Annotated in this window: 48 protein-coding genes and 2 pseudogenes; 32 read left to right on the top strand and 18 right to left on the bottom strand. The window is 65.7% G+C overall.

All coding sequences use genetic code 11. The annotated features are described in order from the left end of the window. Window positions 1-306 precede the first annotated feature (306 nt). Window positions 307-1,083 carry an enoyl-CoA hydratase gene (locus BLU17_RS29805; protein ID WP_092005564.1) on the bottom strand — a complete coding sequence of 259 codons (777 nt, stop codon included), beginning with the start codon at window positions 1,081-1,083 and terminating at the stop codon, window positions 307-309. Window positions 1,084-1,222: 139 nt separating this feature from the next. Here BLU17_RS29805 and paaN point away from each other — a divergent pair, with 139 nt between their 5' ends. The 5 genes from paaN to paaK all read left to right on the top strand — a co-directional run bounded on the left by paaN (window position 1,223) and on the right by paaK (window position 7,026). After that, window positions 1,223-2,923, top strand: a complete 1,701-nt coding sequence (gene paaN, locus BLU17_RS29800; RefSeq protein ID WP_092005560.1) for a phenylacetic acid degradation protein PaaN — start codon at window positions 1,223-1,225, stop codon at window positions 2,921-2,923. Window positions 2,924-3,020: 97 nt separating this feature from the next. Continuing rightward, entirely contained in the window at window positions 3,021-4,229 is a 1,209-nt protein-coding gene (pcaF, locus tag BLU17_RS29795; protein ID WP_092005556.1) for a 3-oxoadipyl-CoA thiolase, read from the top strand. 168 nt (window positions 4,230-4,397) lie between these two features. Next, the gene (gene paaG / locus BLU17_RS29790) at window positions 4,398-5,189 is read left to right on the top strand and encodes a 2-(1,2-epoxy-1,2-dihydrophenyl)acetyl-CoA isomerase PaaG (protein ID WP_092005553.1); all 792 of its coding nucleotides are present in this window, start codon (window positions 4,398-4,400) and stop codon (window positions 5,187-5,189) included. A 1-nt stretch (window position 5,190) separates the two neighbouring features. Continuing rightward, window positions 5,191-5,661: a hydroxyphenylacetyl-CoA thioesterase PaaI gene (paaI, locus tag BLU17_RS29785; RefSeq protein ID WP_245747076.1), complete on the top strand. Its 471-nt coding sequence runs from the start codon at window positions 5,191-5,193 to the stop codon at window positions 5,659-5,661. Between the two features lie 66 nt (window positions 5,662-5,727). Continuing rightward, complete coding sequence (gene paaK, locus BLU17_RS29780; RefSeq protein WP_092005550.1) at window positions 5,728-7,026, top strand: phenylacetate--CoA ligase PaaK; 1,299 nt, start codon at window positions 5,728-5,730, stop codon at window positions 7,024-7,026. A gap of 87 nt (window positions 7,027-7,113) precedes the next feature. Here the strand turns inward: paaK and mltA are convergent, their stop codons facing one another. Then, window positions 7,114-8,415 carry a murein transglycosylase A gene (mltA, locus tag BLU17_RS29775; protein ID WP_092005547.1) on the bottom strand — a complete coding sequence of 434 codons (1,302 nt, stop codon included), beginning with the start codon at window positions 8,413-8,415 and terminating at the stop codon, window positions 7,114-7,116. 88 nt (window positions 8,416-8,503) lie between these two features. After that, window positions 8,504-8,878, bottom strand: coding sequence for a Co2+/Mg2+ efflux protein ApaG (gene apaG / locus BLU17_RS29770; protein WP_092005544.1), 375 nt, complete (start codon window positions 8,876-8,878; stop codon window positions 8,504-8,506). 230 nt (window positions 8,879-9,108) lie between these two features. Between apaG and rpe the strand changes: the two genes are divergently transcribed. The 8 genes from rpe to BLU17_RS29730 all read left to right on the top strand — a co-directional run bounded on the left by rpe (window position 9,109) and on the right by BLU17_RS29730 (window position 16,751). Beyond that, window positions 9,109-9,807: a ribulose-phosphate 3-epimerase gene (gene rpe / locus BLU17_RS29765; protein ID WP_092005541.1), complete on the top strand. Its 699-nt coding sequence runs from the start codon at window positions 9,109-9,111 to the stop codon at window positions 9,805-9,807. Continuing rightward, the gene (locus BLU17_RS29760) at window positions 9,804-10,511 is read left to right on the top strand and encodes a phosphoglycolate phosphatase (protein WP_092005538.1); all 708 of its coding nucleotides are present in this window, start codon (window positions 9,804-9,806) and stop codon (window positions 10,509-10,511) included. Before rpe ends, BLU17_RS29760 begins: the two co-directional genes overlap by 4 nt. A 488-nt stretch (window positions 10,512-10,999) precedes the next feature. Then, entirely contained in the window at window positions 11,000-12,493 is a 1,494-nt protein-coding gene (gene trpE / locus BLU17_RS29755; protein ID WP_092005534.1) for an anthranilate synthase component I, read from the top strand. A gap of 14 nt (window positions 12,494-12,507) precedes the next feature. After that, window positions 12,508-13,083, top strand: a complete 576-nt coding sequence (locus BLU17_RS29750) for an aminodeoxychorismate/anthranilate synthase component II (protein ID WP_092005531.1) — start codon at window positions 12,508-12,510, stop codon at window positions 13,081-13,083. Between the two features lie 16 nt (window positions 13,084-13,099). Beyond that, the gene (gene trpD / locus BLU17_RS29745; RefSeq protein WP_092005528.1) at window positions 13,100-14,128 is read left to right on the top strand and encodes an anthranilate phosphoribosyltransferase; all 1,029 of its coding nucleotides are present in this window, start codon (window positions 13,100-13,102) and stop codon (window positions 14,126-14,128) included. Between the two features lie 25 nt (window positions 14,129-14,153). Then, window positions 14,154-14,939 (top strand): indole-3-glycerol phosphate synthase TrpC, encoded by a 786-nt coding sequence (gene trpC, locus BLU17_RS29740; RefSeq protein WP_092005525.1) that lies wholly within the window; start codon window positions 14,154-14,156, stop codon window positions 14,937-14,939. Window positions 14,940-14,951: 12 nt separating this feature from the next. Next, window positions 14,952-15,578: a CYTH domain-containing protein gene (locus BLU17_RS29735; protein WP_092005522.1), complete on the top strand. Its 627-nt coding sequence runs from the start codon at window positions 14,952-14,954 to the stop codon at window positions 15,576-15,578. A 408-nt stretch (window positions 15,579-15,986) separates the two neighbouring features. After that, the gene (locus BLU17_RS29730) at window positions 15,987-16,751 is read left to right on the top strand and encodes a uracil-DNA glycosylase (protein ID WP_425434158.1); all 765 of its coding nucleotides are present in this window, start codon (window positions 15,987-15,989) and stop codon (window positions 16,749-16,751) included. 88 nt (window positions 16,752-16,839) lie between these two features. Here BLU17_RS29730 and BLU17_RS29725 read toward each other — a convergent pair whose 3' ends face one another. From BLU17_RS29725 to BLU17_RS29710, 4 genes are all read right to left on the bottom strand, one after another. Then, the gene (locus BLU17_RS29725; RefSeq protein ID WP_092005519.1) at window positions 16,840-17,436 is read right to left on the bottom strand and encodes an FMN-dependent NADH-azoreductase; all 597 of its coding nucleotides are present in this window, start codon (window positions 17,434-17,436) and stop codon (window positions 16,840-16,842) included. Between the two features lie 212 nt (window positions 17,437-17,648). Next, a complete protein-coding gene (locus tag BLU17_RS29720) occupies window positions 17,649-19,439 on the bottom strand; it encodes a M61 family metallopeptidase (RefSeq protein ID WP_092005517.1) in 1,791 nt (596 codons plus the stop codon). 124 nt (window positions 19,440-19,563) lie between these two features. After that, window positions 19,564-20,307, bottom strand: a complete 744-nt coding sequence (locus BLU17_RS29715; protein ID WP_092005515.1) for a DsbC family protein — start codon at window positions 20,305-20,307, stop codon at window positions 19,564-19,566. Window positions 20,308-20,489: 182 nt separating this feature from the next. After that, entirely contained in the window at window positions 20,490-21,662 is a 1,173-nt protein-coding gene (locus BLU17_RS29710; protein ID WP_092005512.1) for a UbiH/UbiF family hydroxylase, read from the bottom strand. A 323-nt stretch (window positions 21,663-21,985) separates the two neighbouring features. Here BLU17_RS29710 and ychF point away from each other — a divergent pair, with 323 nt between their 5' ends. The 4 genes from ychF (at window position 21,986) to BLU17_RS29690 (ending at window position 26,695) form a co-directional block, all read left to right on the top strand. Beyond that, window positions 21,986-23,080 (top strand): redox-regulated ATPase YchF, encoded by a 1,095-nt coding sequence (gene ychF, locus BLU17_RS29705; RefSeq protein WP_092005509.1) that lies wholly within the window; start codon window positions 21,986-21,988, stop codon window positions 23,078-23,080. Window positions 23,081-23,178: 98 nt separating this feature from the next. Continuing rightward, window positions 23,179-23,487 (top strand): DUF3761 domain-containing protein, encoded by a 309-nt coding sequence (locus tag BLU17_RS29700; protein WP_092005506.1) that lies wholly within the window; start codon window positions 23,179-23,181, stop codon window positions 23,485-23,487. Window positions 23,488-23,699: 212 nt separating this feature from the next. Continuing rightward, window positions 23,700-25,367: an energy-dependent translational throttle protein EttA gene (ettA, locus tag BLU17_RS29695; RefSeq protein ID WP_092005503.1), complete on the top strand. Its 1,668-nt coding sequence runs from the start codon at window positions 23,700-23,702 to the stop codon at window positions 25,365-25,367. A gap of 170 nt (window positions 25,368-25,537) precedes the next feature. Next, window positions 25,538-26,695 (top strand): DUF748 domain-containing protein, encoded by a 1,158-nt coding sequence (locus BLU17_RS29690; protein WP_092005499.1) that lies wholly within the window; start codon window positions 25,538-25,540, stop codon window positions 26,693-26,695. A gap of 7 nt (window positions 26,696-26,702) precedes the next feature. On the opposite strand, the gene BLU17_RS29685 is transcribed toward BLU17_RS29690, so the two are convergent. The 3 genes from BLU17_RS29685 to BLU17_RS29675 all read right to left on the bottom strand — a co-directional run bounded on the left by BLU17_RS29685 (window position 26,703) and on the right by BLU17_RS29675 (window position 29,548). Beyond that, on the bottom strand, window positions 26,703-27,326 hold the full coding sequence (locus tag BLU17_RS29685) for an HAD family hydrolase (protein ID WP_092005573.1): 624 nt from the start codon (window positions 27,324-27,326) through the stop codon (window positions 26,703-26,705). Between the two features lie 41 nt (window positions 27,327-27,367). Then, on the bottom strand, window positions 27,368-29,182 hold the full coding sequence (locus tag BLU17_RS29680) for an aminopeptidase P family protein (RefSeq protein ID WP_092005570.1): 1,815 nt from the start codon (window positions 29,180-29,182) through the stop codon (window positions 27,368-27,370). Between the two features lie 108 nt (window positions 29,183-29,290). Beyond that, window positions 29,291-29,548, bottom strand: a complete 258-nt coding sequence (locus tag BLU17_RS29675) for a hypothetical protein (RefSeq protein ID WP_092005496.1) — start codon at window positions 29,546-29,548, stop codon at window positions 29,291-29,293. Window positions 29,549-29,744: 196 nt separating this feature from the next. Here BLU17_RS29675 and BLU17_RS29670 point away from each other — a divergent pair, with 196 nt between their 5' ends. From BLU17_RS29670 to BLU17_RS29640, 7 genes are all read left to right on the top strand, one after another. After that, complete coding sequence (locus tag BLU17_RS29670; protein WP_092005492.1) at window positions 29,745-30,491, top strand: response regulator transcription factor; 747 nt, start codon at window positions 29,745-29,747, stop codon at window positions 30,489-30,491. A gap of 27 nt (window positions 30,492-30,518) precedes the next feature. Next, complete coding sequence (gene hemA / locus BLU17_RS29665) at window positions 30,519-31,883, top strand: glutamyl-tRNA reductase (RefSeq protein WP_092005489.1); 1,365 nt, start codon at window positions 30,519-30,521, stop codon at window positions 31,881-31,883. A gap of 105 nt (window positions 31,884-31,988) precedes the next feature. After that, a complete protein-coding gene (gene prfA / locus BLU17_RS29660) occupies window positions 31,989-33,071 on the top strand; it encodes a peptide chain release factor 1 (protein WP_092005486.1) in 1,083 nt (360 codons plus the stop codon). A 13-nt stretch (window positions 33,072-33,084) separates the two neighbouring features. Next, window positions 33,085-33,927, top strand: a complete 843-nt coding sequence (gene prmC / locus BLU17_RS29655; protein ID WP_092005483.1) for a peptide chain release factor N(5)-glutamine methyltransferase — start codon at window positions 33,085-33,087, stop codon at window positions 33,925-33,927. Between the two features lie 111 nt (window positions 33,928-34,038). Next, the gene (gene grxD / locus BLU17_RS29650) at window positions 34,039-34,350 is read left to right on the top strand and encodes a Grx4 family monothiol glutaredoxin (RefSeq protein WP_028208749.1); all 312 of its coding nucleotides are present in this window, start codon (window positions 34,039-34,041) and stop codon (window positions 34,348-34,350) included. 145 nt (window positions 34,351-34,495) lie between these two features. After that, window positions 34,496-35,119, top strand: coding sequence for a UbiX family flavin prenyltransferase (locus BLU17_RS29645; protein ID WP_245747072.1), 624 nt, complete (start codon window positions 34,496-34,498; stop codon window positions 35,117-35,119). A 149-nt stretch (window positions 35,120-35,268) separates the two neighbouring features. Then, window positions 35,269-36,063: a DODA-type extradiol aromatic ring-opening family dioxygenase gene (locus BLU17_RS29640; protein WP_092005481.1), complete on the top strand. Its 795-nt coding sequence runs from the start codon at window positions 35,269-35,271 to the stop codon at window positions 36,061-36,063. 118 nt (window positions 36,064-36,181) lie between these two features. Here BLU17_RS29640 and BLU17_RS29635 read toward each other — a convergent pair whose 3' ends face one another. Continuing rightward, window positions 36,182-37,777 (bottom strand): APC family permease, encoded by a 1,596-nt coding sequence (locus BLU17_RS29635; protein WP_092005478.1) that lies wholly within the window; start codon window positions 37,775-37,777, stop codon window positions 36,182-36,184. Window positions 37,778-38,208: 431 nt separating this feature from the next. Here BLU17_RS29635 and BLU17_RS29630 point away from each other — a divergent pair, with 431 nt between their 5' ends. Further along, window positions 38,209-38,412 carry a cold-shock protein gene (locus BLU17_RS29630; protein ID WP_027797379.1) on the top strand — a complete coding sequence of 68 codons (204 nt, stop codon included), beginning with the start codon at window positions 38,209-38,211 and terminating at the stop codon, window positions 38,410-38,412. 146 nt (window positions 38,413-38,558) lie between these two features. Here BLU17_RS29630 and BLU17_RS29625 read toward each other — a convergent pair whose 3' ends face one another. The 3 genes from BLU17_RS29625 to BLU17_RS29615 all read right to left on the bottom strand — a co-directional run bounded on the left by BLU17_RS29625 (window position 38,559) and on the right by BLU17_RS29615 (window position 42,071). Then, window positions 38,559-39,818 (bottom strand): Hsp70 family protein, encoded by a 1,260-nt coding sequence (locus BLU17_RS29625; RefSeq protein WP_092005476.1) that lies wholly within the window; start codon window positions 39,816-39,818, stop codon window positions 38,559-38,561. Window positions 39,819-40,015: 197 nt separating this feature from the next. Further along, on the bottom strand, window positions 40,016-40,618 hold the full coding sequence (locus BLU17_RS29620) for a nitroreductase family protein (protein WP_092005473.1): 603 nt from the start codon (window positions 40,616-40,618) through the stop codon (window positions 40,016-40,018). A gap of 169 nt (window positions 40,619-40,787) precedes the next feature. Beyond that, on the bottom strand, window positions 40,788-42,071 hold the full coding sequence (locus tag BLU17_RS29615) for an MFS transporter (protein WP_092005470.1): 1,284 nt from the start codon (window positions 42,069-42,071) through the stop codon (window positions 40,788-40,790). A gap of 200 nt (window positions 42,072-42,271) precedes the next feature. Between BLU17_RS29615 and BLU17_RS29610 the strand changes: the two genes are divergently transcribed. Together BLU17_RS29610 and BLU17_RS29605 are read left to right on the top strand one after the other, a co-directional pair. Continuing rightward, the gene (locus BLU17_RS29610) at window positions 42,272-42,913 is read left to right on the top strand and encodes a TetR/AcrR family transcriptional regulator (protein WP_092005467.1); all 642 of its coding nucleotides are present in this window, start codon (window positions 42,272-42,274) and stop codon (window positions 42,911-42,913) included. Between the two features lie 19 nt (window positions 42,914-42,932). Beyond that, complete coding sequence (locus tag BLU17_RS29605) at window positions 42,933-43,487, top strand: DUF1415 domain-containing protein (protein WP_092005464.1); 555 nt, start codon at window positions 42,933-42,935, stop codon at window positions 43,485-43,487. Between the two features lie 36 nt (window positions 43,488-43,523). Here BLU17_RS29605 and BLU17_RS29600 read toward each other — a convergent pair whose 3' ends face one another. Continuing rightward, window positions 43,524-44,387, bottom strand: a complete 864-nt coding sequence (locus BLU17_RS29600; protein ID WP_092005461.1) for a class I SAM-dependent methyltransferase — start codon at window positions 44,385-44,387, stop codon at window positions 43,524-43,526. A gap of 366 nt (window positions 44,388-44,753) precedes the next feature. Between BLU17_RS29600 and BLU17_RS29595 the strand changes: the two genes are divergently transcribed. Continuing rightward, window positions 44,754-45,074, top strand: a complete 321-nt coding sequence (locus BLU17_RS29595) for a DNA-binding protein (RefSeq protein WP_092005458.1) — start codon at window positions 44,754-44,756, stop codon at window positions 45,072-45,074. Between the two features lie 161 nt (window positions 45,075-45,235). Here the strand turns inward: BLU17_RS29595 and BLU17_RS29590 are convergent, their stop codons facing one another. Continuing rightward, window positions 45,236-46,384, bottom strand: a complete 1,149-nt coding sequence (locus BLU17_RS29590) for a methyltransferase (RefSeq protein ID WP_092005455.1) — start codon at window positions 46,382-46,384, stop codon at window positions 45,236-45,238. 232 nt (window positions 46,385-46,616) lie between these two features. Between BLU17_RS29590 and BLU17_RS29585 the strand changes: the two genes are divergently transcribed. The 3 genes and pseudogenes from BLU17_RS29585 to BLU17_RS29575 form a co-directional block, all read left to right on the top strand. Then, complete coding sequence (locus BLU17_RS29585) at window positions 46,617-49,370, top strand: type IIG restriction enzyme/methyltransferase (RefSeq protein WP_143189380.1); 2,754 nt, start codon at window positions 46,617-46,619, stop codon at window positions 49,368-49,370. A 69-nt stretch (window positions 49,371-49,439) separates the two neighbouring features. Further along, window positions 49,440-50,390, top strand: a complete 951-nt coding sequence (locus BLU17_RS29580; protein WP_092005448.1) for a cation diffusion facilitator family transporter — start codon at window positions 49,440-49,442, stop codon at window positions 50,388-50,390. 169 nt (window positions 50,391-50,559) lie between these two features. Then, a pseudogene (locus BLU17_RS29575) lies at window positions 50,560-50,741 on the top strand (Tox-REase-5 domain-containing protein); the annotation flags it as partial. A 332-nt stretch (window positions 50,742-51,073) separates the two neighbouring features. Here BLU17_RS29575 and BLU17_RS29570 read toward each other — a convergent pair. Together BLU17_RS29570 and BLU17_RS29565 are read right to left on the bottom strand one after the other, a co-directional pair. Beyond that, a complete protein-coding gene (locus tag BLU17_RS29570; RefSeq protein ID WP_092005444.1) occupies window positions 51,074-51,328 on the bottom strand; it encodes a PAAR domain-containing protein in 255 nt (84 codons plus the stop codon). Between the two features lie 95 nt (window positions 51,329-51,423). Further along, on the bottom strand, window positions 51,424-51,789 hold the full coding sequence (locus BLU17_RS29565; protein ID WP_143189379.1) for a DUF6869 domain-containing protein: 366 nt from the start codon (window positions 51,787-51,789) through the stop codon (window positions 51,424-51,426). 291 nt (window positions 51,790-52,080) lie between these two features. On the opposite strand from BLU17_RS29565, the pseudogene BLU17_RS29555 reads away from it, so the two are divergent. Further along, window positions 52,081-52,481, top strand: a pseudogene (locus BLU17_RS29555) (IS5 family transposase); the annotation flags it as partial.

Below are 52,481 nucleotides of genomic sequence, written 5' to 3'. Positions count from 1 at the left end.
TTTAAAGAGCATTCGCGAAACCCGCCGTACAACCACTCACTGCCCGGCGTTTTCTGCGTTGCTGCGTCAGCAGCAGAGAAACGAAATTATGAAGAATCTTTTTCGCTTCGTCAACCCCTTTTTTTTAGCGTCACCGCCTGAAGGCTGCTGATCCCGCGACCGCCGGTTTCCGCGGCGGCCTTCACTCGCCCGACGTCCATCACATCGAACAGCGAAGGGGGCGAATCTTAACGCCCCGGCCGCCACGCCGCAAGGGGGAGACGGAAATAATCTCGACCAACATTCCTGTCGATCGCCCCCATGCTTTTACTTATTCTTGAATGCCGCCTTGCGCTTCTCGACGAACGCCGCCATCCCCTCCTTCTGGTCTTCCGTCGCGAAAAGTGAGTGGAACATGCGGCGCTCAAAGTGCACGCCTTCCGCGAGTGTGGTCTCGTAGGCGCGATTGACCGACTCCTTCGCCATCATCACTGCGGGCAGGGAAAACTCACAGATGGTCGCCGCCGCCGCAAGCGTCTCGTTCAGCAGATCGGCGGCTGGAATCACGCGCGACACAAGCCCGGCCCGCTCGGCCTCTTCCGCGCCCATCATCCGCGCTGTCAGGCACAGATCCATGGCCTTCGCTTTCGACACTGCGCGCGGCAGACGCTGCGTACCGCCCGCACCCGGAATGACACCCAGCTTGATCTCGGGCTGGCCGAACTTCGCCGTATCCGCAGCGAAGATCATGTCGCACATCATGGCCAGTTCACAGCCGCCACCCAACGCGAAACCCGCGACAGCCGCAATGATCGGCTTGCGGATCGAGCGGATCGTTTCCCAGTTGCGCGTGATGTAGTCGCCCTTGTACACATCCATGAAGGTATAGCTCGCCATCATGCCGATGTCCGCGCCCGCGGCGAACGCCTTTTCGCTACCCGTAATGACAATCGCGCCCACGCCTTCATCGGCGTCGAATGCCTTGAGCGCAGCGCCCAGCTCGTCCATAAGCGCATCGTTCAGCGCATTCAACGCCTTCGGCCGGTTCAGCGTGATCAAACCGACTTTGCCGCGCGTCTCGACCAACAGATTTTCGTACCCCATAACCCCTCCTTCGATCAAAAAAATCGTCTCAAAAAAAATCTTTCACGCGGAACTTTGACTAATGCTAACATTTGCCAACCAACCGGTCGGTCAATTAATTGGCACGGGCCCTGTCCAACCTCTCTATCAACGTTGCGCCATGACAAATCCGTTGTTCGCCAAACACGAGGGCGCGCTTCAAAAAGCGCTTGCCGCCATCGAGACCCGCGGCTACTGGAGCCCGTTCGCCGAAATGCCTAGTCCCAAAGTGTACGGGGAAACCGCTGGCGCAGACGGCGAAACCGCATTCAAAGCGCATTTGAATCGCCCTTTCGAACTCGACCAGCCGTCTACCGGCGAAACCGTTGGCAGCGAGACCTCGCCGTTCGGCTTCGCGCTCGGCGCGCGCTACCCGAAGTCAACGCCGGACCAGTTGATCGAAGCCGCGCAGAAAGCCCAGCGCGACTGGCGCGCCGCCGGCCCACAGGCATGGGCAGGCGTGAGCCTCGAGATCCTTGAGCGCCTGAACCGCGCAAGCTTCGAGATCGCTTTTAGCGTGATGCACACGACCGGCCAGGCATTCATGATGGCGTTCCAGGCCGGCGGCCCGCACGCTCAGGACCGCGCGCTCGAAGCCGTCGCTTACGCCTACGACCAGTTGCGCCGCATTCCCGCCGACGCGCACTGGGAAAAGCCGCAGGGCAAGAACCCACCGCTCGCGATGCGCAAGCACTTCACCATCGTGCCGCGCGGCACCGGTCTCGTGCTCGGCTGCTGCACGTTCCCGACCTGGAACGGCTACCCGGGCCTGTTCGCCGATCTCGCGACCGGCAACACCGTGATCGTCAAGCCGCACCCCGGCGCGATCCTGCCGCTCGCGATCACCGTGCGCATCGCCCGCGACGTGCTGCGCGAAGCCGGCTTCGATCCGAACGTCGTGACCCTGCTGGCCACCGCCCCCAACGACGGCGCGCTTGTCCAGCAGCTGGCGCTGCGCCCCGAAATCAAACTGATCGACTTCACGGGTAGCACGCAAAACGGCGACTGGCTCGAGCGCAATGCGCACCAGGCGCAGGTCTACACCGAGAAAGCCGGCGTGAACCAGATCGTGATCGATTCCGTGGACGACCTGAAGGCCGCCGCGCGCAACATCGCCTTCTCGCTGTCGCTCTACTCGGGCCAAATGTGCACGGCCCCACAAAACATCTATGTGCCGCGCGACGGCATCCATACCGCCGAAGGCCACGTGAGCTTCGAGGCCGTCGCGCAGGCAATTGCCGGCGCCGTGCAGAAATTCGTGGCCGATCCGGCGCGCGCCGTCGAGGTGCTCGGCGCGATCCAGAACGAAGGCGTGACGGCTCGCATCGACGAAGCCCGCAAGCTCGGCACCGTGCTCGCCGACAGCCAGGCACTGGAACATCCACAGTTCGCCAGTGCGCGCGTGCGCACGCCGCTCGTGCTCTCGCTCGATGCGACCCGAGACGCCGCACAGTTCACGCGCGAATGGTTCGGCCCGATCTCGTTCGTGATCGCGACGGATTCGACCGCGCAATCGCTCAAGCTGGCAGGCGAAACCGCACGCGACCACGGCGCGCTTACGCTTTCCGTCTACAGCACCGACGACAGCGTGATCGACGCCGCACACGAAGCCGCCATCACCGGCGGCGTAGCGCTCTCGATCAACCTGACTGGCGGCGTGTTCGTGAACCAGTCGGCCGCATTCTCCGACTTCCACGGCACGGGCGCGAACCCTGCGGCGAACGCCGCGCTCGCCGACGCCGCCTTCGTGGCGAACCGCTTCCGCGTGGTTCAAAGCCGCGTTCATGTTGAACCGAAAGCGGCTCCCGCGGTAGCCGGCTAAACGGCCTATGCCGTTCGGCCGAAGTGCGGCCGCATGTCCATCCCTCTAGCATGCAAGGCGTGAGTGCATTCTCGTGCTCGCGCCCCAGGAACCCGAGATGACCGAAGCCTATATCTGCGACGCGATTCGCACCCCGTTCGGCCGCTATGGCGGCGCCCTCAAGGACGTCCGCGCCGACGACCTCGCCGCAGTGCCGATCCGCGCACTCATCGAGCGCAATCCCGGCGTGGACTGGCGCGCGCTCGACGACGTGCTCTACGGCTGCGCCAACCAGGCCGGCGAAGACAACCGCAACGTCGCGCGCATGGCGGCGCTGCTCGCGGGCCTGCCCACTGACGCGCCGGGCGGCACGCTCAACCGTCTGTGCGGCTCCGGCCTCGACGCTGTCGGCAGCGCGGCGCGCGCGATCAAGGCGGGCGAAGCGCGCCTCATGATCGCGGGCGGCGTGGAGAGCATGACGCGCGCGCCGTTCGTAATGGGCAAGGCCGCATCTGCCTTTTCGCGCGAAGCGAACATTTACGATACGACGATCGGCTGGCGTTTCGTCAACAAGCTGATGAAGCAGCAGTACGGTGTCGATTCGATGCCCGAGACGGCGGAAAACGTCGCGGTCGAATTCGATATCAATCGCGCAGATCAGGACGCGTTCGCGCTGCGCAGCCAGCAGAAGGCGGCGCGCGCCCAGAAGGACGGCACGCTCGGGCAGGAAATCGTCGCCGTCGAGATTGCGCAAAAGAAGGGGGACCCGTTACGCGTGGCGCTCGACGAACACCTGCGCGAAACCACGCTCGAAGCACTCGGCAAGCTCAAGGGCGTCGTGAAGCCGGACGGCACCGTCACGGCCGGCAATGCCTCGGGCGTCAACGACGGCGCCTGCGCCCTGCTGCTCGCCAACGAGGAAGCGGCGAACCAGTATGGACTGCGCCGCCGCGCGCGCGTGCTCGGCATGGCTACGGCCGGCGTCGCGCCGCGCATCATGGGCATCGGCCCCGCGCCCGCCACGCAAAAGCTGCTCAAGCAGCTCGGCATGACGCTGGACCAGTTCGACGTGATCGAACTGAACGAAGCGTTCGCGTCGCAAGGTCTCGCCGTGCTGCGCACGCTCGGCATCGCCGACGACGATCCACGCGTGAATCCGAACGGCGGCGCGATTGCGCTGGGTCACCCGCTTGGCGCATCGGGCGCACGTCTCGTCACAACGGCACTTTATCAACTGGAACGCACGAAAGGACGCTACGCGCTTTGCACGATGTGCATCGGTGTTGGCCAGGGCATTGCGCTGGCGATCGAACGCATCGAGGCGTAACACACAGCGCACGCAGTATCGAGCTGCCGTGCCAAGAAGCGTAAGCGCGCGGCGGTCCCAGGCGGAAGCCAGCTTTGCATGGGCCGCACGGGCGCTACGGGCCCCGGGCAGGGCTAAAGCGCTAACTCGGGCCGACACCCCAGGGGCGGCCAATCAAGGAGACAACCGATGCCTTACGATGCGATCCGCGTCGAAATCGACGCATCTACCCACGTGGCCACGATCACGCTCAACCGGCCCGACAAGCTCAACAGCTTCACGCGCGCCATGCATCGCGAACTCGCTGCGGCACTCGAGGAAGTCGCCGCTGCCGGCGCGCGCGCGCTGGTGCTGACCGGCGCGGGACGCGGCTTCTGCGCAGGCCAGGATCTCGCCGATCTCGACTTCACGCCGGGTGCGATGACCGATCTCGGCGCGCTCATCGAAGCGCATTTCAATCCGCTGATCAAGCGCCTGCAGGCGCTGCCGATGCCCGTGATCGCGGCCGTCAACGGCACCGCGGCCGGCGCTGGCGCGAATCTCGCCTTCGCCTGCGACCTCGTGATCGCTGCACGCTCCGCGAGCTTCATCCAGGCGTTCGTGAAAATCGGTCTCGTGCCCGATTCCGGCGGCACCTGGTTTCTGCCCAAGCGCGTGGGCATGGCGCGCGCGCTCGGTCTCGCCATGACCGGCGACAAGCTCAGCGCGGAAAAAGCGGAAAGCTGGGGCCTCGTCTGGCAGGTGACCGACGACGCGGACCTCGCGCAAACGGCCGGCGCGCTCGCCGCGCGTCTCGCACAGCAGCCCACGCGCGCGATCGTTGCGACGCGTGAAGCGCTGCGCGCCTCGGCCACGAACACGCTCGACCAGCAACTCGACCTCGAGCGCGATCTGCAGCGCGAGCTGGGCGCTTCGCACGACTACGCCGAGGGCGTCCAGGCGTTCATCGAAAAACGCGCACCGCACTTCGAGGGCCGCTGAGATGTCCGCACCAGTCTCGCAACGCAAGCAGGAGGCCGACATGTCGCCCGACGAACTCGCCCGCGCGGCAGCGCAAGCCATGTACGAAGCCGACGGCTGCACCCGGGCGCTCGGCATGGAACTGCTCGAAGTCCGCGCCGGTTACGCGCGCCTCAGAATGGCCGTGCGCCCCGAGTTCCTCAACGGCCACCAGACCTGCCACGGCGGCATGATTTTCTCGCTAGCGGATTCGGCCTTCGCTTTCGCGTGCAATTCGTACAACGTCAGCACCGTAGCGGCCGGCTGCTCGATCGAGTTCCTGCGCCCGGTCCTGCGCGACGAGGTGTTGACCGCCGAAGCCGTCGAACAGGTGCTGTCGGGGCGCAGCGGTGTCTACGACATCCGCGTCACGAACCGGGCGGGCGAAACCGTCGCGCTTTTCCGAGGCAAGTCCGCACAGATCCGCGGCAATGTCGTTCCAGTCGCAACGTGAACCGGGTTTCCCCTGCTCGATTCCCCACGCGTCACGAGTAAAGTTCTTAAGGTCCAGGAGACACCCATGACTACCACGCTGCCGCTCGAACCCATTGAAACGGCGAGCCGCGACGAGCTTGCCGCGCTGCAACTCGAGCGCCTGAAATGGTCGCTGAACCACGCCTACGAAAGCTCGCCGGTCTATCGCCGCAAGTTCGACGAAGCGGGCGTGCATCCGTCCGAAGTGCAGTCGCTTGCCGATCTCGCGCGCTTTCCGTTCACCACGAAGAAGGATCTGCGCGACAACTATCCGTTCGGCATGTTCGCCGTGCCGCAGGAGCGGATTTCGCGCATCCATGCCTCGTCGGGCACGACCGGCAAGCCGACCGTGGTCGCCTACACGGCGCGCGACATCGACACCTGGGCCAACCTCGTCGCGCGTTCGGTGCGCGCGGCGGGCGCACGCCGCGGCGACAAGGTGCACGTGAGCTACGGCTATGGCCTATTCACGGGCGGCCTCGGCGCCCACTATGGCGCGGAGCGCGCGGGCCTCACAGTCATTCCGTTCGGCGGCGGCCAGACCGAAAAGCAGGTGCAGCTGATCCAGGACTTCCGCCCCGACATCATCATGGTCACGCCGAGCTACATGCTCGCGATCGCCGACGAAATGGAGCGCCAGGGCATCGACCCGGCTACCTGCTCGCTGCGCATCGGCATCTTCGGCGCGGAGCCCTGGACCAACGACATGCGCACAGCCATCGAGAACCGCATGGGCATCACGGCGGTCGACATCTACGGCCTTTCGGAAGTGATGGGCCCGGGCGTGGCCTCGGAATGCGCGGAAACGAAAGACGGCCCGACGATCTGGGAAGACCACTTCTATCCCGAGATCATCGACCCGGAAACCGGCGAAGTCCTGCCCGACGGCGAATTTGGCGAACTCGTCTTCACCTCGCTCACGAAGGAAGCACTGCCCATCATCCGTTACCGCACGCGCGACCTCACGCGTCTCTTGCCGGGTACGGCGCGCACCATGCGCCGCATGGAGAAAATCACGGGCCGCTCGGACGACATGCTGATTATTCGCGGCGTGAACGTGTTCCCCACGCAGATCGAGGAACTGCTGCTCAAGCAGCCCGCGCTCGCTCCGCACTACCAGATCATCCTGACCAAGGAAGGTCCAATGGACGTAATGACGCTCAACTGCGAGCCGTGTCCCGAAGCCGCACCCGACTACGGCGCGCTCGACGCAGCGCGCGACGCGCTCGCTTATGACATCAAGGCGCTTATCGGCGTGACGGCGCAGGTCAACGTGCTTGACGTGAACGGCATCGAGCGCTCGGTCGGCAAGGCCAAGCGTGTAATCGACAAGCGGCCGAAGTAACGGCACGCGGCGGACAACGCCGCGCGAAGCAAAGAAAAAGCCGGCGCCGCCGGCTTTTTCACTTCACGTGCATGGCCAAGCGCCCCTTCACGAGTTCGGAAACAGCAGCCACATGCGGCCACCCTGCTTCATCTTGCCGGCCAGATCGCCGGCGTCGTCGCCCAAGCCCCAGAAATAGTCGGCGCGCACGCCGCCCTTGATCGCCGTGCCCGTGTCCTGCGCGAACACGAGCCGGTTGAGCGGCATGTTCGTGAGCGGCCGCGTGGTCTGGAGAAACACCGGCGTGCCGAGCGGGATCGACGCTGGATCGACGGCAATCGAGCGCTCCGGCGTGAGCGGCACGCCAAGCGCCCCGATCGGGCCATCTGATCCGCCTTGCGAGTCGCCCTCGTTCGACGCCATCTCGCGGAAGAACACGAAACGCGGATTGGTGTCGAGGAGCGCATCGACGCGTGTCGGGTTCGCGCGCGCCCAGGCCTTGATGCCCTGCATGGTCGCCTGCGCGGGCGTGAGCTCACCGCGGTCGAGAAGCCAGCGCCCGATCGATTTGTACGGCTGGTTGTTGGTGCCGCCAAAGCCCACGCGCATCACGCTGCCGTCTTCCATCACGATGCGCCCCGAGCCTTGCACCTGCAGGAAGAACGCTTCGATCGGATCGTCGACCCAGACGAGCTCGTTGCCGTTGAGCACGCCCGAGCGCTCGAGCTGCGCGCGCGGAGGCAGCGCGGCGCCCGCGCGATAGCCGGACGGCCAACGATAGAGCGCCGTCTGATAGATACCGTGACGCGTACGCGAACCGTGCAGCAACGGCTCGTAATAGCCGGTCACGAGGCCGTCGACCGTACCGTCGTTGTTGGCGAACTGATAGGGCGTGAAATACGTTTCGAAGAATGCGCGGGCGCTGGAAGCGTCGAGGTCGTCGAGCTGTGTGGCGGCCGAGCAGGCGCGCTGCCAGCGCGGATCGCGCGCAAGGCGCGTGCAGTTCGCGCGCAGCGCCGACGTCACGCCGATCAGCGAGTCGTCCTGCCAGCCCGGCACCTGCTGCCAGGCAACCGGCGTGAGGCGCTGCGCGGCAAGCTGAGAGGGCAGCGTGGGCGCGCCCTTGGGCGGCGCGTTGCGCACATAGCTCGGGCCGCCGCATGCGGCAAGCAAAGTCGCCAGCGAAACGGCGACCAGCCAGCCGCCCGCGCGCCGAAGTGTCGAGCCCGCGCGATATCGCGCCTTTGTGAATCCCGGCATCACCGGAGAATCGGCAGCGGAATCGACGCCACAATCGCGCCTACAATATTGGCTCTCGATGGATGCCGCCATGTCAGAACTGCTCGACGAATACCCGATGCTCATGTTTGGTCTGGAAGCGCTCCTTGCGCTGTTCCTGCTGGTTTTCATCGTTGTGTGGACCGCGTCGGGCAGGAAGAAACAAGCCTCGCGCGACAAGCGGCGTCAGGACTAGCAGACCCCGGATTCGCGCGGCGGTTCAATGGAGTGTGCGCGGCATGCGCAGTACGAATTCGGACACGGGCGCCTCGAAGCGCTCGGCGTCCTCGGCCACGCAGAAGTACTCGCCGCGCATGGTGCCCACAGGCGTCGCGATCACGGCCCAGCTCGTGTACTCGAACTGCTCGCCGGGCTTCAAAAGCGGCTGATGGCCGACCACGCCGAGCCCCTTGACTTCCTGCACGTGATTTTCGCTGTCGGTGATGACCCAATGGCGCGCGATGAGCTGGGCGCTCACCTGACCGGTATTGCGGATGGTCAATGTGTACGCGAAGGCGTATTGCCGGCGCTCCGGGTCCGATTCTTCGGGCAGGTAGCGCACCTGCGACGTCACGCTGAATTCGTACTGGCTCATCCTTGTTCCAATCGCCCGGGTGCGGCCGCCGGGTCCGTTGTCTAAAACGCCCGCGCAGCAAGGCGCTCGCGCACGCGCCGCGACGCGCGGCACATGGTTTGGCATTCTGCTTGATGCGACGAGCCCCCGCAACCCGGCACGGCCCTCGGCGCCGATACGCACTACCTGCCCGGCGCCGCGCCCCGCTGACGCTAAAATACGGCTTTTCCGACAGTTTTCCGATTGCAGCCATGACGCAATTCCGCATCGCCCCCAGCATTCTCTCCGCCGACTTTTCGCGTCTTGGCGAGGAAGTCCGCAACGTCGTCGCGGCTGGCGCCGACTGGATCCACTTCGACGTGATGGACAACCATTACGTGCCGAACCTTACGATCGGACCGCTCGTGTGCGAGGCGATCCGCCCGCACGTGAACGTGCCTATCGACGTGCATCTGATGGTGCGCCCGGTCGACCGCATCGTGCCCGATTTCGCCAAGGCCGGCGCGAACCTCATCAGCTTCCATCCGGAAAGCTCGGACCACATCGACCGCACGCTCTCGCTGATCCGCGACCACGGCTGCAAGGCCGGCCTCGTGTTCAACCCGGCCACGCCGCTCAACTACCTCGACCACGTGATGGACAAGCTCGACCTCGTCCTCATCATGTCGGTGAATCCTGGTTTCGGCGGCCAGTCGTTCATTCCCGAGGCGCTCAACAAGCTGCGTGAGGCGCGCGCGAAGATCGACGCCTATACGGCGCACACGGGCCGTGAGATTCATCTCGAAGTGGACGGCGGCGTGAAGGTCGACAACATCGCCGAAATCGCGGCGGCCGGCGCGGACACCTTCGTGGCGGGCTCGGCGATCTTCGGCAAGCCCGACTACAAGGCCGTGATCGACCAGATGCGCGCGCAGCTCGCGGGCGTGGCGCCCGAAGCCAACGCAAAATGAGCGCCCCCCTCCATTTCGACGCGCCGCGCATCGAAGCGGCGCTGATCGACCTCGACGGCACGATGGTCGACACTGCCGACGACTTCGCCGCGGGCCTGAACGGCATGCTCGCGCAGCTCGACGCCGAAGAAACGACGCGCGAGGAAGTGATGGGCTACGTCGGCAAGGGTTCGGAGCATCTGATCAAGAGCGTGCTCGCACCGCGCTTTCCCGCCGACGACGCCCAGGCACGCTTCGACGAGGCGCTCGCGCTGTACCAGGACGAGTACGCGAAGATCAATGGCCGCCACACGCATCTGTATCCCGATGTCGAAGCGGGCCTTGCCGCGCTGCGCGACCAGGGCATCAAGCTCGCGTGCGTGACCAACAAGCCGCACCGCTTTGCGGTCGAGCTCTTGCGGCAATACGGTCTCGCGCGGTATTTCGAAGTCGTGCTCGGCGGCGACAGCCTGCCGAAGAAAAAACCCGATCCGCTGCCGATGCTTACCGCGTGCGAGCGCCTCGGCGTGAAACCCGAGGCCGCGGTCGCGATCGGCGATTCGGAGAACGACGCGATCGCGGGCCGAGCGGCCGGCATGGCCACGCTCACGGTGCCCTACGGCTACAACCACGGGCAACCTGTACAAAAAATTGAATCGGATGGTATAGTTGCCTCGCTGCTCGACGCCGCCAAGGCGGTCGCAGCGCACAATAATCTGACTTAAGTTCTCAACTGAACGTCAACTATCTCATGTTTCTGAATAAAAAACGGAGTCTGAGCAGCATCGACCGGGGAGCCTGGCCCTGGCGTCGCTGGTCGCGCTAACCTCAACCGAGGTTCGCTGAAGTCGGGTCAACATTCGTCTTCGGCACCGTTTTTTACTTCGCTGCGCACTCGCGCGTGTCTCGACTCTAAACTGTTGCGGTAAACCGTCGGCGGGTCTGGCCGCTGGCTTTCGTTGTCCTTGCGTGTCGTTTCGCCGTTCGCGGCGAGGTGCGCGAGGCGCGAGCGCCTACGCCCCTTGCCGTCGCCCCACCGTACACCGGCCCGGCAAACGCTTTCGGCACTACGCGTTTTTCGGGCCGCACGAGCGAGCGCCAGCGGCCATCAAGCACTCAAAAACACACGCCTCGCGCTCGCCTCGCGCCCCTTTTTGAGCCGCACTGGGCCCGCACCCGACGCCGCGACCGGCAGCACGAACAGGATCGGAACATGACCGAACTCGAATTTCAGTCTCTCGCCAACGAGGGCTACAACCGCATCCCGCTGATCGCCGAAGCACTCGCCGATCTCGAAACGCCTCTCTCGCTGTACCTCAAGCTCGCGCAGCCCGAGCGCGGCGGCGCCAACTCGTTCCTGCTGGAGTCCGTGGTGGGCGGCGAGCGCTTCGGGCGCTACTCGTTCATCGGCCTGCCCGCTCGCTCGCTGATCCGCACGCGCAACGGCGTCTCCGAAGTCGTGCGAGACGGCAAGGTGATCGAGACGCACCACGGCGACCCGCTGGCATTCATCGCGCAGTTCCAGGCGCGCTTCAAGGTCGCGCAGCGTCCCGGCCTACCGCGCTTCTGCGGCGGCCTCGCCGGCTACTTCGGTTACGACGCAGTGCGCTACATCGAGAAGAAGCTCGCCGACACGGCCCCGCCCGACGACCTCGGCCTGCCCGACATCCAGTTGCTGCTGACCGAGGAAGTCGCCGTCATCGACAATCTCGCGGGCAAGCTCTACCTCATCGTCTACGCCGATCCGCAGACGCCCGAGGCCTACACGAAGGCCAAACACCGCCTGCGCGAGCTCAAGCAACGCCTGCGCACGACGGTGCAGCCGCCCGTGACCTCGGCGAGCGTGCGCACCGAGACGTTCCGCGAATTCAGGAAGGACGATTACCTCGCCGCCGTGCGCAAGGCGAAGGAATACATCGCAGCGGGCGAGCTGATGCAGGTACAGGTCGGCCAGCGCCTCATCAAGCCGTATCGCGACAATCCGCTCTCGCTCTACCGCGCGCTGCGCTCGCTGAACCCGTCGCCGTACATGTACTACTACAACTTCGGCGAATTCCACGTGGTGGGCGCATCGCCGGAGATTCTCGTGCGCCAGGAACAGCGCGGCGAGGACCGCATCGTGACGATCCGTCCGCTCGCGGGCACGCGCCCGCGCGGCAACACGCCCGAGCGCGACGCCGAACTCGCGACCGAGCTGCTCAACGACCCGAAGGAAATCGCCGAGCACGTCATGCTGATCGACCTCGCGCGCAACGACGTGGGCCGCATCGCCGAGATCGGCTCGGTGACCGTGACGGACAAGATGATCATCGAGAAGTACTCGCACGTGCAGCACATCGTGAGCTCCGTGGAAGGCAAGCTCAAGCCCGGCATGAACAACTTCGACGTGCTGCGCGCCACCTTCCCCGCCGGCACGCTCTCGGGCGCGCCGAAGGTGCGCGCGATGGAGCTGATCGACGAGCTGGAGCCCGTGAAGCGCGGCCTCTACGGCGGCGCGGTCGGCTACCTCTCGTTCAACGGCGAGATGGATCTCGCGATCGCCATCCGCACCGGCCTCATCCACAACGGCAATCTGTACGTGCAGGCCGCGGCGGGCATCGTCGCCGATTCGGTGCCCGAGTCCGAATGGCAGGAAACCGAGAACAAGGCGCGCGCCGTGCTGCGCGCCGCCGAGCAGGTGCAGGACGGCCTCGACAGCGACTTCTGAGCGGAGAAAAGACCATGTTGCTCATGATCGACAACTACGATTCGTTTACCTACAACATCGTCCAGTACTTCGGCGAGCTCGGCGAAGACGTCCGCACGTATCGCAACGACGAAATCACCCTCGACGAGATCGCGAAGCTCAATCCCGGGCGCATCTGCCTCTCGCCCGGGCCGAGCAACCCGCAGCACGCGGGCATCACGCTCGACGTGCTGCGCGAGTTTTCCGGCCGGATTCCGATTCTCGGCGTGTGCCTCGGCCACCAGGCGATCGGCGAAGCGTTCGGCGGGCGCGTCGTGCGCGCGAAGACCATCATGCACGGCAAGGTGAGCCGGATCGAAACCGACGGCCGCGGCGTGTTCGCCGACCTGCCGAAGCACTTCAACGTCACGCGCTACCACTCGCTCGCCATCGAGCGCGAGTCGCTGCCCGACTGCCTCGAAATCTCGGCGTGGGCCGAAGACGGCGAAATCATGGGCGTGCGTCACCGCGAACTTGCGGTCGAAGGCGTGCAGTTCCATCCGGAGTCGATTCTTTCGGAGCACGGTCACGCGCTCTTCGAAAACTTCCTGAAGCAGACCCAAAGTGCTTGATACGGAGGCGAACCCCATGATTACCCCACAGGAAGCGCTCCAACGCACGATCGAGCACCGCGAGATTTTCCACGACGAGATGCTCCATCTCATGCGCCTCATCATGCGCGGCGAACTTTCGCCCGTACTCTCGGCCGCCATCATCACCGGCTTGCGCGTGAAGAAGGAAACCATCGGCGAGATCACGGCGGCCGCGACCGTGATGCGCGAATTCGCGCATCACGTCGAGGTCAAGGACAACGCGAACTTCATCGATATCGTCGGTACCGGCGGCGATGGTTCGCATACCTTCAATATTTCCACGGCTTCGATGTTCGTCGCCGCGGCAGCGGGCGCGAAGGTCGCGAAGCACGGCAACCGCGGCGTATCGAGCAAGTCGGGCAGCGCGGACGTGCTCGAAGCGCTCGGCGTGAACATCGACCTGCAGCCGGACCAGGTGGCCGCGTCGATCGCCGAAACGGGCATGGGCTTCATGTTCGCGCCCAACCATCATCCCGCGATGAAGAACATCGCCGCCGTGCGCCGCGAACTGGGCGTGCGCACGATCTTCAACATCCTCGGGCCGCTCACGAATCCGGCCGGCGCGCCGAACCAGTTGATGGGCGTGTTTCATCCGGATCTCGTCGGCATTCAGGTGCGCGTGATGGCGCGCCTCGGCGCGAAGCACGTGTGCGTCGTGTACGGCAAGGACGGCATGGACGAAGTGTCGCTCGGCGCGGCGACGCTCGTGGGCGAACTCAAGGACGGCCAGATTCGCGAGTACGAGATTCACCCCGAGGACTTCGGCATGCAAATGGTCTCGAACCGCTCGCTCAAGGTCGAAAACGCCGACGAATCGAAGGCGATGCTGCTCGGCGCGCTCTCGAACGAGCCGGGCACGCCGCGCGAAATCGTCGCGCTGAACGCGGGCACGGCGCTCTACTGCGCGAACGTGGCGGATTCGATCGCCGACGGCATCGTGCTTGCGCGCGAAACGCTCGCAAGCGGCCGCGCGCGCGCCAAAGTCGACGAACTGGTACGCTTCACGCAACAGTTCAAACGCTGATCCAGCACCGTTTTTCCCGGACATCATGAGCGACATTCTCGACAAAATCATCGCCGTCAAGCGCGAAGAAGTGCGCGCGGCGCAGCAGAGCGCACCGCTCGAAGAACTGCGGCTCGAAGCGAGCGTGCGCGATCTGCGCGACTTCGTCGGCGCATTGCGCGCGAAGCACGACAACGGCCAGGCGGCCGTGATCGCCGAAGTGAAGAAGGCGAGCCCCTCGAAAGGCGTGCTGCGCGAAAACTTCCAGCCCGCCGGGATCGCGCGCTCGTACGCCGAACACGGTGCAGCCTGCCTTTCCGTGCTCACCGACGTGCAGTTCTTCCAGGGCAGCGCCGCCTACCTCGAAGCCGCGCGCGCCGCCTGCAACCTGCCCGTGCTGCGCAAGGACTTTATCGTCGACCCGTACCAGATCGTCGAAGCGCGTGCGATGGGCGCCGACGCGATCCTGCTGATCGCCGCCGCGCTGGAGCCCGGCCAGATGCGCGACCTCGAAGCGCTTGCGCATTCGCTCGGTCTCGCCGTGCTCGTCGAAGTGCACGACCGCAACGAGCTCGAACACGCGCTCACGCTGAAAACGCCGCTCATCGGCATCAACAACCGCAATCTGCGCACGTTCGAAACCACGCTGCAGACCACCATCGACATGCTCGACGACGTGCCGGAAGGCCGCATCGTCGTGACCGAGTCGGGCATTCTCTCGCGTGCGGACGTCGAGAAGATGCGCGCGCTTTCCGTGCACACGTTCCTCGTGGGCGAAGCGTTCATGCGCGCCGAGCAGCCGGGCGAGGAACTCGCCCGCATGTTCTTCTGACCGGACACCGCGATGGCCATCGAACGCGAAATCAAACTCGCGCTGCCGCGCGACCAGGTGGACGCGGCGCTACGTCTGTTCGAGACGCGCGCCGGCGAGCCCGGTCGCGCCGTCAAGCTCGAAAACGTCTACTTCGACACGCCCGCGCTCACGCTCGCGCGCGCGAAGAGCGCCCTGCGCCTGCGCCGCGCGCCCGAGGGCTGGCTGCAGACGTTCAAGACCATCGGCGTGGCGCAAAACGGTCTGCACGCGCGGCACGAGTGGGAAATGCCGGTGGCGGGCGAAGCGCTCGAAATCGGCAAGCTGCTGCACGAGTGCGACGAAGCGGGCGTTTCGACGGCGCTCTCGGATGCGGCTGCGACTCTGATCCCGCTCTTTCGCACCGACTTCACGCGCACGCTGTGGGCGCTCGAAGTCGACGGGGCGCAGGTGGAGGCGGCCGTCGACCAGGGCGAGATCACCGCGGACGTGAACGGCGCAACGCGCCGCAGACCGATCTGCGAAATCGAACTCGAACTGAAGGCCGGCGACGAAGCCGCGCTGCACACGCTCGCTGCGGAACTCGCAAAAGCGCTGCCGGGCGTCGCGCCCGACGATACCAGCAAGGCCCAGCGCGGATACAAGCTGCGCGAAGGCTGAGAACGGCGTGCCGCGCCGATTCCAAACCCGCGCGGACGCTCGGCAGACATAAACAGGCGCAAACACGCGAACGGACACGAACAGGCGTGAATCGGCGCAAACAGGCGCGGTTAGTTGCAACGCCGTGCCAAAGCCGCAAATGCCTGTCCTGCCGCGCGCCTGCCGGATTGAATCGCCGCGCGATTGCTGCGACACTTGCCGCCCATGACCTCCACGAAACGCCCGCGCGGCGCGATGCCGGTGCAAGCTTCGCTCTTTGACGACGAGTTGCCCGACACGGCGCTTGCCACGCTCGACGCGCCGACTCTGCCCGAAGTCGACCCGCGCCAGATCACGATCTTCTCGCTTTTCGACGACGCCGAATTCCCGGCGCCCGCCCACGCGCCCGTCAGCACGCCCGCTCAAGCCATGTCCAAAGAATCCGCCACGCCGCCGGCCGCGACCGCGCCCGGCACGACGACGCGCCTCGAAGACCAGTTCGACGCGCTGCCCGCCGCCTGGCGCGAACTGCTCGCGCCTTTCATCGCGAGCGACGCTTACGCGCCGCTCTGCCGCTTCGTCGACGACGAGCGCGCCGCCGGCAAAACCGTCTACCCCGCCGATGTGTTCCGCGCGCTGCGCCTCACCTCGCCCGACGAAGTGAAGGTCGTGATTCTCGGCCAGGACCCGTACCACGGCGAAGACCGCGGCACGCCGCAAGCGCACGGCCTCGCGTTTTCGGTGCCGCCTTCGGTACGTCCGCCGCCGTCGCTGCGCAATATCTTCAAGGAAATCACGGCAAGCCTCGGCATCGAGGCGCCCTCACACGGCTGCCTCGACGCATGGGCGCGCCAGGGCGTGCTGCTGCTGAACACCGTATTGACCGTCGAGCGAGGCAATGCCGCGAGCCACGCCAAACGCGGCTGGGAGCGCTGCACCGACACGCTGATCCACGAACTTGCCGTGCGCCACGAACATCTCGTGTTCATGCTCTGGGGCGCGCACGCGCAGAACAAGCGCGCGCTGCTCCCGGGTGCGCACTGCGTGCTGGAAGCGCCGCATCCGTCGCCGCTTTCCGCGCATCGCGGCTTTCTCGGCTGCGGGCATTTCGCGCAGGCCAACGCGTATCTGCGGGCGCATGGCCGTCAGCCGATCGACTGGCGCTTGCCCGAGGAAGGCGTCGTGCTCGCCTGATCCTCGCATCGCGCAACGCCGCGCAATGAAAAACGCCACGAAATTGCTTTCGTGGCGTTTCTGCTTTTACGGCAGTCAACCGGCAGCGTTATGCCGCAGCAATCGCCTCGCGCGCGCTCGCGAGTGCCGCACTTGCCGCTTCCGGGCCCATGTTCAGGCCTTCGGCGTAGATGAAGTTCACGTCGGTCATGCCGAGGAAGCCGAGGAACGACTTCAGGTACGGCGTCTGGCTGTCGTGCGGCGTGCCCTGGTACTTGCCGCCGCGCGCCGAGACCACGAACACCTTCTTGCCCGTCACGAGGCCTTCCGGACCGTTCGCGCCGTAGCGGAACGTGATGCCGGCGCGCGCGATCCAGTCGAAGTACGTCTTGAGCTGCGACGAGATGCCGAAGTTGTAGAGCGGTGCGCCGATCACGACGATGTCCGCTGCCTGCAGTTCCGCGATCAGCGCTTCGCTGCGCGCGGCGATGGCCTGCTGCTCCGGCGTGCGCTGCTCGGCGGGCGTGAAGAACGCGCCGAGAACGGCGTCGTCGAGATGCGGCAGCGGATCGGCTTGCAGGTTGCGCGTGACGACTTGCGCGCCCGGATTCGATTGTTGCAGCCTGGCCGTCAATTCGTTGACGAGCAGCGTCGACTGGGCGCCTTGCGAGCGGGCGGCGGAATTGATTTGCAGGATCGTGGTCATGGTGGCTCCTTCGGGTCTCAGTTGCGCAACGTTGCGCGAGTGAAGGCATTGTGTTTTTTTGCTGCGCCCCGAAAAAGTAGTCCGCCGATGACGGATTGTTGCAGCGATAGAACAATCGCCGGCATGAAAACGGCGCGGGCGTCATGCCCCGCGCCGTTTTCGGTGTCGCCGCGCGAACGACTGCGCGAAACGCAGCCTCTCGCGTCGTGCGATCAGGCCGCCAGCCAGCGCTCGCGCAGGCCGCGCACGGCCGCGCGCTTGTCCGCGGCGGTGAGCTTGTAGCGCGCAATATCGGGCGCATCGAGCGTCAGGCGCGCAATGCGCAGCTCGTCGCGGCGAAACGCGTGTATCTCGACCTTCGCGCCGGGCTGATAACGCGAGAGCAGCGTGTCGAGATTCGAACCCGTCACGCGCAGGCCGTCGAGCGCGACGAGCGCGTCGCCGGCCGAAAGCCCGGCCTTCTGCGCCGCGCCGCCTTCGTAGACCACCGCGAGCGTCGCGTCCGCGCCGCCGCGCAGGCGTGCGCCAAGCGAAGGCTTCGCGCCGCGTTCGGGCTCGCCTTCGAGCGTCACGCCGAACGGCTCGAACAGCGCCGCGAGCGGCAGATCGCGCGTGCCGCGCACCGCGTCGCTAAAGAGCGTGCCAAGCTCCACGCCCGTCGCCTCGGCAATCAGCGCCTCGACGTCGTCCTCACCCACGCCGACCGGCTTGCCGCGATAGAAGTCGCGTCCATAGCGCTGCCACAGGAGGCGCATGACGTCGTCGAGCGATTTGCGCCCGTTCGTTTCGGCGCGAATGGCCAGATCGAACGAGAGCGCGACGAGCGAGCCCTTCGTGTAGTAGCTCACGATCGAATTCGACGCATTCTCGTCCTGGCGGTAGTACTTCACCCACGCGTCGAACGAGCTTTCCGCGACGCTCTGCTTGAGGCGCCCCGCGCCGCGCAGCACGCCGGCTATCGTCTTGCCGAGGAGACCGAAATATTCGTCGGCGGAAATGAGGCCGCTGCGCACGAGCATCAGATCGTCGTAATAGGACGTGAAGCCCTCGAAAAGCCACAGGAGCGACGTGTAGTCCTCGCGCGCGAGGTCGTACGGCACGAATGCGGCGGGCTTGATGCGCTTCACGTTCCAGGTGTGGAAGTACTCGTGGCTGCACAGGCCGAGATAGGTGCGGTAGCCTTCCGACGTCTCCGGCTTGCCCTTCACCGGAAGGTCCGTCCGGTTGCAGATGAGCGCCGTCGATGCGCGATGCTCGAGGCCGCCGTAACCGTCGCTCACGGCCTGCGTCATGAACACGTAGCGCTCCATCGGCGCGCGCTTCGTGCGGGGCTCGAAGAGCGCGATCTGCGCCTCGCAGATCTTCTTGAGATCGGCGGCCAGACGTTCGGTGTCGAGCGACACCACGCGGCCCGCGATCACGATGTCGTGCGGCACGCCATGCGCCTTGAAGCTCGCGAGCGTGAACTCGCCAAGCGTGACCGGATGATCGATCAGCTCGTCATGGCACGAGGCCGTATATTCGCCGAAGCCGTAGCGCTTGGTGCCGCGCGCCTCGGCGAGCGCCGTGCCGACGCGCCAGTGACGGTACGCATGGCCGTCGGGACGCTGGATATCCACGACATGCTGGGCCTCCTCATGGCCGAGCGCCGCGAGAAACACGCTCGTGCCGTTGAAGAAGCCCACCGTGTCGTCGAGATGCGCGGCGCGCACCGACAGGTCCCACGCGTAGACCTCGTAGCGCAGCGTGAGCGCGCCCTTCACGGGCGCGGCCTGCCACGAATGCTTGTCGGTCTTCGTCACGCGCACCCTGCGGCCGGCGTCGTTGAACGCGCGCAGCGCGACGATATTGCGCGCGAACTCGCGCACCATGTAGCTGCCCGGAATCCACACGGGCAGCATGAAGCGCTGGCCCTCGGGTGCGGGATCGACGAGTGTGAGCGTCACCTCGAACAGATGTGCGGCGGGATTCTTCGGGACGATGGTGTATCGGATCGGCTTCATCGGCGGGATCGGTGAGAGGTTCGGTCAGCGGACACGGAATGCGATTACGGCACGCGCGGCGGGCAAAACGCGCCGGACAAAAAAGCACCGGCCGCGAAGGCGGCCGGCGGGTTCAGGCGTGGCTTCAATGTGCGCCGTTCAATCCGCGCTCCAGCCGCTCGGCGCTGACCGCGCCGGGCAGCCGCGTGCCGTCCGCCAGGATCACGGTGGGCGTGCCGGTCACGTTCATCTTCGCGCCGAGCGCGAGATTGCTGTCGATCGCGGCCGTGTCGCAGGTGCCGGCCGCCGTGGGCGCCTTGCGGTCGACCATCCACGACTCCCACGCCTTCGCGCGGTCGGACGAGCACCAGATCTGCTTCGCCTTCGCCGTCGAATCGGGCGAGAGCACCGGGTACAGGAAGGTGTAGACCGTCACGTTGTCGATCGACTTGAGCGTGCTTTCGAGCTGATGGCAGTACGGGCAGTTCGGATCGGAGAACACGGCCATCTTGCGCTTGCCGTCGCCCTTGACGACCTTGACCGCGTTGTCCAGCGGCAGCTTCGCGAAGTCCACCCGGTTGATCTCGTTGAGGCGCGACTCGGTGAGATTGCGATGCGCCCTGGTGTCGATCAGTTCGCCGTTGAGCACGTAGTCGCCGTTGGCGTCGCTGTAGACGATCTGCGTGCCGAGATTGATTTCGTAGAGGCCGGGCATGGGCGCCCGCGTGATGCCCTTGATGTCGCCGGCGTCGATGCCGAGGCGCGACTGCAGCGCCGACCTGATCTTGTCGGTGGTCTGATCGGCCTGCGCCGAGCAGCCGAGCGCCGAGGCAGCCGCCGCGAGCGCGAGCGCGGCGACGCGCGTGGTGTAGTGTCTGCGCGTTTGCATGGAATGCGTTCCTGATTCGGGCGCGCCGCGCAATGCTGGCGCGCGCAAGGTTCCGTTGGATGGCCGCGCGGCGGGCGCAGAAAGCGCTGGCTTCGCCGGCACCGCAGAGCGAATACGCCCATTCTAAGCCGCACCGGGCCGCGAGCACCGAAATGCCCGCTGCGGCGGCAGGCGCGTGGCCGTCAGCCGAGCGCCGAGGCCACGAGCCAGCGCTTGAGCAGCGGCTGCGCGCCCACGAAGGCCATGCCCGTGTTGCGCACCGCGCGGGCGAGCGTGCCGGGAACCGAGAAGAGCCGCTGCAGGCCGTCGGTGGCGACGACGAGCTTCTGGATGTCCTCGCGGCGGCCGCGTTCGTAGCGGCGCAGCAGCACGGTGTCGCCGAGGTCGCGGAACGCCTCTTTCTTCGCGACGACGTCGACGAGCGCGGCGACGTCGCGCAGGCCGAGGTTCACGCCCTGGCCGGCGAGCGGGTGGATGAGATGCGCCGCGTCGCCGACCAGCGCGACGCGCGGCGCGATCAGGCGATCGACGGTCTGCAGCGAAAGCGGAAAGCCGCGCGCGGGCGTCACGCATTCGAGCGCGCCCAACTGGCCCTGCGAAACGCGCTCGACTTCGGCGGCGAGCTGCTCCGGTTCGAGCCCGAGGAGCGCGTCGGCGTGCTCCGTCTGCGCCGACCAGACGAGCGACACGTGCTGGTCAGGCAACGGCAGCAGCGCGATGATCTCGCCCTCGCGGAACCACTGGTACGCCGTTTCGCCGTGCGGCTTCTGCGCCAGAAAGTTGGCGACCACGCCCGTTTGACGGTAATCGCGCCGCGCGACCTTCGAGCCGATCTGCGAGCGCACCCACGAATGCGCGCCGTCGGCGCCGACCGCCAGATCGGCTTCGATCGTGCGGCCATTCGCGAGGCCGATGACGGCGGCGTCGGGCTTCACGTCGAGTGTCTGCGCGCGCGTATCGATCCACGTGAGGTTGGGCTGGAAGTGCAGCGCCGCGTCGAGCGCGCGCTCGACGACCGACGACTCGGCGATCCACGCGAGCTGCGAAACGGAAGCCTGATACGCCGAGAAATGCAGCTCTGCGGCGGCGTCGCCGAATACGCGCATGTCGAAGACGGGAGTGAGGCGCGCGGCGTCGACGGCCTGCCAGACCCGCAACCGCTCGAACAGCGCCTGCGAACTGCGCGAGAAAGCGTAGACGCGCGCGTCGAACACGGCGCCGGCCGGCAGCGACGCGCAGGGCTGCGCGAGCAGCGCCACGCGCAAGCCGCCCTGGGTCAGCGCGAGCGCCGCCGACTTGCCGACGAGCCCGCCGCCGATCACGGCGACGTCAAAGGTCTGGTTGCTTGCAGTCATCCGCGCATTATAGCCGCGAGGACTTGTCTGACAGGGACGGATGGGGCATTGTTGCGACGCAGCAAAGAACGCGCGCCGCCCGACGCTACAAGGCGTCGCAGCGCGAATGCGCGACTCGCGGCGGCTACCGGCGCGGCCCGCCCCGAACCCGCCGCCGGAGAAGGTTACAATTACGGTTTTCGTGACCCGCTGACCCGCGTCACGCCCCCCGACGTGCCACCTGCGCCGCCCCGCCCGCCGCCTGCGCTTTCGCGAGACGCCCGGACCCGGGCGCTTCGCGCGCGGCGAGCCGCACGTCACCACCCTGACATGCAGAGATTTTCATGAGCCTCAAATGCGGCATCGTCGGCTTGCCCAACGTCGGCAAGTCCACCCTGTTCAACGCGCTGACCAAGGCGGGCATCGCCGCCGAAAACTATCCGTTCTGCACCATCGAGCCGAACGTCGGCGTGGTCGAGGTGCCCGATCCGCGCCTGAAAGCGCTCTCGGAGATCGTCAAGCCCGAGCGCGTCGTGCCGGCCGTGGTCGAGTTCGTCGACATCGCGGGCCTCGTCGCGGGCGCGAGCAAGGGCGAAGGCCTCGGCAACCAGTTCCTCGCCAACATCCGCGAAACCGACGCCATCACGCACGTCGTGCGCTGCTTCGAGGACGACAACGTGATCCACGTGGCGGGCAAGGTCGATCCGCTCGCCGACATCGAAGTCATCAACACCGAACTCGCGCTCGCCGACCTCGGCACGGTCGAGAAGTCGCTCACGCGCTATTCGAAGGCCGCGAAGTCGGGCAACGACAAGGAAGCCGCGAAACTCGTCGCCGTGCTCGAAAAGGTGCGCGCGCAGCTCGACCAGGCGAAGCCCGTGCGCGCGCTCGACCTGAACGAGGACGAGCAGGCGCTCCTCAAGCCGTTCTGCCTCATCACCGCGAAGAAGACGATGTACGTCGCGAACGTGAAGGAAGACGGCTTCGAGAACAACCCGCACCTGGAAGCCGTGCGCAAGTACGCCGAGGCCGAAGGCTCGCCCGTGGTGGCCGTGTGCGCCGCGATCGAAGCCGAAATCGCCGATCTCGAAGACGAAGACAAGGCCGCATTCCTCGCCGACATGGGCATGGACGAGCCGGGCCTCGACCGCGTGATCCGCGCGGGCTTCAAGCTGCTCGGCCTGCAGACCTACTTCACGGCCGGCGTGAAGGAAGTGCGCGCGTGGACGATCCACGTCGGCGATACGGCCCCGCAGGCCGCGGGCGTGATCCACACCGACTTCGAGCGCGGCTTCATCCGCGCGCAGACCATCGCGTTCGAGGATTTCGTCCAGTACAAGGGCGAAACCGGCGCGAAGGAAGCCGGCAAGATGCGCGCCGAAGGCAAGGAATACGTCGTGCGCGACGGCGATGTGATGAACTTCCTGTTCAACGTCTGAGACACCGCCGCCCGAACGATCGAAGCCCGCCTCCGCGCGGGCTTTTTTTTGCGCCCCGCTTCGCTCACCATAACAAGACAAGACGAGAGACCATCGACATGCACCTGCCCGGAACCCCGCACGCCACACGCATCTCCCGCTTCGCCGCCACACTCCTGACGCTGCTCTGCGTCGCCGCGCCCGCCTTCGCGTTCCAGCCCACCTACGCGACGCCCGACGAAACTGATCTCGACAACCACCACAGCTACCAGAACCGCTCGGGCGACACCGTCCACTCGCCCGCCCACTCTCGCTCGGGCCGCGTGCCCGAGGGCGCGAGCGCCCAGTGCCGCGACGGCACCTACAGCTTCAGCCGCCACCACAGCGGCACCTGTTCGCGGCACGGCGGCGTCGGGCGGTGGCTATAGGCCGGACGACATAGGCACCGCGTGCCGCCACGAACCCGCCACGCCCCCGCCACGACGGCCAAGGCGACGAGCCCGCCCGCCGCCTGCCCGGTTCCTCCCCCCATCGCCCGCGCCCCGTACAATAGCGGCTTGCGCAACACCCCCATTTCGCGGTTCCGACACGGCGCGCGCCGCGTCCCGCCCCCTTTTCCCGTTTCTCCAAAGACACTCTCATGGCCCAATACGTCTTCACCATGAACCGGGTCGGCAAGATCGTGCCGCCCAAGCGCCAGATCCTGAAAGACATCTCGCTGTCGTTCTTCCCCGGCGCGAAGATCGGCGTGCTCGGCCTGAACGGCTCGGGCAAGTCCACGCTCATCCGGATCATGGCCGGCGTCGACAAGGACATCGAAGGCGAAGCCACGCCGATGCCCAACCTCAACATCGGCTATCTGCCGCAGGAGCCGCAGCTCGATCCGGAAAAGACCGTGCGCGAAGCCGTCGAGGAAGGGCTCGGCGACGTGTTCAACGCGCAGAAGAAGCTCGACGAGATCTACGCGGCCTACGCCGAACCCGACGCCGACTTCGACGCCCTCGCCGCCGAGCAGGCGAAGTACGAGGCGATCCTCGCGACCGCCGACGGCGGCAGCCCCGAGCAGCAGCTCGAAGTGGCCGCCGACGCGCTGCGCCTGCCGCCGTGGGACGCGAAGATCGGCAATCTCTCGGGCGGCGAAAAGCGCCGCGTCGCGCTCTGCAAGCTGCTGCTCGAAAAGCCCGACATGCTGCTGCTCGACGAACCGACCAACCACCTCGACGCCGAATCGGTCGAGTGGCTCGAACAGTTCCTCACGCGCTTTCCGGGCACCGTCGTCGCCGTGACCCACGACCGCTACTTCCTCGACAACGCCGCCGAGTGGATTCTCGAACTCGACCGCGGCCACGGCATTCCCTGGAAGGGCAACTATTCGAGCTGGCTCGACCAGAAAGAAGAGCGCCTGAAGCAGGAAGAGGCGTCGGAATCGGCGCGCCAGAAGGCCATCAAGAAGGAACTGGAGTGGGTGCGCCAGAATCCGAAGGGCCGCCAGGCGAAGTCGAAAGCGCGGATCGCGCGCTTCGAGGAACTGTCGAGCCAGGAATACCAGAAGCGCAACGAGACGCAGGAAATCTTCATTCCGGCCGGCGAGCGTCTCGGCAACGAAGTGATCGAGTTCAGGAACGTCAGCAAGTCGTACGGCGATCGTCTGCTCATCGACAACCTGAGCTTCAAGATTCCGGCGGGCGCGATCGTCGGCATCATCGGGCCGAACGGCGCCGGTAAATCCACGCTGTTCCGGATGCTCACGGGCCAGGAGCAGCCGGATTCGGGCGAAATCGTGCAAGGCCCGACCGTCAAGCTCGCCTACGTCGACCAGAGCCGCGACGCGCTGGCCGCCGACAAGACCGTGTTCGAGGAAATCTCGGGCGGCGCGGACGTGCTGACCGTCGGCAAGTACGAAACGCCGTCGCGCGCGTACATCGGCCGCTTCAACTTCAAGGGCGGGGATCAGCAGAAGGTGGTCGGCAACCTCTCGGGCGGCGAACGCGGCCGTCTGCATCTGGCGAAGACGCTCATCTCGGGCGGCAACGTGCTGCTGCTCGACGAGCCGTCGAACGACCTCGACGTCGAAACGCTGCGCGCGCTCGAAGACGCGCTGCTCGAATTCGCGGGCTCGGTGATGGTGATCTCGCACGATCGCTGGTTCCTCGACCGCATCGCCACGCACATCCTCGCGTTCGAAGGCGACTCGCAGGTCACGTTCTTCGACGGCAACTATCAGGAATACGAGGCCGACAAGGTCAAGCGCCTCGGCGAGGAAGCGGCGCGTCCGAAGCGTCTGCGCTACAAGCCGATCAGCCGGTAACCGGGAGGCGCGCCAGCGCCTTTCGCAAATCGACGGCAACGGCGGCCCTCGGGCCGCCGTTTCGTTTTGACCACGCGCATCGATCGTGCATCGAGCCACGCGCGGCACGGCGGTTGCGCGAAAGCCGCTACGCTTGAGTCCTCAAGCCCGTTCCCCGCAAGGAATTCCGCATGGCGATGCCGCTCCGCAACCGGGTTCTCCTCATCGTGGCGATCGTCGTCGCGCTGCTCGCGCTCGCGGCGCTCGTCACGCTCTACGCGCTCCAGCGCGAGGCGAAGGCCTACGTGGAGCGCGCGCTGGCGCCCGTCGGCACGGCGGCGCACGTCGACGTCGCGTTCGACCTCTCGTCCGTCGAACTCGCCGACGTGCGCCTGAAACCCCCGCCCGACTGGCCCACCGCCGACACGCTCCACGCCGCCCGCATCACGATCACGCCCGACTTGCGCGCCCTGTTTTCGCACCGCGTGCATATCCGCAGCATCGTCGTAAGCGACTTCACAATGACGGTGCTGCGCCGCGAGAGCGGCTCGATCCTGATCCTGCCGAATCTGCGCGATTCCATGGCGCAAGGCTCGCAGCCCGCAAGCGGCGCGCAGGGCGAACGCAGCCTGCCGCAGGAAAAGGTCATCGACCATATCGGTTTCGAAAACGGCGCATTCGAGTTCTACGACCGCTCGGTGAGCAATCCGCCGTGGCGCGTGACGGTGAACCGCGCGCTGGCGAGCGTCGACGATATCCATCTGCCCGCGCTCGCGGAGCCCACGCGCATCTCGGTAACGGGAAACGTCGTCGGTCCCGCGCATACGGGCCGCGTCACGTTCGACGGCTGGATGCGGATCGCGAGCAAGGATTCGCAGACGCACACGACACTGCGCGGCGTGGACGTGAGGACGATCGATCCATATCTGCTGAAAAAGGCCGGCGCGAAGGCCAACGTGGCCGGCGGCACGCTGGACCTCGATCTCACCTCGACCGTACGCGGGTATCACCTGCATGCGCCGGGCACGGTCACGCTGCACGACCTGCAACTCGCGCAAAGCAACGACCCTGTCGACACGTTTCTCTCGATCCCGACGCGCGCCGCCGTGGCCGCGCTGAAGGCGCACAAGGGCGCGATCACGCTGCGTTTCGTGCTCGACGGCAACCTGCGCGATCCGAAGTTCAAGCTCAACGAAAACCTGATGACGGAGCTGCGCGCCGGATTCGCGCAGGCGCTCGGCGTGAGCGCCGAGGGCGTGGCAAAGGGCGCCGGGCAAACGGCGAAGGGCATCGCCGACGCATTGCGCAGCTTGTTGCAGCCGGTGGCTCCGGCGCCCGCTTCGAAATGAAGCGGGCTCAGACCGGCAGGCCGAGCTCGCGCAGTCTCGCGTCGGTGGCGGCGTTGGTCGTGTGGTGCACGCCATGCCAGCCGAGCGCCGCGGCGGCTTCGGCGTTGCGCGCGTTGTCGTCGATGAATACGAGTTCCTCGGGCCTCACGCCGGGCAGTTGCGCCTCGATCCGGCGGAACATCTCGTGGAAGATCGCCGGATCGGGCTTCACGAGCTTCACGCGCCCCGACACGACGACGTCGCGGCAGCGCCGCAAGATGCCGAAGCGCTCCCACGCCCAAGGAAACGTCTCCGCCGACCAGTTGGTGAGGCCGAAGACCGGCACACCCGCGGCCTCCAGACGCTCGAAGGTCGCGACGCCGCCGTCGAGCAGCCCACCGATCATCTCGTGCCAGCGCTCGTAGAACGCGCGGATCAGCGCCTCGTGCGCGGGGAACGCCGCGACCAGCGCTTCGGTGCCGACGGCAATCGGTTCGCCGCCGTCCTGGCGGATCACCCAGTCCATCTTGCAGACGTGCGTGAGGAACCAGCGGCGCTCGTCGTCGTCGGGAATCAGCTTGCGATAGAGGTATTCGGGGCTCCAGTCCACGAGCACCCCGCCGAAATCGAACACGACCGCCTTGATCGTCATGCGCTTGCTCCGCTTGAATGCAATGGGAATGCCGAAGGAAATCAGATCGGCTGCGTGCGCTTTTCGAGCCACGCAAGCGCCTCGCCGCTCACGTGCGGCGCAATGCGCACGCGCACGGTCTGATGGTAGGCATTGAGCCATGCGCGCTCGTCCTCGCGCAGGAGCGCGAGATCGATGCAACGCGTGTCGATCGGGCAGAGCGTGAGCGTCTCGAAGCGAAGGAACTCGCCGAATTCGGTCGTTTCGGCGCGCTGGTTCAGCACGAGATTCTCGATCCGCACGCCCCACTTGCCCGGCCGGTAAATGCCCGGTTCGATCGAGGTGATCATGCCCGCTTCCATCACCGTCCACGGCTCGGCCGGCGCGTAGTGCGAGATGACCTGCGGCCCTTCGTGCACGTTCAGGAAGTAGCCCACGCCGTGGCCCGTGCCGTGGCCGTAGTCGGCGCCCGCCGCCCAGATCGGCGCGCGCGCGATGGCGTCGAGCATCGGCGAACGGATGCCGCGCGGGAACTGCGCGCGCGAGAGCGCCATCATGCCCTTGAGCACGAGCGTGAAGTCGCGCTTTTGTTCCGCGCCCGGCGTGCCTACCGGCACGACGCGCGTGATGTCGGTGGTGCCGTCGAGGTATTGGCCGCCCGAGTCGATGAGCAGCAGGCCGTCGCCTTCGATCACGCTGTGCGACTCGGGCGTGGCGCGGTAGTGCGGCATGGCGCCGTTCGCGTTGAAGCCCGCGATGGTCGCGAACGAGAGCGACTTGAAACCCGCACGGCGCGCGCGCGCGGCAGAGAGCTTTTCGTCGATGGTCAGCTCGGTGATGGTCTCGCGGCCGAGCGCCGCCTCGAACCAGGCGAAGAATTCGGCGAGCGCCGCGCCGTCCTGCTCCATGGTCGCGCGCACGTGGCCGGCCTCGGCGGCGGTCTTGCGCGACTTGAGGAACGTGCTCGGATTGACCGACTCCACGAGCTTCACCGCCGGCGACACCGCCTGCAGCAAGCCATAGGTCACGCGGCGCGGATCGACGAGCAGCGCCGCCTTCGCGGGCAGCGCCGCGAGCGCGGCGGCCGCGCCGGCATACGGTGCGACGCGCACGTTGTCTTTCGCGAGCACCTGCGCGAGCGTCTCGCTCACCTTGCCGTCGGCGACGAAGAGCGTTGCCTCGTCCGGCCCGATCAGCGCGTGCGCGACGAACACGGGGTTGTAGTTGACGTCCGCACCGCGCAGATTGAAGAGCCACGCGAGGTCGTCGAGCGTCGAGATGAAGTGCCACTGCGCGCCCTTCTCCGCCATCGCGCGGCGCACCTGCTCGAGCTTGCCGGCGCGGCTCGTGTCGGCGTGCGGCGCGACGTGCTCGTAGACGGGATCGAGCGGCAGCGACGGCCGGCCCTGCCAGACGTCGTCGAGCAGATCGAGGTCGGTGCGCAGCGCGATCTCGCGCGCCTTGAGCGCGTCCGCGAGCGCGCGCGCCGAGGCCACGCCGAGCACCGCGCCGTCCACGGCCACGGCGCCGCCCGCGCTCACGTTCTGCGCAAGCCAGTCGATGTGCGGCGCGCTTTGCTGGCCGCCCGTCATTTTCATGAGCTGGATGCCGGTCCCGGCGAGTTGCTGCTCGGCTTGCACCCAGTAGCGGCTGTCCACCCAGACGCCCGCGAAATCCTTCGTCACGACGAGCGTGCCCACGGAGCCGGTGAAGCCCGAGAGCCATTCGCGCCCCTGCCAGCGACGCGGCAGATATTCGGAGAGATGCGGATCGGCGGAGGGTACGAGGGCGGCATCCACGCCGGCGCGCGTCATCGCAGCGCGCAACGCGGCAATGCGCTCGGGAATCGAGGAAGTTTCGGGGAGTCGGGCGTTCATGTTTTCACCTGCGAAGAATTCGAAGCGGGATAGCTGAATACGATGGTGCGGCCACGTTTCGGCCACGAATCGGCCAGATAAGGCGCTCAGCAAGGGCCGGCGGCGCGGCTAGGGCCGCCGCGCGCGCAGCGCGACGCTCAGGCCTGCGAAAATGAGCGCGAGCGCCGCGCAAAGCGGCCATTGAAGCAACTCGCCATCGTAGAAAAGGCCGGTCGCACTGCCGGCTTCGTTAGCGAGCGCCGCGCCGAGCACGCCGGCCGCGACCGCCAGCGCGAGTCCGTGACGGGCGGCACCGCGCAAGGGATGGAGCCACCATCCCGCACAGCCCACCACCAGTCCGAGAACAACGATACCGGGCCAGCCCATTAAAGACTCGTCCCATAGATTTTCGGACAAGTCTGATAGGGCCGCCGAAGTGCGAGGGCTAGCATTTCTCTCTTGGCTATGTCTCTTTTTAACTGGAAAACGGTCGGCTCGGCGCTTCCCGCGTAGCGGTTGAGTGTAGGGGGCGGGATGGCGCAAGGCAAGCGCGCTGGCACCCGCCGCAGCCGCACTCCCTCGTATGCGAATCGCCCTTGTCGAACCGGATGCCCGTCAGGCTGAAGCCGTCGTCCGCCTGCTCATTGCGGGCGGGCACGCATGCCAGCACTTTCCGCTCGGCGCGCAGTTCTTCCAGACGCTCGAAGAAGAAACCTTCGACCTCCTCGTCGCGGCGTGGTGGTGCGGCGATACCGGCGCCGACGAACTCATTCCCCAAGCACGCAAGCTGCTGCCGGGCCTGCCCGCCATCGCGCTGATACTCGCTCCGCACGAAAGCGAGATCGTCGCGAGCCTGCAAGCCGGCGCAGACGACTGCATCGCCAAGCCCGTGCGCGGCCCCGAAATGCTCGCGCGCATCGACGCCCTCCTGCGCCGCGCCGGCGTGCGCCGGCCGCGTAATCGCGCGCGCCACGGCTTTGGCGACTACCTCTTCGATTCGGGGCGCTACGAAGTGTCGTTTCGGGGCCGGACCGTCGTACTCACGCCGAAGGAATATCGCTTCGCGCTGCTGCTCTTTACGAACGCATCGCGCCCCGTTTCGAGGGCGCGCATCCTCGAAACGGTCTGGAATCTGAACCGCGACGTTCGGTCGCGTACGCTCGATACTCACGCCTCCCGGCTGCGCAGCAAATTGCAGCTCGGACCCGAGTACGGCTGGCGTTTGACGACTTTGTACGGTTTCGGCTACCAGCTCGAAAGGCTTCCTTTATCCCCCACCGCAGTGTCGGACTCTGACGACAAGAACGTCGGAAGCGAGGAAAAGTTATAATATCCGCCTAAATCTCGCCCCCACGGTATGCAGCTTCTAACGATCGGAATCAATCACCACACCGCGCCCGTCGCCTTGCGCGAACGCGTGGCGTTTCCGCTCGAACAGATCAAGCCCGCCCTCGCCCTGTTCAAGGAAGCGTGGTCCGGCAAGCGCTCGCTGAACGCGCCGGAAGCCGCCATTCTCTCTACCTGCAACCGCACCGAACTCTACTGCGTAACCGACGCGCAGAGTTCGCGCGACGCCGCCGTGGGCTGGCTTTCGCAGTATCACGGCATCCGCGAAGAGGAGCTTGCGCCGCACGTCTACACGCTGCCGCAGTCCGAAGCGGTGCGTCATGCGTTCCGGGTGGCTTCGGGGCTCGATTCGATGGTGCTGGGCGAGACGCAGATCCTCGGCCAGATGAAGACCGCGGTGCGCACCGCGACCGAAGCGGGCGCGCTCGGCACGTACCTGAACCAGTTGTTCCAGCGCACCTTCGCCGTGGCGAAGGAAGTGCGCGGCACAACCGAGATCGGCGCGCAGTCGGTTTCCATGGCCGCCGCCGCCGTGCGCCTCGCGCAACGCATTTTCGACAAGATCGCCAATCAGCGTGTTCTGTTCATCGGCGCGGGCGAGATGATCGAGCTGTGCGCCGCGCACTTCGCCGCGCAGCAACCGCGCGAGCTCATCGTGGCGAACCGCACCGCCGAGCGCGGGCGCTACGTGGCGGAGCGTTTCGGCGGCCGCTCCATTCCGCTTTCCGATTTGCCCGCCCGCATGCACGAGTTCGACATCATCGTCTCGTGCACGGCGTCCACGCTGCCCATCATCGGGCTCGGCGCCGTCGAACGCGCGGTGAAGGCGCGTCGTCACCGCCCCATTTTCATGGTCGACCTCGCCGTGCCGCGCGATATCGAACCCGAAGTCGGCCAGCTCGAGGACGTGTTCCTCTATACCGTCGACGACCTCGGCACGATCGTGCGCGAAGGCAACGCCTCGCGCCAGGCGGCCGTGGCGCAGGCCGAGACGATCATCGAATCGCGCGTCGAGAACTTCATGCAGTGGCTCGACTCGCGCAGCATCGTGCCGGTCATCCGCCACATGCACACCCAGGCCGACACGCTGCGCCGCGCCGAACTCGAGCGCGCCCGCAAAATGCTCGCGCGCGGAGACGACCCGTCGGCCGTGCTCGAAGCGCTTTCGCAGTCGCTCACCAACAAGCTGATCCATGGTCCTACGCACGCGCTCAACACATCGCGCGGCGATCAGCGCGACTCGCTCATCGAGCTGATGGGCGGCTTCTACCGGCATGGCCAGCCGGCCAAAGCCAGCGACGCCGCGCAGCCCGCGGCCGCCGGCGCCGAAGCCGCGCCCGGCTCGGCCGACTCGTCCGGCTCTTCGGACCGTTAGCGACGTTCGGGCCCAGGCGCGCGCCATGCGCGCCCCGCACGACCGGGCGTCCTGCCCGCCTCCTCTCTCTCGCAGTTCTTTCCGGAGTTCGCTCCGCACCGCCCGATGAAAACGAGCATGCAATCGAAGCTCGACCAGTTGACTACGCGCCTGGCCGAGCTCAATGACCTGTTGAGCCGTCCCGACGTGACCTCGAACCGCGACCAGTACCGCAAGCTCACGCGCGAGCATGCCGAACTGGGGCCGGTGGTCGAGCATTACGCACAGTGGCGCCAGGCCAGGGATGACGAGGCCGCGGCAAAAGACCTGCTCTCCGACGCCTCCATGCGCGACTTCGCCGAAGAAGAGGTGAAGGCCGCTCGTGAGCGCATGGTGCAGCTCCAGCACGAATTGCAGATGATGCTGCTGCCGAGGGACCCCAACGACGAGCGCAACGTGTTTCTCGAAATCCGCGCGGGCACGGGCGGCGACGAATCGGCGCTGTTCGCGGGCGACCTGCTGCGCATGTACCTGCGCTACGCCGAGCGCAACCGGTGGCAGACCGAGATGATGTCGGCGAGCGAGTCGGACCTCGGCGGCTACAAGGAAGTGATCGTGCGCATCGCGGGCGAGGCCGCCTATTCGAAGCTCAAGTTCGAGTCGGGCGGCCATCGCGTGCAGCGCGTGCCCGCCACCGAAACGCAGGGCCGCATCCACACCTCGGCCTGCACCGTCGCCGTGATGCCGGAAGCCGACGAAATCGGCGAAGTCGAGATCAATCCCGCCGACCTGCGCATCGACACGTTCCGCGCCTCGGGCGCGGGCGGCCAGCACATCAACAAGACCGATTCCGCCGTGCGCGTCACGCACATTCCGACCGGCATCGTCGTGGAGTGCCAGGACGACCGCTCGCAGCACAAGAACAAGGACCGCGCGCTCAAGGTGCTCGCCGCGCGCATCAAGGACAAGCAGTACCAGGAGCAGCACGCGAAGGAAGCGGCCACGCGCAAGAGCCTCGTGGGCTCCGGCGACCGCTCGGAGCGCATCCGCACCTACAACTTCCCGCAGGGGCGGCTCACCGATCACCGCATCAATCTCACGCTCTATCGCCTCGAGGCGATCATGGACGGCGACCTCGACGAACTGATCGGCGCGCTCGTCTCCGAGCATCAGGCCGAGCAACTCGCCTCGCTCGGCGATGCGGATTGAGCACGGAGCCGACATGAGCGAGGCCGTTACCGCCGAGGCGTTGCTGCGCGCTTCGCCGCTGCCCGCGCTCGAAGCGCGCATCCTGCTCATGCAGGTGCTCGGCTGGCGCCGCACCGAGCTCATCACGCGCGGCGACGAGGTGCTCGACGCGGCGCGCGCGAAAACCTTCCGCGCACTCGAAGCGCGCCGCGCGCAGGGCGAGCCGATCGCGCAACTCGTGGGCGCGCGCGAGTTCTACGGCCTCGACTTCGACGTCACGCCCGACGTGCTGATCCCGCGCCCCGAAACCGAACTGCTCGTGGAAACCACGCTCTGCGCGCTCGAAGGCATCGCGCAGCCGCGCGTGCTCGACCTTGGCACCGGCAGCGGCGCGATCGCCGTGGCGATCGCCTCGGCGCGGCCAGACGCGCGCGTCTGCGCCGTGGACCGCTCCGCTGCCGCGCTCGACGTGGCCGCGCGCAATGCCGCAAAGCTGCTCGACCCGCAGCGCCCCGGCGGGCCGCCCGCGTTCGTGGCGGGCAGTTGGTACGACCCGCTCGATCCGGGGCTGCATTTCGAGGCGATCGTGAGCAATCCGCCGTATATCGCGAGCGGCGATCCGCATCTCGAGCAAGGCGATCTGCGCTTCGAACCGCGCGGCGCGCTGACCGACGAAGCCGACGGCCTCACCGCCCTGCGGACGATTATCGCGGGCGCGCCGGCGCGGCTCGCCCCTGGCGGCGTGCTCTGGATGGAACACGGCTACGACCAGGCGGCGGCCGTGCGCGCGCTGCTGGCCGACCGCGGTTTCGCCGATGTGCGCTCCGAGCGCGATCTGGCCGGCATCGAGCGCATCAGCGGCGGCCGTATTCCCTAGCCGGCCGGTTAAGAATGACCCCGGCCACGCCCGGCTCGCACGGGCGAAATCCGCTATCATTTCATCCTGCGTTCCAACGTATTCGGCATTAATCCAATCGCAAGGTCAGTCATGGACACCCAACAACGCATCAAGCAGATCGTCGATGAAAACGCCGTCGTCCTCTTCATGAAGGGCAACGCGCAGTTCCCGATGTGCGGCTTCTCCGGTCGCGCGGTGCAGATCCTGAAAGCCTGCGGCGTCGATCAGTTCAAGACCGTCAACGTGCTCGAGGACGACGCCGTCCGCCAGGGCATCAAGGAATTCTCGAACTGGCCGACCATCCCGCAGCTCTACGTGAAAGGCGAGTTCGTCGGCGGTTCGGACATCATGATGGAGATGTACCAGAACGGCGAACTGCAGCAGCTCTTCGCCGCGGCGTAATCGCCGTCACGGGGCGGCGCAGGCGCACCTCGTTGCGTCGTGCGCCCTGCCTCGTCCCTGGCGCGGCCCGCTACGCCGGCCCCGCGCCTGGCATGAGGCAATGCCCGCCTCCCGATCTTCCGCCTCGACTCTCCCGCCCGCTTCCGTGAACTTCGCCGCCCCCGCCTCGCCCGTTATCGCACAGCCCGCGCAACGTCGGCTGATCGTCGCGATCACGGGGGCCACGGGCGCGATCTACGGCGTGCGGATTCTCGACACGCTGCGCAGGCTGGGCGGCGTCGAGACCCACTTGCTGATTTCGGCGGCGGGCTGGCTCAACATCCAGCATGAGCTGCAGCTCACGAAAAACGACCTGCATGCACGCGCTGACGTCGTCCATTCGGTGCGCGACGTCGGGGCGACCATCGCTTCGGGTTCCTTCGCGACCGACGGCATGATCGTCGCGCCCTGCTCGATGAAGACGCTCGCGAGCGTCGCCCACGGCCTGTCCGACAACCTGATCGCGCGCGCCGCCGACGTCACGCTCAAGGAGCGCCGCCGCCTCGTGCTGCTCGTGCGCGAGACGCCGTTCAACCTCGCGCATCTGCGCAACATGACGACCGTGACGGAAATGGGCGGCGTGATCTTCCCGCCCCTGCCGGCGTTCTACAACCGGCCCGCCTCGATCGACGAGATGGTCGATCACACGGTCGCGCGCGTGCTCGACCTGTTCGCGCTCGGGCCCGCGCTCTCGCCGGCCTGGCCCGGCCTGCGCGGGGACGACGAATAACCTGCGGAAGGTTGCTCGTGCGGCCCGCCGATTATCAATACCGGCGACACAATCAATTCCCTTCCTCCTGGTTTAATTCGCACCGGTAGGCTCTTATATTGGTCGCAACGCGATATTTCCGGCCGCCGCGACGCGGCCAGCCCCCGATCATGACCACCCGCACGCCCACGCTGTTCCTCTCGCACGGCGCTCCCACGCTGCCGATCGATCCGTCGCTGCCCTCGGACGGCTTTACCGCGCTCTCGCAGCACCTGCAGCGTCCGCAGTCCGTGCTGATGCTTTCCGCCCATTGGGGCACGATGCGTCCCGCGGTGAGCACGGCTACGCAGCCGGAAACCATCCACGACTTCTACGGCTTTCCGCGCGCGCTCTACGAGATCCAGTACCCCGCGCCTGGCGCACCCGACATGGCGCAACGCGCCGCGGCGCTGCTGCGCGAGCAGGGCGTGCCCGTCGACGAGGAAGCGCACGGGCTCGACCACGGCGCATGGGTGCCGATGCTGCTGATGTTCCCCGACGCCGACGTGCCCGTCGCGCAGCTCTCGATTCAGCCGCGCGCCAACCCCGCGCATCACTTCGCGCTGGGCCGCGCATTGCGCGCGTTGCGCGACGAAGGCGTGATGGTGATCGGCTCGGGCCAGATCACGCATAATCTGCGCGAGGCGGACTTCTCGGCGCGCCCGGAAGACGCCGATCCGCGCGTGACCGAGTTCACCGACTGGTTCGAGAACCGCCTCGCGGCGCGCGACATCGACGCGCTGCTCGACTACCGCCAGCGCGCGCCGCATGCGGCGTTCATGCACCCGACCGACGAGCACCTGCTGCCCGTTTTCGCGGCGCTCGGCGCAGCCGACGACGACTACACGCTCGCCGTGCAGTCGCTCGGCACCTACCAGCGCGCGCTCGCAATGACTAATTACGTGTTCGGCAGCGCCGTGCAGTAAGACCGTCGCGTCCGTCACGGATGCAAAAAAGCCCGCCTGAATCGCTTCAGGCGGGCTTTTTCCCGTGCGGTCCGGGAGCGCCGCGCAACCAGGCGGCGCATCGGACATCGGTCGTGGCTTAGTGTGCGCCGATGCCTTCGAGCACTTCGTCGTGCTCTTCGCGTTCCTCCAGGTACGGCGAGCGGTAACCCGAATTCACGCCCCAGTAATAGAACACGAGCGAGAACAGCGCGACGACCAGCATGTCCCAGCCGTAGGGAATCAGGCCGCTGCCGCCGAACTCCTTGCTGCCGACCAGCGAGAGGATCGCCATGATCGGCAGGTACGCGCACAGCCACCATGCGGCCTTCAGATCCTGGCCCCAGCCGGCCCAGCCTTGCTTGCCCTGGAAGTAGAAGTACACGGGCAGCGCGACGATCATCAGCAGGATGATTTCGCCGGTCAACGGCCACTTCGCCCAGTACAGGATCATCGACGCGCAGACGAATGCGAACGGCGCGATCACCTTCATGAACGGCACGCGCAGCGGACGCTCGAGGTCGGTGGCGGCGCGTTTGAGCGCCATCAGACTGATCGGGCCGGTCAGGTACGAGATGACGGTCGCGACCGAGATCACCGCCGCGAGCGAACTCCAGCCGCGGAAGAAGAACATGAAGATGAACGAGACGAGCAGGTTGAACCACATGGCGTTACGCGGCACGCCGTAGAACGGATGCACGTTGCCGAACATCTTCGGCATCGTGTTGTTGCGCTCCATCGCGTAGATCATGCGCGAGGTCGTCGCCATGTAGGTCGTGCCGGTGCCGCTCGGGCTCACAAACGCGTCGATGTAGAGCAGGATCGCAAGCCAGTTCAGGTTCAGCGCGATCGCGAGTTCCGCGAACGGCGACTTGAAATTGAACGTGTTCCAGCCCTTCATGACGTCCGACGGCGAAACCGCGCCGATATAGGCGATCTGCAGCAGCACGTAGATCACGAGCGCGCAAACGATCGAGCCGATCACCGCGAACGGCACGCTCTTCGAAGGATTGCGCGCCTCGCCCGCGAGGTTGATCGGGCTCTGGAAGCCGTTGAACGCGAACACGATGCCGCTCGTCGCGACCGCCGTGAACACCGCCGACCAGCCATACGGCGCGAACGTGCTCGCTTCGCCGAAGTTCTCGTGGTGGAAGCCGCCCGCCATCAGGCCGGCGATCGTCAGGCCCGGGATGATGAACTTGAAGATCGTGATGGCGCTGTTCGCACGCGCGAACAGTTTCACGCCCCAATAATTGAGCATGAAGTAGATGATCACGAGAATCGCCGAAAGCCCGAGCCCTGAATGTGTCAGCGAGCCGTCGACGAAGAGCGCGTGCGCCCACTCATAGGGCCAGGTGCTCATGTACTGGATCGAGGCTTCGGCTTCGATCGGAATCACCGAGACGATGGCGATCCAGTTCGCCCATGCGCTGATGAAGCCCACCAGTGCGCCATGGGAGTAGCGGGCGTAACGGACCATGCCGCCCGATTCCGGGAACATCGCGCCCAGTTCGGCGTAGGTGAGCGCGATGGCCAGAATGACCACGGCGCCGATGATCCAGGCGCAGATGGCTGCCGGCCCCGCGATTTTCGCCGCCTTCCACGCGCCGAACAGCCAGCCCGAACCGATGATCGATCCGAGGCCGGTGAACATCAGCGCGAACGGGCCGATGTTCCGTTGAATAGAACTTTTCACGTCTTCTCCTGTTTCAAGAGCAGCTCGACACCACGATATCCCGTCTGTTGTACGGGCGGGTTTTTCGCAGAAGTCGTACCTCCCCGCGAAAGATGGCGCCTGTAGGCGCAACTTGCGCGCGGCGCGTAGTTTAACCGGTTGCACCCGGGAAAAGCGCCGAAAAGTCCCCCCTAATACAAAAAAGTGATTTGCTTATCAAGCTTTGTAAGGTTCCATTTCGACCCTGAAGCAAAAAAACATGAAGATTGCTTTGGACCTAGTTGACCTTCCTCGCAATTAGCCGTATAAAGTCCGAGCAGGATTTCAAGCGGCGAGTGTGAATTGGTCTTTCGTAGTTCGCCCATCAACGGTACTCCGGCTGGTCCCATACCCCTTCCTTGATTTTCGTGCACCTCTCGGGCTTCGGCCTTCATTTTTTTTAGGAAAGTAATATGGAAACCGGTACCGTCAAGTGGTTCAATGACGCAAAGGGCTTTGGCTTTATCACCCCGGACGGCGGCGGCGAAGATCTGTTCGCGCACTTCTCGGAAATCAAGGTTGACGGCTTCAAGACGCTGCAAGAGAACCAGAAGGTTCAATTCGAAGTCCGCACGGGCCCGAAGGGCAAGCAAGCTGCCAACATCAAGCCGGTCTAAGTACTGCGCGCCTGATCGCCAGGGCTTTCAGGATCTGGATTCAGACCTGACTGGTTAGCTTGCCGAAAACCCCACGCTTCTTCTGGAAGGTGGGGTTTTTTCTTGGCGGCCATTTTTCCTGAAGGGCGCGATCGCCCCGCGCGCGTTCAGCCGAACAGCCGCTGTGCGTGGATGCCGAGACCCGTCGCCACGCTCGCGAGACGATCGCCGAACACAGCCTGCGCTTGCGGAAACGCTTCGGCCAGCGCCTGCGTGAGAAATGCGAGGCCGGTCGAACCGCCCGTGAAATAGAGCGCACTCACCTTGGCAGGGGGGACACCCGCCGCCTGCACCGTCTCGCGCGCGGCCTGCACGATGCGGCGCGTTTCCTCGCGGCCCGCCTCGACGAGTTGCGCGTCGCCGAACGCAAGACGCAGGTCCGCCTCGACCGCCTCGAGATCGATCATCGTCTCCCCGCCCGCCGATACCCCGATCTTCGCCTCCTCCGCGCGCGCCGTAAGCGCATGTCCAAGACGCTCGTCGACTACGCGCATCAGCCGCTCGTGGTGGCGCGCCTCGCGATACAAATGGCGCATCAGCTTCAGTTCCGTGGTGCGCCTGGGCGTGTAGATCGTGTTGATGAGATGCCAGGTCGCCAGATCGAAGTAGATGCGGTTCGGCACCTCGCGGCCTTCAGGGTCGAGCGACTGGTAGCCCAGTTCGCGCAGGATGGTGGCGAGTTCGACGCGGCGGTCGAAGTCGGTGCCGGCGACGTGCACGCCATGGTGCGCGAGCACGTCGTCCTTGCGGTCGAGCCGCGCCATGCGATCCGGCCCCACGCGCACGAGCGAAAAGTCCGATGTGCCGCCGCCAATGTCGGCGACGAGCACGAGCCCTTCCTCCGCGAGCCGCGACTCGTAGTCGAACGCAGCCGCGATGGGCTCGTACTGGAACTCGATCTCGCGAAAACCCACGCCGCGCGCCGCCGCTTCGAGCTGGTCCTGCGCGAGCTGGTCGGCGCGCGGGTCCTCGTCGACGAAGAACACCGGACGTCCCAGCACCGCGCGCGTGATCGGCGCGCCCGAGCAGCGTTCGGCGCTGCGTTTCAGGTGCTCGAGAAAGATCGTGATGATCTCGGTGTAGCGGATCGCGCTGCCGTCGCCCAGGTCGGTCGTGCTCTCCGCGAGCGGCGAACCGAGGATGCTTTTCATCGAGCGCATCAGCCGCCCGTCGAAGCCGTCGATATAGGACGCGAGCGCCGCGCGACCGAATTCGCGCGTGTGTTCGTCGACGTTGAAGAACACCGCCGTCGGCAGCGTGGTGTGCGCGCCTTCCACCGGCGCGAGGCGCATGGCGCCGCCGGCCGCTGCGGGCAGCGCCACCGCCGAATTGGAGGTTCCGAAATCAATCGCGCAGAAGCTGGTCATGGCAAGGACGCGCCGCAGCGAATGCGCGCGAGAGAGGAAAGGTCGGGGGGACCGGCTTTGTAACATGAAAGCGCGGCGCGGGGCAACCGCGGGACCGTGATGCGGCCCCGCAAGCAAAAACGCGCGGCCCATGCCGCGCGTTTGGCTCGAAGAAAGCGCGGCCCACGCCGCTTCATGGGCGCGAGCCCGTTTCCGGATCAGCCCTTGAACGGCTGCTTCCAGGCGTTTTCGTAGGCGATCTCGCCTACCGCCGAACGCGTGCGCTCAGCCTTTTCTCGATCACGCAGCACCGGCTCGAGCTTCTCGGCTTCGCCGTAATGACCGATCGAGATGATCGCGAGCGGCTCCACGTCGTTCGGCAGCGCGAATTCGGTGCGGAACGCCTGGACGTCGAAGCCGCTCATCTGGTGCGCGGCGAGACCGAGCGCGTGCGCCTGGAGCACGAGCGACATTGCCGCGGCGCCCGCATCATACTGCGCCGTGCGGTTGACTTCGCCCTTCGCGGTAAGCGTTTGCGCCGTCACGGCGATCAGCACCGGCGCTGGCGCATTCCACTGCTGATTGAACGGCACGAGCGTCGCGAACGCGCGCTTGAACGCGGCTTCGTCGGCGCTGCGGTCGAACACGATGAAGCGCCACGGTTGCAGGTTGTAGCCCGAAGGCGCCCAGCGCGCCGCCTCGATCACCGCGTGCAGCGCCTCGCGGCTCACCGGCTCGCTCGAATAGGCGCGCGGGCTCCAGCGTCCGGCGATGAGTTCGTGAATGGGCACGGCTGTCGGTGCGGGTTTGTGCTTCGTCATGCCTTGTGTGTCCTTGGGTTGGAGGGCGGCTTGCCCCCGGGGGTCACTAGGATAACCGCAGCGCGTGAAATACGCTCAAGCGTAACGGGCGGCGCCTGCGCGCCGCCGGGCGGCGGACGCCGATGTCGATCCGGTGCCTCGAGGTGGCGCGACAATGCGCGAGCAAGCCTTACGCCGCCTGCACCCCCACTGCGCGCGCCCCGCGATTGATCCGCAGCACGAGGAACGACGCCACGAGGCACAAGCCACCCGAGATCATCGACGCCACCGTATAGGTGCCGAGGCTCGAGCGCAGCAGCCCCGCGCCGAATGCCGCGAACGCCGCGCCGAGCTGATGGCCCGCCACGACCCAGCCGAACACGATCGGCGCGCGCTCCTTGCCGTAGACATCGGTGGCGAGGCGCACAGTCGGCGGCACGGTCGCGATCCAGTCGAGGCCGTAGAACACGGCGAAGATCGGCAGCCCGAAAAAGTCGATGCCGAACGCATGCGGCAGATAAATGAGCGAAAGGCCGCGCAGTCCGTAGTACCAGAACAGCAGCACGCGGCTATTGAACCGGTCCGAGAGCCATCCCGAGAGCGTCGTGCCGAACAGGTCGAAAATGCCCATCGTCGCGAGCAGCGAGGCGCCCTGCACTTCGGACATGCCGTAGTCGCCGCACATGGCGATGAGGTGCGTGCCCACATAGCCGTTGGTGCTCGCGCCGCAAATGAAGAAGCTGAAAAAAAGCAGCCAGAAGTCGCGCGTACGGCTTGCCGAGAAGAGCGCGCCGAAGGCGATCTTCAGCGGATTCTGCTGCGGCGCGGCCGGCGCGACCGGTGTCTCATCATCCTCGCCGAACGGACGCAGATTCACGCTCGCGGGGCGCTCGGGCAACAGGAACAGCACGAGCGGCAGCACCACGGCCGCGGCCGCCGCGACCACGAGCACGACGGGCTGCCAGCCGTACTTCTGCGCGATCGCGGCGAGAAACGGCAGGAACACGAGCTGACCCGTGGCCGAACTCGCGGTGAGGATGCCCATGGCGAGGCCGCGGTGCGTGGCAAACCAGCGCGTGACGACCGTGGCCGAGAGCGAGAGCGCGGCCACGCCGGTCGCGCCGCCCACCATCACGCCCCAGATCAGGATCATTTGCCACGGGTGCGTCATCAGCGCGGAAAGCGCCACGCCCGCCGCCATGGTGCCGAGCGCCGCGAGCAGCGTGGGCCGCACGCCGAAGCGCTGCATGGCGGCGGCCGCGAACGGTCCCATCAACCCGTAAAGCGCGATGTTCACCGAGATGGCGAGCGAGATCGTCGCGCGGCTCCAGCCGAACTGGTGCTCGAGAGGCACCATCATCACGCTCGGCGTCGCACGCGTGCCGGCCGCCGCCAGCAGCACGAAAAACACCACGGCCACGACGAGCCATCCGTAGTGGAAACGCCCGGCTATCCGCCTCGCTGCCCAGTTCATTCGTGCTCCTGTCACGCCGCGGCATGAATCGATGCGCGCGCCGGTTCGTCGATTGGTTCGTTGGTGTGACCCTGGTGTGACCCACATGGCTGCGGCGATCCGCCCTCGCCCGATTGTTACCGCTCGGTCACAAGTGTGTTGCGATAGTAGTTACCGCTCGGTAACATGTCAAGCTGTCACCCTGATCGCGAGATGCCTTCATGAAACACGATGGCCACGAGGAATCGACTTCCGCCGCCGCGCGGACGAGCCGCCCGCGTGCGCAGACGGCCGGCGCACGCGCGCAGGAGCACCTGCTGCTCGCCGCCGACGAACTGTTCTACCGCGAGGGCGTGCGCGCGGTCGGCGTCGAGGCCGTGGTCGAGCGTGCCGGCGTCAACAAGATGAGCCTGTACCGCCAGTTTTCGTCGAAGGACGATCTCGTCGTCGCGTATCTGCAACGCTGCGACGTGCGCTTTTTCGAACGCTTCGACGCAAGTCTCGCGAAGCATCCGGGCGAACCGGTGAAGCAACTGATGCAGTATTTCGAGGACCTCGCGCGCCGCGCTTCTGCGCCCGGTTATCGCGGCTGCCCGTTCGTGAACGTCGCGACCGAATTTCCAGACGCCACGCATCCCGCGCGGCGCAGCGTCGACGAGAACAAGTCGAAGCTCATGGCGCGGCTCACCGCGCTCGCGCAGGAAGCGGGCGCCGCGCATCCCGTCGCGCTCGCCGAGGAACTGGCGCTGCTCGTGGAAGGCGTCTATGCCGCGAGCCAGACTTACGGGCCCGGCTGCGGCCCGATCCTCGCGGCGCCGCGCATGGCAAAGCGGTTGATCGAGGCAGCATGTTCTGGCCGGTAGTCGCCGGTAAAATCACACGATGACCGATACCGCTGCCCCGTCCCCCGTCGAAGCGACGCGCCACTGGCTCACGCGCGCCGTGATCGGCCTGAACCTGTGCCCGTTCGCGAAGAGCGTGCACGTGAAGAACCAGATTCGCTACGTGATCTGCGAGGCGACCGATCTCGAAGGCGTTCTCGCCGATCTCGAACGCGAGCTGCAAACGCTCGCCCAAACCGACGCCGCCGAAATCGACACGACGCTCCTGATCCTGCCCCATGCGCTCGCGGATTTCGCCGACTTCAACGACGCGACGTGGTTTGCCGAGCGGCTCGTAAAGCAGTTGCGGCTGGAAGGCACGCTGCAGGTCGCGAGCTTTCACCCGCAGTTCCAGTTCGAGGGCACGCAGCCCGACGACATCGAGAACTACACGAACCGCGCGCCGTATCCGATCCTGCACCTGCTGCGCGAGGCGAGCATCGAGCGCGCCGTCGATGCATTCCCGGACGCCGCCGACATCTACGAACGCAATCAGGAAACGCTGCGCAAGCTCGGCTTCGAAGGCTGGCGCGACTGGATGAGCAAGCGCGGCTGACGCTGCGCCGCACTCGGCCGCTGCATTCGGCGCAGATCAGCCTTCGGTTGCCGGCTCGGCGGCCGCCTCGCCCTCGTCGGCGAAAAAGCGCTCGCGCAGGTCCGCGAGCCCGAAGGTATCGAGAATTTCGTTGAGCCGCGCCGCTGGACGGCGCCGCGGCAAATCCTTGTACTGGGCGATGATGAGTTCGTTCTTCATCGAGTGCTCCCAGCCCACCAGTTCCGTCACGCTTACCTGATAGCCGTGCGCCTCGAGTTGCAGGCAGCGCAGCACGTTCGTGATCTGGCTCCCGAATTCCCGCGTATGCAGCGGATGGCGCCAGATTTCGGTCAGCGCCTGACCGAGCGACTTGCCCTTGTTCCGGCGCAGCACGCCCGCCACCTCGGCCTGGCAGCACGGTACGACAACGATGTAGCGCGCGTGCTTCTTGAGCGCGAAGCGGATGGCGTCGTCGGTAGCGGTGTCGCAGGCGTGCAGCGCGGTCACGATATCGACGTCCGCCGGTAGTTGCGACGAGGCAATCGAATCGGCCACGGAAAGGTTCAGGAAAGACATCCCGCCAAAGCCCAGACGTTTGGCCAGATCCTGCGAATGCTGCACGAGTTCGTCGCGCGTTTCGATGCCGTAGATGTGTGACCTGTCGCGCTGATCCTTGAAGAACAGGTCGTAGAGAATGAAACCGAGATAGGACTTGCCCGCACCGTGATCGACAAGGGTCACGTCGCGGCCATCCTGCTTGAGTTCCTTGAGCAGCGGCTCGATGAACTGGAACAGGTGATAGACCTGCTTCAGCTTGCGGCGGCTGTCCTGGTTCATCTTGCCGTCGCGCGTCAGGATGTGGAGTTCCTTCAGGAGCTCGACGGACTGGTTCGGGCGGATTTCGTAAGTCTTGCTGGACATCGGCGTGGTCGGATGAAGGGTGCCGGAAGTCGCGAAACGTGCGACAGGCGACAGAAGGGAGGCAGTATTTCCGTCATTTTACGAAAAAAGCTGCTCCAGGCGGCCGAACCCAGAAGAGCCGCTGGAGTCGTAATAGCGTCCAGCACGCTGACCCACGTGCGGACACGAGGGGGTTGAGAAGAGACACGAGGATTTTCGTCCCCGATGCCCAAAAAAGGACCAAAACGTAGCGCGCCGGCCGGCAACGTATCGGAAGGCGCGCATTGGGAGGTCGCACCGGGAGTGCCGGTTGCGATAAATCAGGCTGGCGCAGCCCCCGCTGCGCGAAGAGCGCACGACGCTGTACGGCCTTGCATGGGGCATGCAATGAATACGATTCCTGACGGAAACGCAGAGCAAAAATTCCAGGAACTGCTTACGAAACTCCTCAAGATTCCCGACTGGACGGAAAAGCAGCAACTGGAACTGGAAATGGCGCGCGATATCTCGGTGGAAATGCTGCGGGTCGCGGAAAGCATGCGCGACGGCCCCTCGGATCTCGAGACCTGCCTGATTCTGCTGAAGTACGCAAAGGTGCTCGATTTCGTGATGTCGGCGCTGGCGGCGCGCCGCGATATCAAACCGCAGACACTGCGCGTGATATTCAAGCTCGCGGGCCTGAAGGTCGACGAGGCCTATCCGGGATGAACGCGATATAACCCCGCCGCGACCCGAACCCCGCCGTGCCGCCCAGCGTGGCAAGCTCGCCAGCGGCAGAGGTTCGCCTCCCGACACAGAGGGACCGCCAACACGGAGAACCCGCCGGCGGCCCGCCTTCTTCTTTAGGTCTGCGCGCTCCCGCGCGCGACTCACTCCGCCCGGACCTTCAGCCGCCATAGCGACGTCACTTCGGCCGCGCGCGCACGATAGAGCGGATCGTTCGGGTCCGAAGCTTTCGGGTGCCGCGGGCGAATATCCTCGCGCCCCACGACTTCGAGTCCTGCCTGCACGATCAACTCGACAAGCGATTCGCGCGTGCGCAAGCCAAGATGCTCCGCGAAATCGGAGAGGATCAGCCAGCCCTCGCCGCCCGGCTCGAGATGGTCCTCGAGGCCGCCGAGAAAGCCGCGCAGCATGCGGCTGTCCGGATCGAACACGGCGTACTCGATAGGCGACGCCGGCCTCGCCGGCACCCATGGTGGATTGCAGACCACGAGCGGCGCGCGCCCCGGCGGGAAAAGATCGGCTTCGACCACCTCGACCTGCGCGGCGTAGCCGAGACGCGCGACATTCTCGCGCGCGCAAGCGAGCGCACGGGCGTCCTGGTCGGTGGCCACCACATGCTTCACGCCTCGCGAGGCGAGCACGGCAGCCAGCACGCCGGTACCCGTGCCGATGTCGAAGGCCTTTTCGAGCGTGGGCAGCGCCGTACGCGCGACGAGGTCGACATACTCGCCTCGCACCGGCGAGAACACGCCGTAGTACGGATGAATGCGCGCCCCTCCGAGCGCCGCGATTTCGACGCCCTTCTTGCGCCATTCGTGCGCGCCGACGAGCCCCAGGATTTCGCGCAGCGACACCGCCGAAGCCTCGCCATCAGGCTCGCCCCACGCCTCTTTGCAGGCAAGCCGCACGTCCGGCGCGCGACGCAGGTTGATGCCGTAGTCGCCCTCTAGCGGAATCAGCACCATGCCGAGCGTGCGCGCCCGTTGCGCCTGCGCCTGGCGGTGCAGATGAAAGGCCTCGAGCGGTGAAGCAGGCGCCTTGGGTGGCAAGGCCTTGCGCGGCTTGCGCTCCGCGCGGCGCGCCATGGCCTGCAGCAATTGGCGCGCGTTCTGATAGTCGCCGTGCCACAGGAGCGCGGTGCCTTCGCAGGCGAGACGGTATGCCGCGTCGGCGGTCGTGCGGTCGTCGGCGATGACCACGCGCTTCGGCGCGGGCACGCCGGCCTCGGAGCGCCAGCGCACCGTGCGCGGGCCATCCGTGTCGGGCCAGGTGAGAGTGGGATGTTCGGTCATAGGTCGAATATGCGATGCGGCGGGCCATGAGTACCCGGCCCGCCGGTTGGCGCCGGGGGCGCCTTGTGCGGCGCCATCATATAGCAGAGCGATGCAGCGGGTCCCGCCGCGTTGTCTTTGCAGCGATCATCGCTCAGCCGGGCGGGCGCGTCGACCCGTCCAGACGGCATAGGACAGACCGCACGTGGGCGGCAGTAAAATGTGCGCCGAGCGCGACCGCCATCACGAGACCATGCCTGAACCAATCCAGCCGACCCGCCGCCTGCGCAAACCGCGCGCGCGCCATGCCGGCGCCGGTCTCGACGAAGCGTTCTACGCCGAACTGCTGCACGTCGTGGGTGTGGAGGAGCGTGTGGCGGGCACGAGGCGCAGCGTCGTGCGACGCGCGCCGCACAACCGCTTGCGCGGCTCGCTCATCGAGCTTGCACTGGCGCGCCTTGCGACACCCGAGCCGGAAGCGTCGAGCCATCCGGATACGTGCGGCCGGGAAGCCGGGCACTTCGAACTCGCGCTGCGGCTTTGCATCGCGTGGATCAGCCGGCTCGTTTTTCTCAAGGTGCTCGAAACGCGTCTGCTGACGCTGCATGACGGCGATCCGGCCTATGCCTTTCTCAACGCGCGGCACATCCGCACGTTTCGCGACCTCGATGCGCTATGCGACGCCATACTCGGCGCCGGCGACGAAGCGGGCTTCGCGCACCTTCCCCGCTTCGACGGCTCGCTCTTCCTGGCCCTCGGTCTCGACCGAAGCCTGCTCGACATGCGCGCGCTCGACGGAAATGTGCCATTGCCGCTTTTCGGCGCAACGGTACTCACGCAATCGGGCGGCGAATTGCACGTGCTCGCGTATCTGCTCGATTTTCTCGCGGCTTTCGAATTCCCGGCCGGCCTCGTCGCGCAACACGCGACCACCACGAGCCGGCGTTGTCTCGACACTTCCGCGCTCGGCCTCGTCTTCGAGAAGCTCAACGGCTACCGCGACGGCGCGTGGTACACGCCGGGCAGCGTCGCGATACAACTCGCGCGACCGGCAATTGCCCAGGCTGCGCTGAATCGCTTCAATCGCATGAAAGGCTGGCGTTGCACGAGCATCGATCAGCTATCCGAATTAATCCGCGACCGGGATGAAGCACGCGCGGCGCTCGACTCGCTGCGCGTCTGCGATCCCGCCGTGGGATCGGGGCATCTGCTCGTCTGCGCGCTCAACGAGCTCGTCGCGTTGCGCGCACGCCTTGGCTTGCTGAACGCCGCCGATAGCGAAGCGCTCCGCGGATATCGCATCAGCGTCATCGCGGACCGGCTTTGCGTCACGCACGCGAACGGCGAGCCGCTCACGCGCGAGCGCGATGGCGACAACGTTCGCAAGATCGAAGCCGCGCTGTTTCGCGTGAAGCGCGGCATCGTCGAACGTTCGCTGTTCGGCGTCGATATCGACGCGGATTCCGTCGGCATGGCGCGTTTGCGGCTATGGATCGAACTGCTCGAATATGCGGATTTCCCCGCTTCTCTGCCGAACCTCGAAACCAACCTCAAGCGGGGTAACGCGGCGATCAGCCGTTTCCGCTTCGACGCGCCGCTGCGCGACGCCGCGCCACTCGTCGCCGACTATCGCGCGAGCGCGGCGAGACTGCGCGCATCGGCAACGCAGGCGGCACGGCTCGCCGAAGTCCCGCGGCTCGCGCGCTTGCGCGAAGCGTTGCTCGAACGCCTCGCAGACAGCGACGCCGCCTCGCCCCCAGACGCGCACGAACACGCACGCGCGGCGGCGTTCGAATGGCGCATCGAGTTCGCAGACCTGCTTACCGGCGACGGCGATTTCGAGCGGTTCGACGCCGTCATCGCGAATCCGCCCTATATCGATTCCGAACGCATGCTCAACGAAGGCCAGCGTGCGCTGCGCCAGCAGCTTGCGCACCGGTGGCCTGGCGCACGAGGCAATTGGGATCTGTACATCGTGTTCATGGAACTCGGCCTCGCGCTGCTCAGGCCTGGCGGCGCGATGGCGTATCTCACGCCCGACAAGTGGCTCTCGAAGCCCTTCGGCAACGCGTTCCGTGCGCGGCATCTCGGCAAGATCGAGCGCATCGTCGCGCTTGGACGGGACGTGTTCGAGCAGGCGCGTGTGGATTCGATCGTCACGCTTTATCGCGAGTCGGGTACGGACGTCATCTCGACGGCGCGCATCGAAGGCGAAACGCTCATTGAGCTTGCGCACACGGACAAACGCGCGCTCGATGCGCCATGGCCGCTAGACGCGCTGCTCTCGCCCCACCACGCGTTCGTGCAGCGCCTCGCGCGCGCGCACCCGACGCTCGGCTCGCTGCTGCCCTGCGAAAACGCCTGTGCGACTGCGGACGCGTACCGGCTCGCGCCGCTCATCGAAGAAGCCGAAGGCCGTTTCAGCGCTGGGCGCCACTATCGCGTGGCGAATACCGGCACGCTCGACCGCTACGTTTCGCGCTGGGGCAGCAAGCCGATGACCTATCTCAAGCGCCGCTACGACGAACCGGTGGTCGATCGCGAGCGTTTCGCATCGACATTCACAAACGGATACCGCGCGAAAGCCAACGCCAGGAAAGTGATCGTGAAAGGCCTCACGCGGCTCGACGCGACACTCGATCTCGCCGGCGATACGATCCCCGGCAAGACCACGCTGATCCTGCGCTCGAACGACGAGAACCTGCTGAAATTCGCGGCCGCGCTGCTCAACTGCCCGCTCTCGGTCTTCGTGATCCGCGCGAAGTTCGGTGCGTCGAGCTACAACGGCGGCGTCGCGTTCACGAGGGCGATGATCGACACGTTGCCCATGCCCGGCGATGCATCGGTACGCGACGAGGTCGCGGCACATGTGAACCGGCTGCTGCTGTTGGCGCGGCCGGGCGGCGGCGAACCGCAACTGGCTGAAATCGCGCGCGAGATCGATCGGGCCCTGTACGCCGCATTTGGCTTGTCGGCACAGGAGATCGCCCTCGTGGAAGGGCTCTGACCGGGCAGCCGTGCGACGGCATCGAGGGGAGTCGGGCAGGCTGACTCAAATTCACGGAGAGCAGACAGCATGGAATGGCCCCGATTCTTCAGTACGTCCGACGAAAGCAGCGTGCTGCGGCTGTCGATCGCCGCGACGTTGCTGATCGCCGTCGTTGGCCTGCTATTCGGCCTTGTTTCCGGCTCGTTTTCGATCGTGTTCGACGGCGTATATTCGCTCGTCGATGCAAGCATGAGCGCCCTCGCGCTTGCGGTCGTGCGCCTGATCACTTCATACGCGGTCAACGTCGACCTGCCGCGCAAATGGCGCGAGCGCTTCACGATGGGCTTCTGGCATCTGGAGCCCATGGTGCTGGGGCTCAACGGCACGCTGCTGGTCGGCGTGGCTGTCTACGCGCTGATCAACGGCGTGACCAGCCTGCTTTCGGGCGGCCACGAGCTGCACTTCGGTGCCGCGCTGGTTTATGCCGCGCTCACGGTGAGCGCCTGCGTGGCGATGGCTGTGGTCGAATCGCGAGCGAATCGCCGGATTCGCTCGGATTTCGTTCGCCTCGACATCAAGTCGTGGATCATGTCGGCGGGCATCACCGCCGCCCTTTTGATCGCCTTCAGCGCCGGCTACGCGATTCAGGGAACGCGGTGGGAGCGCCTGACGCCTTACGTCGATCCGGCGGCGCTCGTGCTGGTGTGCGCCGCCATCATTCCGATACCGCTCACTGAAATCCGCCAGGCCCTGCTGGACGTCCTGCTCGTCGCGCCCCCGGACCTCAAGCAACATGTCGATGCCGTCGCGGCGGGTTTCGTCGAGCGCTACGCGTTCCAGTACTACCGCGCTTATGTCGCGAAAGTCGGCCGCTCCCGCGAGATCGAGCTGTATTTCGTCGTGCCGCCCGACATGCCGCCCAAGCGCATCGCCGAGTGGGATGCGATCCGCGACGAAATTGGCCGGGCCATCGGCGGAGACGAGCCGCACCGCTGGCTCACGATCATGTTCACGAGCGATCCGCAATGGGCGGAGTGAGTGCCCGGCTTGATGCTCGACGTGAATGGCCGCCGTGAATACACCGCCGTGAATACAAAAGAGAGTGGGCCCGGAAAGCACAAGGGGTTACGTGAAATTCACGTAACTCATTGATTTTATTGGCGTGGCTGCAGAACCTTGTCCGCCCGACAAGGGCGAGCCAGTCGAGCGGAAGCACGGTGTCAACTGGAACGCCTATAAGTATCAGAATCGTATTACGGGACGTCCATTCGATGAGGTAGCTTGTAGGTGGAGCGAGGAATGGAATTGGCTTGGCCGCGACATTGACGGATTCCAGAGGGTGAATGCTTGTTGCAGGAAACCAAGGGAAACTATGATCAGTTTCTTGATGAGGATGATGAGCTTTTCGGGCATGTCCGCGAGCGCCCCTAGCCGCGGTCGGGCGGCTTCGAGCAGCGGATTCCGGTCAAGCCGGATTTTTGCCAGTCGCTCGGCATCCGGCTCTCCGGGCGGAATCGAAGAGACCGGATCAGGGCGGGCAGGTTCACCGGAGGTGCGGGGCACTTTCGGCGCGGGAGGGGGCAGCTTGCGCGGTTCCGCGCCGGGCTCATAGGGGACGTCGCTCATTCAGATTTTCGTTTGGGCGGCATTCCGCGACGCACAGCGCCTTCGCATCGTCTGTCGTCAACGGAGTGGCAATGCCGAAGGGGCTAGCGGAAATTTCACACGGTCGGGCCCGCGCCGGGCACGATGAGCGTCGCGCCACAACTGGTGCTACTGCCGTGATGGGCAACCTGACGGCCGTTGATCGTGGGCATCGAGCCAGACGTGATGACGCCGGGACCTTGCATGGGGCACACGGTCTGATCGCCCACGCAGGCGGCGAGGCGCCCATCAATCATCGCACCGGGAGCACACGAAACAACGACACCGCCGTGGGTCGTCGGAGTACCTAGAGTTGCAATCGGATTTGGCATGTGGGAGCTTCCCTACGCATTGGGCTTTGGTTTTCGGAAAGAGCCTTGTTGCTTGTTCGTGAGCAATGCTGAGAACTTCTTGGTTGATGTCTAGGTCATCGAATTTTTTGTATTGCATCCCACACATTGCCTGGAATATTGTTTTTCCAAATCAACCCCAAGGCAGATTTCAATTCACTGTTTGATTTAACGGAAATTTTTATGTTATCAATCAGTGCCTCGCCATGCTTCGAGAGCAACGTCTCCAGCGGGCCAGCAGCCAGATTTGCAAGCGCGAATTCCGAGCCGTCCTTCTTTGCAATATGTTCAATAATAACTAACGCTTTGCTTGCGTCCTCGTCAATTAGGTCATCGAGCGTCATGTGTGCCCAGAAATTTTTCTCATAATCCATGGAATTCGGACTTGCATATTGCAATGCAAGCCAAGACTTAACAAGATTATCTTCATCATGAGTTGGCACACTGAAACTCCTATAAAAACCAAAATTCTCGCATTTCTATGCTTGCCTCCGAATGGAGGCAAGCACTAATAGTTTAGCTTTGGCTTTATGGAATAGGGATCAGATCCCGCGGCGGGAAAACTCTAGAGCCCTCGGAAATTATCAAATACAAGACCAAAGCACCGCCGGACAAACCGATGATTTGACTCATCTTCTGCATGAATCCTCCAGATTGCGTCGCTGGCTCTGATGCAGGCTTAGAGCGGCTAACACAACCTGGACGTGAAGCCATGAAAGCCATATCCTGGCGGTATGGCCAGACGAAAAATCAGTAACGAGTTATGGGCAGCGCTTGAGCCGCTGATTCCGGTGTTCACGCCGTCGCCCAAAGGAGGCCGCCGCCGGACGGTGGACGACCGCGCAGCATTGAACGGCATCCTGTATGTCCTGCAAACAGGTATTCCATGGGAATACTTGCCGAAAGGATTGGGCTTCGGCAGCGGGATGACCTGCTGGCGAAGACTACGCGACTGGCAAGCCGCAGGCGTGTGGGAGAAGCTGCATCGGGCGATGCTTCGCCGCTTGCGTGAGCATGACCAGATTGATTGGGAACGGGCGAGTCTTGATGCCGCCAGTGTTTCCAGCCCCCGGGGGGCCAGGAAACCGGCCCCAACCCGACAGACCGGGGCAAGCTCGGGTCGAAACGGCACATC

The organism is Paraburkholderia lycopersici (assembly GCF_900096975.1).
Classification (GTDB): Bacteria; Pseudomonadota; Gammaproteobacteria; order Burkholderiales; family Burkholderiaceae; genus Paraburkholderia; species Paraburkholderia lycopersici.
This window is presented reverse-complemented; position numbering and strand designations above follow the sequence as displayed.

Coding starts and splice junctions, on each gene's coding strand:
- BLU17_RS29570 (WP_092005444.1), bottom strand. CDS start 51,328: ATGCCAAATCCGATTGCAACTCTAGGTACTCCGACGACCCACGGCGGT.
- BLU17_RS29725 (WP_092005519.1), bottom strand. CDS start 17,436: ATGACCACGATCCTGCAAATCAATTCCGCCGCCCGCTCGCAAGGCGCC.
- BLU17_RS29750 (WP_092005531.1), top strand. CDS start 12,508: ATGTTGCTCATGATCGACAACTACGATTCGTTTACCTACAACATCGTC.
- BLU17_RS29580 (WP_092005448.1), top strand. CDS start 49,440: ATGGAATGGCCCCGATTCTTCAGTACGTCCGACGAAAGCAGCGTGCTG.
- prmC (WP_092005483.1), top strand. CDS start 33,085: ATGAGCGAGGCCGTTACCGCCGAGGCGTTGCTGCGCGCTTCGCCGCTG.
- BLU17_RS29600 (WP_092005461.1), bottom strand. CDS start 44,387: ATGTCCAGCAAGACTTACGAAATCCGCCCGAACCAGTCCGTCGAGCTC.
- BLU17_RS29670 (WP_092005492.1), top strand. CDS start 29,745: ATGCGAATCGCCCTTGTCGAACCGGATGCCCGTCAGGCTGAAGCCGTC.
- ettA (WP_092005503.1), top strand. CDS start 23,700: ATGGCCCAATACGTCTTCACCATGAACCGGGTCGGCAAGATCGTGCCG.
- trpD (WP_092005528.1), top strand. CDS start 13,100: ATGATTACCCCACAGGAAGCGCTCCAACGCACGATCGAGCACCGCGAG.
- BLU17_RS29715 (WP_092005515.1), bottom strand. CDS start 20,307: ATGCAAACGCGCAGACACTACACCACGCGCGTCGCCGCGCTCGCGCTC.
- BLU17_RS29680 (WP_092005570.1), bottom strand. CDS start 29,182: ATGAACGCCCGACTCCCCGAAACTTCCTCGATTCCCGAGCGCATTGCC.
- BLU17_RS29630 (WP_027797379.1), top strand. CDS start 38,209: ATGGAAACCGGTACCGTCAAGTGGTTCAATGACGCAAAGGGCTTTGGC.
- BLU17_RS29610 (WP_092005467.1), top strand. CDS start 42,272: ATGAAACACGATGGCCACGAGGAATCGACTTCCGCCGCCGCGCGGACG.
- BLU17_RS29605 (WP_092005464.1), top strand. CDS start 42,933: ATGACCGATACCGCTGCCCCGTCCCCCGTCGAAGCGACGCGCCACTGG.
- BLU17_RS29730 (WP_425434158.1), top strand. CDS start 15,987: ATGTCCAAAGAATCCGCCACGCCGCCGGCCGCGACCGCGCCCGGCACG.
- BLU17_RS29625 (WP_092005476.1), bottom strand. CDS start 39,818: ATGACCAGCTTCTGCGCGATTGATTTCGGAACCTCCAATTCGGCGGTG.
- BLU17_RS29720 (WP_092005517.1), bottom strand. CDS start 19,439: ATGAAGCCGATCCGATACACCATCGTCCCGAAGAATCCCGCCGCACAT.
- BLU17_RS29805 (WP_092005564.1), bottom strand. CDS start 1,083: ATGGGGTACGAAAATCTGTTGGTCGAGACGCGCGGCAAAGTCGGTTTG.
- BLU17_RS29620 (WP_092005473.1), bottom strand. CDS start 40,618: ATGACGAAGCACAAACCCGCACCGACAGCCGTGCCCATTCACGAACTC.
- grxD (WP_028208749.1), top strand. CDS start 34,039: ATGGACACCCAACAACGCATCAAGCAGATCGTCGATGAAAACGCCGTC.
- BLU17_RS29615 (WP_092005470.1), bottom strand. CDS start 42,071: ATGAACTGGGCAGCGAGGCGGATAGCCGGGCGTTTCCACTACGGATGG.
- BLU17_RS29760 (WP_092005538.1), top strand. CDS start 9,804: ATGAGCGCCCCCCTCCATTTCGACGCGCCGCGCATCGAAGCGGCGCTG.
- paaI (WP_245747076.1), top strand. CDS start 5,191: ATGTCCGCACCAGTCTCGCAACGCAAGCAGGAGGCCGACATGTCGCCC.
- apaG (WP_092005544.1), bottom strand. CDS start 8,878: ATGAGCCAGTACGAATTCAGCGTGACGTCGCAGGTGCGCTACCTGCCC.
- paaK (WP_092005550.1), top strand. CDS start 5,728: ATGACTACCACGCTGCCGCTCGAACCCATTGAAACGGCGAGCCGCGAC.
- BLU17_RS29595 (WP_092005458.1), top strand. CDS start 44,754: ATGAATACGATTCCTGACGGAAACGCAGAGCAAAAATTCCAGGAACTG.
- hemA (WP_092005489.1), top strand. CDS start 30,519: ATGCAGCTTCTAACGATCGGAATCAATCACCACACCGCGCCCGTCGCC.
- BLU17_RS29710 (WP_092005512.1), bottom strand. CDS start 21,662: ATGACTGCAAGCAACCAGACCTTTGACGTCGCCGTGATCGGCGGCGGG.
- prfA (WP_092005486.1), top strand. CDS start 31,989: ATGAAAACGAGCATGCAATCGAAGCTCGACCAGTTGACTACGCGCCTG.
- pcaF (WP_092005556.1), top strand. CDS start 3,021: ATGACCGAAGCCTATATCTGCGACGCGATTCGCACCCCGTTCGGCCGC.
- BLU17_RS29735 (WP_092005522.1), top strand. CDS start 14,952: ATGGCCATCGAACGCGAAATCAAACTCGCGCTGCCGCGCGACCAGGTG.
- BLU17_RS29585 (WP_143189380.1), top strand. CDS start 46,617: ATGCCTGAACCAATCCAGCCGACCCGCCGCCTGCGCAAACCGCGCGCG.
- rpe (WP_092005541.1), top strand. CDS start 9,109: ATGACGCAATTCCGCATCGCCCCCAGCATTCTCTCCGCCGACTTTTCG.
- BLU17_RS29590 (WP_092005455.1), bottom strand. CDS start 46,384: ATGACCGAACATCCCACTCTCACCTGGCCCGACACGGATGGCCCGCGC.
- trpC (WP_092005525.1), top strand. CDS start 14,154: ATGAGCGACATTCTCGACAAAATCATCGCCGTCAAGCGCGAAGAAGTG.
- mltA (WP_092005547.1), bottom strand. CDS start 8,415: ATGAAAACCAGCAGGAACAGCGCAAGGAGCGCTTCCAGACCAAACATG.
- BLU17_RS29700 (WP_092005506.1), top strand. CDS start 23,179: ATGCACCTGCCCGGAACCCCGCACGCCACACGCATCTCCCGCTTCGCC.
- paaN (WP_092005560.1), top strand. CDS start 1,223: ATGACAAATCCGTTGTTCGCCAAACACGAGGGCGCGCTTCAAAAAGCG.
- trpE (WP_092005534.1), top strand. CDS start 11,000: ATGACCGAACTCGAATTTCAGTCTCTCGCCAACGAGGGCTACAACCGC.
- BLU17_RS29690 (WP_092005499.1), top strand. CDS start 25,538: ATGGCGATGCCGCTCCGCAACCGGGTTCTCCTCATCGTGGCGATCGTC.
- ychF (WP_092005509.1), top strand. CDS start 21,986: ATGAGCCTCAAATGCGGCATCGTCGGCTTGCCCAACGTCGGCAAGTCC.
- BLU17_RS29685 (WP_092005573.1), bottom strand. CDS start 27,326: ATGACGATCAAGGCGGTCGTGTTCGATTTCGGCGGGGTGCTCGTGGAC.
- paaG (WP_092005553.1), top strand. CDS start 4,398: ATGCCTTACGATGCGATCCGCGTCGAAATCGACGCATCTACCCACGTG.
- BLU17_RS29640 (WP_092005481.1), top strand. CDS start 35,269: ATGACCACCCGCACGCCCACGCTGTTCCTCTCGCACGGCGCTCCCACG.
- BLU17_RS29675 (WP_092005496.1), bottom strand. CDS start 29,548: ATGGGCTGGCCCGGTATCGTTGTTCTCGGACTGGTGGTGGGCTGTGCG.